Raw genomic sequence first — 57671 nt, 5'->3', positions numbered from 1 at the left:
CATCCGTATATCTGAAAGCTTAATTGCTCATTTGCGTTGCTAGCGAGATTTTACAATCTCTTTGTTTGAACGATTGCTCGTTCGTGCTTACTCACTCGTTGTTCAGTTTTCAAAGATCAATTTCTTACGTTTTAATCCTTCGCCTCTCAAAGGCGACTTGATTAATATACCACATCAGCCTATTCGATTGCAAGAACTTTTTTAATTCCCTTCGTTCTTTCGTTCGACCGCCGAAGCGACAAGGAGTAATATACCAAATACAAATACAGAATGCAAGCTTTTCTTTATAATTTCTTTATAAAAAGAAAAACCCCTACATGAGGGGCTCTAGTTCTATTCCATCTTATTAAATATGACCAATGACATCTTGAATGAATAGACTTCTTTCTAGGGTTAAATTGACGATTGTTCCATTCACATTTACCCAAGGTCTTGTAGGATTAGTCCGATCGGAGAAAATGATCTCTCCTACTCGGTTATCACTAAGTTTGACAAGCGTTCCGTTACTGATCTGGGTCGACTTATTGATGAACGCCTGAACCAATGCTGGATCGACTTTACCAAAAGACTCCGTGAAAAGCTGCTCAAGGACAATATAAGGAGACAAAGCTGTACGATAATAACGTTCATTGGTCATGGCATGATAAATATCAGCGATCGCTACAATTTTGGCATACATATGAATCTTGTCGCCTTTTACACCTAAAGGGTAACCGGAACCATCCTCACGTTCATGATGCTGCAGCGAACTTAGTTTAACACCCTCGTTAATACCCGATATATTTTTAAGAATGTTATAACCAATTAAGGTATGCTGTTTGATCTCATCCATTTCTGAAGCAGTCAAAGCACTTTTCTTCTCTAGAATAGATGAATCTACTTTGGCTGTTCCAATATCATGTAAGAGACCGGCTAAAGCAATTTGCATTAAATCTTTCTGTGGAAGACCATGCCATCTGGCTAAAGAATAAGAGGTTAGGCTAACCATAATGCTATTGTGGTAAATGTAATCATGTAAACTACGGTTTTTAGGTGAGAACGTAAGAACCTTATAGGTATCAATATGTTGAATAAGGGCTTCAAGTCCTAATCGTATATCTAAGATGGGAAGTGGTTGTCCACCGTTAGCAAGAAGATAGACACGCTTAAGCAGGATCAACATATTCTGGTACTCAATTTGAAACGGTTGAACGGTTGCTGTCTCACTCGGTTTTACTTCTTCACTCGTGACTTCCGGTTCCTCACCATTCCTGGAATCAATAAAAACAGAAGAGATGAGAAAAGCTTTCAGGATCTCAATATCTCTCTCGTTAAGCACTTTTCCTTTATTAAAAAGTGTGTTCCCCATTTTAGTAATAACGTTGTCGCCCAATCTTTCCCCATACTTTAGTTGAGTAACGCCTATTGTTGGCACGATCATTCACTCACCTTACTTATTCGTCTACTTCATATTGTAAAGTAAAAGGGATGGGTTTGTAAGCCCCATCCCCACTTTTTATTCTTCTGTACTTTCCGTTTCGTCCCAATCGCTGTCCTCGTCACTATCGCTTTGTTCTTCATTCTTTTGAACGCGAGATAGGGTTCCGACTTCGTCGTCTTCACGGATATTGATAAGACGTACACCCTGAGTATTACGTCCCATAACGGAAATTCCATCCATGCTTGTACGAATGACCGTACCCGACGCTGTAATGATCATAAGATCCTCATCCTCTTGGACCACTTTAAGACCGACAACAGGGCCGTTCTTCTCTGTGACATTCAAGGTCTTGATCCCTTTACCACCACGCGATTGAATCCGATATTCCGAAACAGGCGTTCGTTTACCGAAACCTTTGGATGTAACAATGAGTACTTTATTGTCTTCATGGACCACGTCCATATCAATGACAGCATCATCGTCATCTAAATGTATACCTTTAACCCCTGTTGCCGATCTACCCATAGAGCGCACATCTTGTTCAGGGAAGTGAATGGACATGCCTAGCTTGGTTCCCATAATAATACCCTGGTTACCGTCAGTCAGCTTAACACCAATCAAATCATCATCTTCACGCAAGTTAATAGCAATTAAGCCACCTTTGCGGATGTTGGAATAATCGTCAATTGGCGTCTTCTTGACAACACCTTGCTTTGTAGCAAAGAAAAGATATTGCTCTGTTTCGAAGCTCTCGACAGGAATAACCGCATTGACCGTTTCCCCTTGCTCGATTTGGATTAAATTAATAATCGGTGTTCCACGAGCCGTCCGGCTTAAATCCGGAATCTCATAAGCTTTGAGACGATACACTTTTCCTTTGTTCGTAAAGAACATGAGGTAATGATGCGTATTGGTCACGAACAGATGTTCGACAAAGTCATTATCTTTCGTGTCCATACCAACGACGCCTCGGCCCCCACGCTTCTGGTTGCGATAGGTCGTAACCGGAAGACGTTTAATATAGCCCGTATGCGTAATCGTAATTACGACATCTTCACGCGGAATAAGATCTTCGTCTTCGATGCTTTCCTCGCCAACCGTAATCTCGGAACGACGCTCATCTCCGAATTTCTCTTTGATTTCATTCAATTCTTCGCTAATGATAGCCAGAATAAGCTGTTCATCAGCCAGAATCGCTTTGAGTTCGGCGATTTTCTTCATGAGTTCAGCGTATTCCGCCTCGATTTTCTCACGCTCTAAACCAGTTAAACGCTGTAAACGCATATCAAGAATCGCTTGTGCTTGATCATGGCTCAGGTTGAACGTAGTAATGAGTCCTTCTCTTGCTTCCTCGGTTGTACGCGAGGCACGGATCAACGCAATCACTTGATCCAAATGATCAAGCGCAATGCGTAACCCTTCCAAGATGTGGGCGCGAGCTTCTGCTTTACGCAGATCGAATTCGGTTCTACGACGTATCACTTCTTGCTGATGCTTGAGATAGTAATGCAGCATTTCGCGTAAATTTAAGACTCTTGGCTCACCATTCACCAAAGCCAGCATAATAATACCGAAGTTAGACTGCATCGCTGTATGTTTAAACAAGTTATTCAGAACGATGCTCGGATTCACATCACGACGGAGTTCAATGACGACACGCATACCGTTACGGTCGGACTCATCACGAAGATCCGTAATTCCATCAATCTTCTTCTCGCGAACAAGCTCTGCAATTTTTTCTACTAATCTAGCTTTGTTTACTTGATAAGGCAGCTCATTGACAATAATTCTGGCTTTATTGTTATTTTCCTCGATAACCGTTCTGGCACGCATCGTGACGGAGCCTCTACCTGTTTGGTAGGCTTGTCTAATTCCCTCACGACCTAGAATAAAGCCTGCTGTAGGGAAATCGGGCCCTTTAATGGCTGCCATCAATTCAAGCGGTGTAATATCCGGATTCTGAATCAGCATCTGGATACCCTCGATGACTTCACGTAAATTATGCGGAGGAATGTTCGTTGCCATCCCAACGGCAATCCCGGAGCTTCCGTTCACTAATAAGTTAGGGAAACGCGATGGAAGAACAACAGGTTCATGTTCTTCACCATCGTAGTTGGGTGCATAATCAATCGTCTCTTTATTAATATCGCGAAGGAGTTCCATCGCAATCTTTGACAAACGTGCTTCGGTGTAACGCATAGCCGCAGCCATATCACCGTCAATCGATCCAAAGTTACCATGGCCATCAACGAGCATATAACGAAGTGAGAAATCTTGAGCCATCCGAACCATCGTCTCATAGACAGCTGTGTCTCCGTGCGGATGGTACTTACCGATAACTTCACCAACGATTCTCGCCGATTTTTTATGGGGTTTATCCGGTGACATGCCTAGCTCAGACATCGCGAACAAGATTCGACGATGAACAGGTTTAAGACCGTCTCTTACATCTGGCAGTGCACGACTGACAATGATACTCATCGCGTAATCCAAGAAGGATGTCCGCATCTCGGTAGCAATGTCAATTTCTTTGACTTGCGAATGTAATTCTTCGCTCATGAATGTTCCTCCTGAAAGCTTACATCGTTTGCAACGCTTGGGACTTTAGATATCTAGATTTTTCACGTATTTCGCATGTTCCTCGATGAAATCTCTTCTCGGTTCTACGTTATCACCCATCAGAGAATCAAAGAGCGTATCCGCTTCTATAGCATCTTCGATCGTTACCTGTAAGAAGGTGCGGCTTTCCGGATCCATTGTCGTTTCCCACAATTGCTCTGGATTCATTTCGCCGAGTCCTTTGTAACGCTGTACGTTTACTTTGGCGCCTTCACCAAATTCTTGCATAATGACTTCTCTTTGTTTCTCGTTATAAGCATAACGCACGGTTTTATTTCTCTCTAGTTTGAAAAGCGGCGGCTGCGCAATATAGACGTAACCGGTTTCGATCAGCTTTTTCATATATCTGTAAAAGAAAGTAAGAAGAAGCGTACGAATATGCGCTCCATCCACGTCGGCATCGGTCATAATAATAATTTTGTGATAACGTGCTTTGGCAATGTCGAAGTCATCACTGATTCCCGTACCAAACGCTGTTATCATAGCGCGAATCTCTGTATTGGACAAAATGCGATCCAATCTTGCCTTTTCTACATTCAAGATTTTACCACGTAAAGGAAGAATGGCCTGGAAATGACGATCGCGCCCTTGCTTGGCAGATCCACCGGCAGAGTCACCTTCTACGATGTAAATCTCACTGATTGAAGCATCTTTGGATGAGCAATCTGCTAGTTTCCCTGGCAGTGCGCTTACTTCCAAAGCGCTTTTGCGTCGAGTTAACTCTCTTGCTTTACGCGCAGCTTCTCTCGCTCTTGCTGCCTGAATTCCCTTTTCGAGAATCTTCTTAGCAACAGCCGGGTTCTCTTCCATGAATTCTTGCAGCTTTTCAGCAAATAAAGATTCTACAATCCCGCGAACTTCGCTGTTGCCAAGCTTTGTCTTCGTTTGGCCTTCAAACTGCGGTTCAGGTATTTTCACAGAAATAATCGCAGCAAGTCCTTCTCGCACGTCATCGCCGGATAAGTTGGAATCGCTCTCTTTGAGTGAGTTGCTTTTGCGAGCATAGTCATTCAAAATCCGTGTCAGCGCACTTTTAAAGCCGGACTCATGGGTTCCGCCTTCATGCGTATTAATATTATTCGCGAAAGAGTAAATATTTTCCGTATAACTATCGTTGTACTGAAGAGCAATCTCGATAGAAATATTATCTTTCGAGCCCTCCACATAGATAGGCGTCTCATTTACAACTTCTCGGTTGCGGTTCAAATGCTGAACAAAGGATACAATACCACCCTCGTACTTATGCGTATGAATCGTATCCGTACGTTCATCCATTAAATTGATTTCGATGCCTTTATTTAAGAATGCTAGCTCACGAATTCTGGATTGAAGCGTGTCGTAATCATATTCTACCGTTTCTTTGAAAATTTCAGGATCCGGCTGGAAGGTTACCTTCGTCCCCGTTTCTTCGGTCTCACCGATGACTTTCACATCATACTGAGGCGCACCGCGGCGATATTCTTGTTGATGCACTTTGCCATCGCGTCTAACCTCTACGATCAGAAGCTCAGACAGAGCATTAACGACAGAGATACCTACACCGTGCAGACCGCCTGATACTTTATACCCCGAGTCATCACCGCCAAATTTACCGCCGGCATGAAGAACCGTAAGGACGACTTCAAGTGTCGGTCGTTTCAATTTTGCATTTTCACCGACTGGAATTCCTCGGCCATTATCAATAACGGTAACACTATTATTCGTGTGAACGATCACATCAATCTTGTTGCAATAGCCCGCCAAAGCCTCGTCGATACTGTTATCAACAACTTCCCATACGAGATGATGAAGTCCACGGGCGCTGGTTGAACCAATGTACATACCCGGCCGTTTACGAACAGCTTCTAAGCCTTCCAGTACCTGAATCTGACTATCATCATACGCTTTTTGATTCCCAGACATGTTATGCTTCACCTGCTTTTTTATAGTTAAAAAAGGTTAGTTCGGTAACAATTGATGCGCTCTCTTCTTAAGCGTCGTGGAGGAGATCGGAGAATAATATACTTTATTCTTCGTAACAACGAGTGATTTGCACTCTTCTTCCCCGATTTGCTCTGTCTTTTTATCTTTGACAGCTTGCTGAATAAACTGCTTGGATATTTTGGAAGACTTTTCAATCGAGATATCGAAGATCGCCACCAGCTCGGAAGCTCTAATAATTTTCTCTCCACCCAAATGAATAAACATGCTTCTCAGCTCCTGCCGCTTACATTTCCTTTCAAAACATGGAACACAGAAGCATGATCCAGTTGGTCCAAATGGACACTCTCTAGACCTGTTGTCGTAATAAACGTCTGAACTTTTTGCTGAAACGTGCGAATTAACTGTGTCTGTCTATATTCATCTAGCTCGGATAGCACATCATCAAGCAATAAAAGTGGATATTCGCCAACTTCTTCGTGAATGAGTTCAATCTCAGCGAGCTTGAGTGATAATGCAGTGGTTCTCTGCTGTCCCTGAGATCCATAAGTTTGGACCTCTTTGTCGTTGATGTAAAAAAGAAGATCATCACGATGAGGACCGACCAATGTAACGCCTCTTCGAAATTCCTGATCTCTAACCTGTGATAACTTTATCATAAATTGGTCTAATAAAACAGATTCATCTTCAAACTGCTGCATTTCAAAAGAGGGTGAGTAGCGGATAAGAAGCTCTTCACTGTCATTCGTTATTCCTCTATGAATCGTTTCCGCCCATTGCTGCAGCTTCTTAATAAAGCTTTGACGTTTTTTCATGATTTTAACACCATACAGTGCTAATTGTTCATTCCAAATGTCCAGCATAGCGTCTGGAGAGCTTTTTCCAGGGAAGGATTGCTTTAAATAATTGTTCCGCTGCAGCAATATTTTCTGATATTGGGATAAATCATACAGATACGATGGTTGTACCTGCCCAATCTCCATATCGAGAAAACGCCTTCTAACGCCAGGGGTTCCTTTCACAATCTCCAAGTCTTCTGGCGCAAACATCACGACATTCAAAGCTCCGATAAAGTTGCTAAGCTTTTTTTGTTCGAGACCATTGATTTTGGCTTTCTTGCCCTTGGAAGAAATAGAAAGGTCCAGCTTACAATTTCCGTAACGCTTTTGAATTTCAGCATGCAGCTGGGTCTGTTCACCGTTCCAGCCAATTAATTCCTTATCCTGATGCGTGCGGTGAGACTTGGTCATGGCCAACACATAAATGGATTCCAATAAATTCGTTTTGCCCTGTGCGTTAGGTCCAACAAAAATATTCACATTACTATCGGTCGTTAGTTCAATTTGATCATAATTTCTGTAGTGACTAAGCACGAGTCGATTTAAAAACATGAGCGGCCATCCTTCTTGGTGCTTGATCCGATCAGGAGCTCACAACTTCGAATTGTCCGAAACCCTCCACGGTCACCACATCTTGGGGAACAAGTTTCCGTCCTCTGCGGTTTTCAGCTTGCCCGTTCACTTCAATTTTTGTATCCACAACAAAAAATTTGGCTTGTCCACCTGTGGATATGCAGTCCGATAATTTTAAAAATTGTCCAAGCGTAATAAAATCCGTTCGAATCGCTATTTGCTTCATTGGGTTCTCCTTAATTCGTTGTTCGATAAGGCAAGATCAGTTGTAGAATGTTTGTAGAATCTTGCGGTTTCATGATGATAGGCTGCATAGCTCCGGTAAATCCAATATGAATGAACTCGGAATCAAGTACTTTAAGCGCATCCAGCATGTACTTGGAGTTAAAAGAGATTTTGAGCAATTCACCAGCGATTTGCTGCAGCTTGATTTGTTCTGTTACTTTGCCTAGCTCAGAGGAGCTGGAGGAAATTTCAATACTTTGATCTTCGAGCATCATCATTTTGACAATGTTCGTCTTGTCTTCCCTGGATAGCAAATAAGCGCGATCGATCGCTTCAGCAAGCTCTTTGGTCGGAACGACATTTCGGTTTGAAAAGATTGCGGAATCAGCTTGGAAGTATCCGGGTAAGTCCCATCCAAAATGCGTGAATAAAAAAGAATCGAATGAATTTTGAATAAAACTTGATTGTCTGCAATAACAATATCTATAAGTGAATTTTGATCGGGCAAAATTTTGCTTAATTCGTTCAATGTTCGTCCGGATATGACAATATTCGGCAGATTATGGCTGGATTCGTTATCAATACTTACTTCTCTGCTTGCCAAACGGTGGCGGTCACAAGCAATAAATTTAAGCTTATCTCCTGAAATGTTCCAAAGAACACCAGTAAGAATCGGAGTAGATTCATTAGTCGAAACGGCATAAGACGTTTGTTTAACCATGGTTTTCAAAAGATCACTCGGCAGGCGAATCATTTTGCTTTCCTCGATTTCAGGAAGCAGCGGATATTCATCAGGATCAAGACCCATGATTTGAATTTCAGAAGAGCCTGAACGAAGAATGGTTTGAAAGTTAGCATGAACTTCAATTTCGATCAGTTGTGCAGGCAATTTACGAATGATCTCAATGAAAAATTTAGCGGGAAGTACGACACTGCCTGCTATAAAAAGATCAATAATTTTAATATTTCCATTTTCACTAGGGGTAAAGCTTTGAATGGAAATATCCGTATCGCTCGCTGTAAGGGTAACTCCACTTACGGTTGCATCTATTTTGATCCCTGTGAGGATAGGTATGGTTGTTCGTGAGGATATGGCTTTAGAAACGTGACCAATGGATTCAATCAAATGGTCCTTAAGAATCGTTAATTTCATGATTTCACTCCTGCAGTTCTTTTTTTCATTGCGTTAGCATATACATTATATAATACTTATTTATTTAGTAATAGCAGTAGGGGCACTGAATATGTGGATATGTGGATGAATCCTTTATAAATCAAGCCTATCCACATGTGAATAGATTGTGTATAGGCTTATCGCATTTTAGAAGTTATTAAGAGGGGTTCTTAATTCGTTCTGTTAAGTTGTGAATGATCTTATAGAGCTCCTGATCTACTTTTAACAATTGAACAATTTTATCATGAGCGTGAATGACCGTCGTATGGTCGCGACGCCAAAATTATCGCCGATTTTCGGTAAAGAGAAGTCCGTCAGCTCTCGTGCCAGGTACATAGCGACCTGTCTTGGGAATGCTACGGCTTTTGTACGTTTGCGCGCTTTAAAATCCTCCAGCTTCAATCCATAGAATTCTCCTACACGCTGCTGAATATCCTGAATCGTAATGACCCTTGGCCGATTCGATGGAATAATATCTTTCAGTGCTTCGGCAGTCAAATGAACGCTAATATCCTGATTAATAAGCGAAGAGTAGGCTACTACGCGTATGAGCGCACCCTCTAGCTCGCGGATGTTCGTGTCGATCTGATTGGCGATATAGATCATCGCTTCATTCGGAATCTCGAGATTCTCAGCCTTTGCTTTTTTGCGAAGAATCGCAATACGTGTTTCTAGGTCAGGCGGTTGAATGTCTGTAATCAAGCCCCATTCGAATCTGGATCGGAGGCGATCTTCCAGGGTCGGAATCTCTTTGGGAGGCCGGTCACTAGAAATTATGATTTGTTTGCCTTCTTCATGAAGGGCATTAAAAGTGTGGAAAAACTCTTCCTGTGTACCTTCTTTACCTGCCAAGAATTGAATATCATCAATCAGCAGGACATCAATCGTTCTATATTTATTACGAAATCCTTCACCGCGGTTATCCCGAACCGCATTAATGAACTCATTCGTGAACTTCTCAGATGAAATATATAAAACGCGAGCCTCTGGGTTATGTTCTAACACATAGTGGCCAATGGCATGCATCAAATGGGTTTTTCCTAAACCGACTCCTCCATATAAAAAGAGCGGATTATAGGCTTTGGCGGGTGCTTCCGCTACAGCTAAGGAGGCTGCATGAGCGAAACGATTACCAGATCCGATGACAAATGTATCAAAGGTATATCTGGCGTTCATCATATTCGTAAAGTTTTCTTCCCCTGTAACTATAGCAGGGCCTTTAGGCGGAATGACATTCGAGATCATAGCAGAGGACTGTAGTTTCTGCTCTTCGGTTTCAATGATGAATTTCACAGAAACATGTTTACCGGTAAAATCATGAATCGTTCCTTCAATTAACTTGGTATAGCGGCTTTCCAACCATTCCTGAGCGAAATTGTTGGGAGCGCAAATAACGACAGTAGAATCATTAAATACGGTCGCTTTAGTCGATTTCAGCCAAGTATCGAAGCTGGGTTTGCTGAGCTTGGTCTGGATAATGCTAAGAACTTGCTGCCATAAGTCGGTAGTATGGCCTTCCACAGTAATTCACTCCTTTAAAATCAAACATGTGGCGTAGGGCCAGTAAAGATCTAGATATTTAAGCTATATCTATAAACGGCGAATAGGGATGACCGCGTTTATTAAGGTGGGAGAACATGAATCAGACCATCTTATTATCAATTAAAACAAAAAAAGAATTCCATATCGGATGTGGTGTAAAAAGGCGGCTTTTGTCGATTTATCCACATTATTAAGGAACGGTAGAAATGACTTATTCTTGTAGAGGGAAATTGTTCACAATGTTATCCACAGGTTGTTGATAAATCGGAGGGATGATGGAGTATATCCACAACAGAAACATTACCATCTTACCAAAAGTTAACCTGTTAATCAACGGATTGTTTGAGATTATCCACAATTACAACAAGTTGTGCATAGCTTTTGTTCACAACACAAGATATTGTTGATATTATGTTAATTTTCGACATGGTTCTCTTTTTCCACAGAAAATTTTATGCACAGGTTGTTCTTTATTGGATTTTGTAAGTAAAAAGCTTTCTCACCCTGCACACGCGGGTAGGTTGACTTTCTTCTCTGAAAATGATTTAATGAGTAGTAGAAATTTTGTAGGATGGATATCCTCAACAGGGAGGTGCTATAGATGGGTCCGACGTTTAACCCGAACACGAGAAAGCGTAAGAAGAATCATGGTTTCCGTAAAAGAATGAGCACGAAGAACGGCCGTAAAGTGCTTCAAGCTCGTCGTCTTAAAGGAAGAAAAATTCTTAGCGCGTAAAGAGAGGCTCCGAATGGGGCTTTTTTTTTTGTATTTGGCTTGCTTGGTTTACAGATTTCTTTTTCTGTTTAAACTATTAAGATAGATAGAAGAACACTGATACTGGTTGTATGGGTGTCTGGAGCGGACAAAGTCGTGGAAAAAAGTTATCGATTAGCGAAAAGAGAAGATTTCAATAAAGTATATCGATATGGCAAATCGATGGCTAATCATCAATTTGTCTTATATTATTTACCGAAGGCACAGTTGGAGCATTTCCGACTGGGTGTTTCCGTCAGCAAGAAGGTAGGCAATGCGGTTGTCCGAAATCGGATCAGACGAATAATCAAAGAAATTATACGGCTGAACAAAGAGAGCATGACACCTCATTATGACTATATAATATTAGCCAGGAAACCAGCTGCTGAAATGGATTATGCCGAGATGGAAAAGAGCATTTGGCATGTGATTCGCAAAGCTTCTTTAATAAAGAAAAAAGAGCCGATAAAAAAGTAGCGTATTATTTCCTTGCTGGCTAAAATTGTGTTATAGTTTATGATGGAAAAGATATTTAGGAGGACCTCATTTTGACTCGTCGAATCTATATGCTTGCATCTCTTTCTGCGTTGATCTTATTGCTGTCTGGATGTAGTCCAACAACCGCAGTCTCGGCACCAATTGATCCTAATACCGCAGGTTTTTTCGTCAAATATTTTGTGTACCCGCTTTCTCAAACGCTCGACTGGTTCGCCGATCACTTATGGGGTCAATACGGTTTATCCATTTTGGTCGTTACGTTGATTATCCGTTTAATTATTTTGCCTCTAACGCTGAAGCAATATAAAAGCTCCAAGAAGATGCAGGATTTACAGCCAGAAATGAAGAAGCTGAAAGAAAAGTATAAAGATGACGCTAAGAAACAACAGGAAGAAACAATGAAGCTTTTTCAATCGAATGGTGTAAATCCACTTGCCGGTTGTTTCCCTATCATTGTTCAAATGCCAATTCTTATTGCGCTTTATCAGGCGATTATGCGAAATGACCATATTCGTGAGCATACGTTCTTATGGATGAATCTTGGTCAGCCTGACCATCTGTATATTTTGCCACTGGTTGCAGCGGCAACGACATTCATTCAACAGAAGTTCATGTCTTCTCAGATGAATCAGCAAATGAAAAGCTTGCTGTTTATTTTCCCGGTTATGATTTTTGTTATGTCCATGAATTTCGCAGCGGCCCTACCGTTGTACTGGATTTATGGTAATATCTTTACGATTGTTCAGTCTTACTTTATTTATGGTTCTCCTGGATCGCAAAAATCTCCTGGATCTCAAAATAATAAGGGTGGCCTGTCAAAATGAAAAAAATTGTGGTGACTGGAAAGACAATTGAGCTAGCGGTGAAATCCGGTCTTTCTGAGTGGCAAGTGACAGAAGATCGGGTACAAATTCATATCTTGGAGCAGCCATCGAGAGGGCTGTTCGGGTTCATTGGTTCCAAGCAAGCTAAGGTTGAGCTTGAATTGATCCCTGATCCATTAGAGGAAGCGGTCGCTTTCTTGCAAGATATGTTCAAAGCGATGCAGATTTCCATCACCATAGATACGCATAAGGATCGTGAAGGCTGGGTTTTGAATATGAGTGGCTCTGAGCTGGGTATACTCATTGGTAAAAGAGGACAAACTCTCGATTCCTTGCAATATTTAGTCAATATTGTTGCGAACCGCTACGCAAATTCTCACTTCCGTATCATTTTGGATGCTGAGAATTTCCGTGATAGACGAAAGAAGACGTTAGAGGAACTTGCTCTAAGACTGGCTAATCGTGTGATTAGGTCGAAAAAGGAAGTTATTCTTGAACCTATGAATTCGCAAGAACGTAAGATTATTCATGCTGAGTTACAAGGTCATCCGATTGTCAAAACTTATAGTAAAGGCGAAGAACCAAACCGCAGGGTTGTCATCGCTGTTAAATAATAATTACCCCGCAATGACTTGGATCATGTCATTGCTTTTTCTTTAAGATGAGGTAAATTCGAGGTGTAAATACTATGTTAAATGATACGATTGCTGCTATTTCGACACCGCTCGGAGAGGGTGGGATAGCGGTTATTCGTGTGAGCGGGGATGAAGCTGTTCCTTTGGTGGAACGCATATTTCGCTCAAAAACGAAATTATCTGTTGCAGAGACGCATACGGTACATTATGGATTCATTGTAGAACCTGTTTCTTCCGATAAGGTAGAGGAGGTTCTCGTTACGTTAATGAAAGCTCCACGTTCTTTCACGATGGAAGATGTTGTAGAGGTTAGTTGTCACGGTGGGATTGTATCGGTCAAGAAAGTACTTGATCTACTGCTGCAGCAAGGTGTGCGGTTAGCTGAACCAGGTGAATTCACGAAGCGAGCATTCTTAAATGGACGGATTGACTTGACTCAAGCGGAGGCGGTCATTGACTTAATTCGTGCCAAATCAGATCGGGCTTTTAAGGTTGCGTTGAAGCAAGTCGAGGGTAACTTATCTAAGCAAATTAAGGATTTACGTTACACTTTAGTTGAGTTGATGGCGCATGTGGAAGTAAATATTGATTACCCAGAGCATGATGTTGAAGAAATGACGAATGCTTTCATTAAAGAGAAATGCGATACGGTGATGTTAGCGATTGACCGTCTATTGGTGACCGCTGAGCAAGGTAAGATCCTTCGGGAGGGTATTGAAACGGCGATTGTCGGGAAACCGAACGTTGGAAAGTCTTCGCTTTTGAATGAATTAGCTCAAGAGAATCGCGCAATCGTAACCGATATTCCGGGTACAACAAGGGATGTTATTGAGGAATTCGTCAATATCGGGGGGATTCCTCTTAAGTTATTAGATACGGCAGGTATTCGGGACACAACAGATATTGTTGAGCAAATCGGTGTTGAACGCTCGAAAACAGCTTTAGCCGAAGCGGATCTCATTTTACTTGTTTTAAATAGTAATGAAGAGCTTCAATTAGATGAGATCGCCCTTATGAAACAACTTGCAGATAAACAAACCATTGTGATTTTAAATAAAATTGATTTAACTCGAAAGCTTAATGTAGACCAGGTTTTAAGTTATTTTTCTGCTGAACGCATTGTTGAGTTGTCTTTGATTGAAAATAAAGGTATTGATGCCTTGGAGAAAGCCATTGCCGGTATTTTCTTTGAAGGAAAGTTAGAATCAAGCGACTTAACGTATGTGAGTAACGTTCGTCATATTTCTCTGTTAAAGCAAGCGAAGCAATCCTTGCAAGATGCACTGGACGCTAACGAACAATATGTTCCTATTGATATGATTCAAATTGATATCCGAGCAGCCTGGGAGCAGCTTGGTGAGATAATTGGCGATTCCGTCGGAGAATCTCTGATTGATCAAATTTTTACCCAGTTTTGTTTAGGAAAATGAAAACAGATTACATTTTGTTTTCATAAAAGAGGGAGGAACGATTATTATGGGATATCACGCAGGTGATTACGATGTTATTGTCATTGGAGCTGGCCATGCCGGTTGTGAATCCGCACTGGCATCTGCACGTATGGGCTGCAACACATTGTTACTGACGATTAATTTAGATATGGTTGCATTCATGCCATGCAATCCATCTATTGGTGGTCCTGCGAAGGGCCACGTTGTTCGCGAAATTGATGCCTTAGGTGGCGAAATGGGTCGGAACATCGATAAAACTTATATACAGATGAGAATGCTAAATACAGGGAAGGGACCTGCTGTTCACGCACTTCGTGCTCAAGCGGATAAATTCTCCTACCAGCATAAAATGAAAGAAACCATTGAAGCTACACCTAATCTTACACTCCGTCAAGGAATGGCGGAAGAGTTGATTGTTGAAGATGGCGTATGTAAAGGTGTTATTACCAAAACTGGTGCTGAATATTATTCAAAAGCAATTGTATTAACGACAGGTACTTATTTAAGAGGAAAAGTGATTATGGGCGAATTAATGTATGAAAGTGGACCTAATAATCAGCAACCCTCAATTAAATTATCAGAATCTCTGCGTAAGCTGGGCTTTGACTTGGTTCGTTTCAAAACAGGTACTCCGCCGCGGGTTCATAAGGATACAATTGATTTTAGCAAAACAGTTATTCAGCCAGGCGATGATGATCCTAAGTTCTTCTCTTTTGAAACCAAAACAGGACTTAAGGAAGATCAACTTCCATGTTGGTTAACGTATACGTCTGAAGATACGCATGACATTATTAATGCGAATTTATACCGAGCTCCGATGTTTTCAGGGGCCATTGAAGGAACAGGTCCAAGATACTGCCCATCTATTGAAGATAAAATTGTTCGTTTCAGCGATAAGCCTAAACATCAAATTTTCTTAGAGCCTGAGGGTCGCAATACATCCGAGTACTACGTTCAAGGGTTGTCAACGAGTATGCCTGAAGATGTGCAGTTGGGCATTCTTCGCTCTATTCCCGGTCTGGAAAAAGTTGAAATGATGCGTACGGGATACGCTATCGAATATGATGCCGTAGTTCCTACTCAATTGAAACCTTCATTAGAAACAAAGTTGGTTAGCGGCTTATTCACTGCGGGTCAGATCAATGGGACTTCCGGTTATGAGGAAGCTGCGGGTCAAGGTGTCATGGCCGGTATAAACGCAGCACGTAAAGTGCAGGAAAAAGAAGCGATAGTTCTTGATAGATCCGAAGGATATATTGGTGTCCTTATTGACGATCTTGTTACGAAAGGAACGAATGAGCCTTATCGTCTATTAACCTCACGTGCAGAATATCGTCTGTTGCTTCGTCATGATAACGCTGATTTACGTTTGACGCCGATTGGACATGAAATTGGTCTAATTTCCGACGAACGCTACGAAACTTTCTTGAATAAGAAAGCTTTGGTTGAGCAAGAAATTGAACGCTTAAATTCAACCAAAATTAAACTAGATGATCAAGTGCAAAAATATCTTGAAAGCTTGGAAAGTGCGCAGTTAAATAATTCGGTCTCCGCAATCTCTTTACTTCGTCGTCCTGAAATTGAATATGCTCATATAGAGCAAATGTCCCCATCTCCATATGAGTTAGATGCGGAAATGAAAGAGCAAGTAGGGATTCAGGTCAAATATGCCGGATACATTGAAAAACAATACAATCAAGTTGAACGATTACGTAAGATGGAGAAGAAAAAGATTCCGGATGATATTGAGTACAGCGAAATCCATGGAATTGCTACTGAGGCTAAACAAAAGCTTGCGAAAATTAGACCCATTTCCATTGGTCAGGCATCTCGTATTGCTGGCGTAACACCTGCAGATATCTCCATTCTTCTTGTTTATTTGGAACACTATAACAGAGTCGTTGCGGCTAGAGGTTAAATTATGGATGCTATTCAACAACAATTTGTTTCTTTATTAGAAGTTCATAACCTTACACTTTCTGCTCAACAATTGGATCAATTTGAAATTTATTATAAAACGCTTGTTGAGTGGAATGAGAAAATGAATCTGACAGCAATAACGGAGAGAGAGCAAGTATACTTGAAACATTTCTACGACTCTCTCTCTCTTTCTTTCAATTTCCCTATGAGCAAAGCAACAACAGTTGCAGATATTGGATCGGGAGCTGGTTTTCCCAGCATTCCATTGAAAATAGCATTTCCTCATCTTCAAGTTACAATAGTAGACTCTTTAAATAAACGCATTCAGTTTTTACGAGAGTTAGTTTCTCTATTAGGTATTACGGATACGCAATGTGTACACGGCAGGGCAGAGGATATAGCTAGACTGCCACAATACCGAGATCAATTTGACCTTGTAACCGCTCGTGCTGTTGCACGACTTCAAGTTTTAAATGAATTTTGTCTTCCTTTTGTTAAGAGAGATGGGATCTTTATTGCTATGAAAGGTTCAGAAATTGAAGAGGAGCTTGTAGATTCTTCTTTTAGTTTATCAGAGCTAAGAGGTAAAATTGTGAAAGTGAATCGATTACAATTACCGATTGAAGAATCTGTTCGTCACTTTGTTGAAATAAAGAAAATAGGAGCAACGCCAGCTAAGTATCCTCGGAAAGCTGGATTACCTCTTAAAAGTCCATTAGTTAAGTCATAACATGTTCCACGTGAAACATTTACATACAATGTTCACCAATTTATAGAAGGAAAATCAGTTTGCGTGTTGAATTAATTATAGATAGAGATTCATAACATACTTGGCACGTTTCTGATTTCAATTGTCATCATAATCGCCGCAACCTTGACAAGTGATTTCGTCCTGTAGGGCGGAGAGGTCGTCTATCTTTGGATCGTATTGGTCGCTTAAACTACGGGAAGAGTTGGTGGTAAGTTTTCCTATGAAAGAACAAATTTCAAAGCTGTTTGGTCTTACTGATCGTTCATCGACAGACGAGGTCAAGAACATACCTGTAAATAGTATTATTCCAAGCCCCTATCAACCGCGGACCTTGTTTGATGAGGATCGTATTGATGAATTATGTCAAACGATCAGAACGCATGGAATTATTCAACCTATCGTTGTTCGTGTTAAGAATAATGTATTTGAGTTGATTGCCGGAGAACGACGTCTTCGAGCTGTTAAGAAACTGGGCCTAGACACTATCCCAGCGATAGTTCGCGATTTTAATGATTCTCAAGCTGCCTCCATTGCTCTTATTGAGAATTTGCAGCGAGAAGGCCTTACAGCCATTGAAGAAGCCGCGGCCTATCAACAATTAATCGAAATGCATGATCTTACGCAAGAAAGCTTAGCACAACGTCTTGGGAAGAGTCAGTCTACAATTGCGAATAAGATTCGATTGCTTCATTTAAGTGAGCCCGTCAAAATGGCTTTAATGGAACGGAAAATAACAGAGCGGCACGCTAGGGCACTACTTTCTCTTGATCAAGAAGAATTACAGGTTAAAGTTTTAGAAGAAATTATCAGCAAAGAGCTTAATGTTAAACAAACGGAAATTAAAATAAATTTTCTTAAAGAAGCCACAAAAATCAAGAAAACCCGTCGCGTTTCCTTCACTAAGGATGTTCGTTTGGCCTTAAATACAATTCGTCAATCCGTTGAAATGGTCACGAGTTCTGGTCTGAATATAAACACATCGGAACAAGATCATGAGGATCATTATGAGATTATTATTAAAATTCCTAAACGATAATGAGCATTTATTGCTACCTTAAACGGCGCAAGCGTTTTTTGCATCTTATTGACCAATTTATGAAATATAGATAAGGTAACTCGTTCCTAGATATGTTAAGATAGTAGTACTGTTTTATTTGGTATTTGGAACATAAGCGATTGAGGTGAAATGGTTTTGTCTAAAATAATAGCAATAACGAATCAGAAGGGTGGCGTCGGAAAGACGACGACTTCTGTGAATTTGGGTGCTTCCCTGGCATCACTAGGGAAAAGAGTGCTGTTAGTTGATATAGATCCACAAGGGAATACGACAAGTGGAATCGGTATCAATAAAGCAGATGTCGCGAATTGTATCTATGATGTTCTCATTAATGATGTACATCCTAAAGATGCTACAGTAGATACTAATGTCCCTAATCTTAAAATTTTACCGGCAACTATTCAACTTGCAGGGGCCGAAATCGAGCTTGTCCCAACCATTTCAAGAGAAGTTAGATTGAAAAAATCCCTTCATTTAGTTAAACATTTATATGATTATATTCTTATCGATTGTCCTCCATCTTTAGGTCTTTTAACCATTAATTCTTTAACAGCTGCGGATTCTGTCATTATCCCAATTCAATGTGAATATTATGCGCTTGAAGGACTAAGTCAATTATTAAACACAGTTCGATTAGTTCAAAAGCATCTTAATACAGGGCTTCAAATTGAAGGTGTTCTTCTGACTATGTTTGACGCCAGAACAAATTTAGGTATTCAAGTTATTGAAGAAGTGAAGAAATATTTCCAGACGAAAGTGTACCAAACGATTATTCCAAGAAATGTTCGTTTGAGTGAAGCACCAAGTCACGGGCAATCCATTATAACTTATGATCCCAGATCCAAAGGCGCGGAAGTGTATTTAGAGCTCGCGAAGGAAGTGATGTCCGTATGACAAAAGGTATGTCTAAAGGTTTAGGCAAAGGTTTAGACGCTTTAATTACCTCATTGCATATTGATGATAGTGATAAAGTCATTCAGATTCCGCTGTCACAACTTAGAGCTAACCCTTATCAACCACGAAAACACTTCAATGAAGATAGCATTAAAGAATTGGCCGATTCCATTAAAGAACATGGAGTTATCCAGCCGATTATCGTTCGTAAAGTTTTAAAAGGGTTCGAAATCATTGCAGGTGAACGTAGGTTTAGAGCTTCGCAGGTTTCCGGATTAGCAACAATTCCAGCTGTTGAAAGAAGTTTTTCTGATCAACAAGTAATGGAGATTGCATTAATCGAAAATGTGCAGCGCGAAGACTTGAATGCTATGGAGATTGCTTTTGCGTATCAAGGCATAATTGACCAGTTCTCTTTAACACAAGAAGAACTTTCAGCCAAGGTAGGGAAGAGCAGGTCGCATATTGCTAACTTCTTAAGACTTCTTCAATTACCGGAATCTATCAAACAATATGTTTCACGTGGAACATTATCGATGGGTCATGCAAGAGCAATTGTCGGAGTAAAGGACGATAAGACAAAGAAAGAACTTGCTGATACCACAATCAGTAAGCAATGGAGTGTAAGAGAACTTGAAGAGGCAGTAAAAATGCTTGAAGAACAACCAGGTACGGAAAAGGAAAAAGCAAAGCCAAAAGAAAAAAACAGAGATCCTTACATTAATCAAGCTGAAGAGCAGTTAAGAGATATTTTCCGAACAACAGTGAAAATAAAAAATCAGCAGGATAAAGGTAAGATAGAACTTCTGTATTATTCTAAGGATGATCTGAATCGTCTACTGGAATTGCTTCAAGGTAAGATTTCTTAAAATTAGATAGCATACCATGGTTTTCTTTCGCTAAGAAGGATTAAACTAAGGTATGCTATATTTGTGAGGAGAGGGTAGTGTGAATCCGATAATTTACTTTGATCAAGCTGCATCCTCCTGGCCAAAGCCGCCAGCAGTGATGGAAGCGATGATGCAATGTATGCATGAATACGCAGCTAACCCAGGCCGAGGCAGTCATCAGATGGCTGTCCAAGCCAGTAGAGTATTATTTGATACAAGAAAAAATTTGGCTCGCTTATTCAGCATTCGCAATCCGAATGATATAAGTTTTGCCTTGAATACTACGCATGCGTTAAATCAAGCTATTAAAGGATTCGTGAAGCCAGGCGATCATGTCATATGCACGAACATTGAGCATAATTCTGTTCGTAGACCTCTTGAGTATTTGAAGGCTGCTAATCAAGTAGAGCTTACTTATTTAGTAAATAACGAACAAGGCAATCTAAAGCTTGATGATTTAAAGCAGGCCATAAAGTCAAATACAACCCTTGTCGTGGTGAATCATAGTTCTAATTTATTAGGAACCATTATGCCTATAGCAGAGATTGGGGAGATCTGTCGTGCGCATGGTGTGAGGCTGTTAGTAGATGCGGCTCAGAGCGCCGGTGTGTTGCCTATCCATGTGGGTGATATGAATATCGATATGTTAGCCTTTCCGGGCCACAAGGGCCTTCTAGGGCCTCAGGGAACGGGGGGATTATATATTCATCCAGACATTAATTTGGAGCCATTGCTGCATGGGGGGACAGGGAGTCAATCGGAAGCTGTTCATCAACCGACAGTACGCCCTGATCGCTATGAAGCAGGGACTCAAAATACGGTAGGGATTGCCGGATTAAATGAGGGTGTTAAATTCGTATTGCATGAAACAGTCGAGAAGATACATGCAAAAGAATGGAGCCAGACACAATTATTAATGGGAGGACTTCTGGGAATTGAAGGAGTGTCGGTACTTGGACCTGCGCTTGGACAAAATAAAACAGGAATCGTTTCCTTTAATATTCAGGATGTGGATTCCTCAGAGGCAGCATTCATTCTTGATCAATCGTTTCAAATTGCCGTCAGAGCAGGGTATCATTGTACCCCATTAGCCCATGAAGCAGCTGGCACATTAGAGAAAGGTGCAGTTCGGGCGAGCATTGGTTATTTGACTAAAAATGAGGAAATAGAAGCACTTATTGACGCTGTCAAAGAAATTCGTGCACAATATGCATAAGGTAGGAAGAGGGATAACATGGGGGAAATGTTTGGCATTGATGGAGGGTTAATTGTTTTAATTTGTTTGGCCTTGATTATCGTATTATTTGTATGTATTCTCATTTTGTTTTCTAAATTATCATCACTGCGTAAACAATATGTACGAATGATAAATGGATCTCAAGCAGACAACATGGAAGAGTTAATCATTACTATGCAAAATGCGATCAACATGCAAAAGGCCGAATCGGTATCGATTTCAGCCCAAGTGGATCGTATTCGTGAAGTATTGACCAAAATGAAATCGAAAGTTGCGATTCACCGATATAATGCTTTTGGTGACAGAGGGGGCAGTGATATGAGCTTTACCATTGCGATCCTTGATGAGTATCAGGATGGTGTGATTCTAACTGGGATTCATAGTCGAGAGCAGACATATCTATATGCCAAACCAATTGTTAAGGGGCAATCGAATTACTCTTTGAGTCCAGAGGAAAAAGAAGCGATTAATCAAACTTTAAAACAGCCGTAGCACTTGGCACGTAAGCTTGAGAGCGTCGCAAAGCAGAATGAAGAGCGTCACCTATTATAGTAGCCATACTCATAACTAAGCTAAGTCGTGTATTTTGAAGAACAAAATACTCCATAAAGCCACCAACGTTAACGATGCCAGTAACATGGATATCTCCAACAGGCGGTAGATCTTTATTGACACCGGCACCAGGTTTAAGTGGTCCTTCAGCGACTTGAATGCTCCCTACGCTTGATACTTGGCCTAGACAAGCATCGACAGCTACGATGAAAGGATTTTGGAACTGTTTATGAATCGTTTCTACGGTTTCAGTTAAATTCAATGCATGAACAGGTTGATCCAAGGTTCCAAAGAGATGGAGGTTCCGAAGATTGGTACGGTTTAGATGCGTACCGACTAAAGGTCCGAGAGAATCACCTGTCGAGCGATCCGTTCCAACACAGATGACAACGATAGGTTGATAGTTTGGTAGCTTGCTGAAAATGGCTTGTAGATGTTTAGAAAGAAGATATGGGGTATCGGCATCTGTATGTTGGATTTTCAGTGGTGCTAAACGGTTATCTACGGATCCATTGGAACCAAATTGGAACTTCATAAAATCCCTCCAAGTGCTGCCTTCTTTTTTACTAGTATATGGAGAGATAGGGACATTTATACGTAGCGAGAGGAGTGATTTTCCTGAAACCTTCCATAATGCTGCTTGCTTTTGATTCTACGCAGCAGGCACTCCGTGCTGAAATGCTGCTAGAGTATGCAGATATCGAAATTGATATCAGGCCAACGCCAAAAGAAATTACAGCCGGATGCGCGTTATCTATTGAATTTCCGGGAGAGAATCTAGCGCAGGTAGAAGAAATTATTCAACTTGAGCATGTAGAAATAAGAGGCATATATATTAAAGAGGATGATAAATATGTTACCATGGAATGAAATTGGGAGGTCTTTTGAATGACCTTAGTAACGCAATGTTTAGATTGGATCCGCGAGCATGTTAGTAAACCAGAAATTGTTACCTCTATAATTTGGACAATAGCAAAGATTATATTGATTTATGTCATCTCGAAGGTAAGTATCAAAATTGCGGAGACTGCGTTGTCTCATATGATGATAGCAAGGGACAAATCTCCTCTTAAGTTTAATAGAAGAAGATCAGATACAATAAGTAGACTCGTACATAATTTAATCTCATACACGATTAATTTCATTTGCATCTTGCTGATTCTTGGGCAGGTAGGCATAAATTTAGGACCTTTATTAGCAAGTGCAGGGGTACTAGGGCTAGCTATAGGTTTCGGAGCACAAAGTTTGGTGAAAGATGTGATTACGGGATTTTTCATTATTTTCGAAGATCAATTCGGTGTCGGAGATGTGATTCAGATTGATCAATTCAAAGGGACTGTTGAAGAGATTGGGATTAGAGTCACGCGAATTAAGAGTTGGACAGGTGAGGTTCATATCATTCCGAATGGGAACATCAAGCAGGTAACGAACTTTTCAACGTATAACTCGCTGGCCGTGGTTGATGTAACCATTCCGAATCATTTAGATATTGATCAGGCAACTAAAACGCTGAAAGAAACGGTAAAACAAGTGCAGCTTCTTACAGAAGATATTGTCAAAGATCCTGAGGTGCTCGGTGTTCAAGTTGTTGGAAGTACAGACCTGAAGATTCGAATTATTGCCGAGTGCAAGCCAAATAAACAGTTTGATGTCACGAGACTCTTGAATACGGAGATCAAGAAGCATTTGGATATTACACAAATAGAGGTTTCCTAGACTGTAGGGTAGTTCGTAAAATCGGAAAAGGCGGAGGCGGACGAAGATGGAGAAGAAACAGTACCAGCTCGGTGATATTGTACAAATGAAGAAGCCGCATCCGTGCGGTTCCAATGAAATGGAAATTATCCGGATGGGCATGGATATTCGTATTAAATGTGTAGGTTGTAAACATAGTGTATTGGTGCCGAGAACAAAGTTCGAAAGCAAGCTGAAAAAGGTGTTGAGATCGAATCCGGAAAGCATAGAAGAGTCTTCATAAATCGATTAGGAAAAAGACTTGCGAGAGCCTGACTTTTTTGATACAATAAGTCCTGTTCTCGCTTTTCATGGAAAGGTACCCAAGTGGTCCAAGGGGGCTGACTCGAAATCAGTTAGGCGTCGCGAGGCGTGCGTGGGTTCGACTCCCACTCTTTCCGTAGATGCTTAAAAGATGCGCCAATGCGGTGTTTCCAGTACGTTATGTAAGCGAAAGCAGTCCGAAATAATCGAATAATAGCGCTAGCTGATCCGGTTTGACCTAACTGACTCGCTGCCTCCTACGTTAATGACGTAGGGGGTTTTTTATTTATGCGGATTAGTAAACGAGTTAATGAACAGAAAGATAAGCGGACGGGGCGCAATCAGGTTTTCGATCGCCAACCGTTGCCCGACGTTAATATACCGAACTATACACTGCGAGAAGTGATTGATTTCGTAATGAAGATTAATCGCGCCAATAATTTGAAGGAACGTACTCTCCACGGCTGCATCGCAATTATAGATTATTTCATAGAATGGATTTGCGCGAAGTACGGAGAAGTATCGATTCAAGAAGTTACCGCGTCGATAATGCGCGATTGCGATTATGTGCTTTGTTACGCGAATGAAAAGGGCTATTACGAAGGCCATCCGATTAAATTGGAGTTTAGTAAGGACCGGATCGGCTTTGCTCCGTTTGTAAACGTGCGTATACGGGTTCTAAGGACGTTCTTTAATATTCTCCACCAGAGGAAGGTAAGACCGTAATCTGGCTGTAAAGCTGTCCCTGATGCGTATCAGGACATCGATACGTTTCAGCCGCTGTCAGAAGACGAGCTTAAACGGCTGCTGCGAGCTCCAGATCAGAAGTCGTTCGTTCAATGGAGAGATTATATTGCCTTAATATTAATTTTGGATTCCGGTATGCGTCTGAATGAAATATGCCCACTAGAGAAAAAGGAGGTGGATTTCGTTAAAAAGCAGATTATTTTAACCGGCTGTGAAAAATAAGAATCGTAAATCTTGCGTTTACCTCTTTCAATTGATAATATCCGACTGTTAAAGCAACTTATCGCGGAGTCAGAGGAACACTTTACGAGTTCATTCGTCTTTACAACGAATTGCGGTGAGAAATTGAGCGAGAAGATGTTACAGAAGTCGTTTGTAAACTACGCGGAGAAAGCGAAGATAGATAAAAGGGTATCGCCGCATGTTCTACGTCATAATTTTGCAACGATGGCGGCGATCAACGGAATGGACGTATTCTTATTAATGAAGATGATGGGACATGGGATATAGCTACTACGCGAAAATATGTACAGATAAGTGGAGAGGATCTCTTGGAACATCATAAGCGGTTTAGTCCGTTGCCTTCCGAATAATGATCCGACACGTTTCGACACATAAGTATTAATGACGTATTAAAGTCAATATAATTATTTACTTCTATATAATACAAGAGTAAAATAAACATATACACAACAAAACCGAGGTCTCGAACACCTCGGTCGTTGTAGCAAAGCGATTCAGGTTTTTGTAAAAGTAGCTTTCATCTCATCGGTGAGGCTATTTTTTCTTTTGCATTTGAACAATTAAATTAAGCAATGTAATTATAAGTACGCCGAAAGCTATCATAAGCGTCATCGTCTCATACGTTGTCAAGAAGGATCAGAACCCCCTCTCATCCCATCCGCTAACTTTGCTAGATATATTATAGCATAAAATTCCTGTAAGTGAGGACGGGCAGTATTGTTGTGTTATTTCTACCATTTTCCACTTTGCTAATGCTATTATATTTTAAGCATTCGTAATCATCAACTGAGAATATTTGCGATTTGAGTAGTAGCGCAAGCCTTGGTTAATATGTGGATCTCGCCGGCATGGCACGAAGCAGGAGACGCCAAGCAGCGCGATTATCTGCACTGGCTCGCGCAGCAACTCCGAAAGGCGGCGAACTTACCGGATTAAGGAGCGAATGAATTACGTAAGTCTGCGGGGCTTCTGCAGGAGTAGGGCCGAAACCAATACGTCGCTTCTTTTTTCGTAGATTTCGCATTCTTCGTAATCATGAAAGGCGGAATCGGCGAGGTCGATGTACCGCAAGATTTCGCAAAGTAAGAACGTAACAAAGAGCGTCATCTTATCGCCTAATCGCGGTAGGGTGGCGCTTTTTTGCGGTTATGTGATGAAACTAATGGCGGGCTTAAATCGTATATAGTATAATAATGGAAAATTACGAATAAAGGGGAACGTAGTGACGCGTTTAGCAACGGGAATATCCGCTCTATTCTTAGCGATTCTAGTCGGTATATACTCGTACAGAAATTATACTACGGGGATGCTGTCAGATAGTTCTCCGTAAATAATATCAAGTGCTGCCGGTGCTGTAATCATGTTGCAGTACTTATTTGGTGGTGTGCTTTCATTTAAGGAGCTGAGGAGAGCGGAGTTGCTTTTCGTGGTTGCGTTAGTAGTGTCACTACTTACTGGGACATTTCTTAATTGGTGCTGATATTCACCGGTCTGTCTTTTATTTTATATCGAATGTCATTGAAAGCCTCAAAAGAAATAGTAGAACCTATGAAAGTTAGTTAAGCTAGAAACTCAAATTGAGCGTAGCTCCTTCGCGGGATGACTGTGCTTTTTTGCGTCAAATTAGAGTGGTACAGACGTTTCCTTGTCCGACGCTGAATCGCGCCTAATTTACGGGCTAGAAACGCTTAAAAACCTATTACGATTAAACGGCCACATAGAAAAGAAGTTTTGTCATGCCATTAACGTAAACGTATCATATTGTCACTTCTCTCTAATAACGAACAAAATGTAAGGCGAGACATCTATATTAATTGTATTGGTCAATTTATTAATTATCGAAATTTATGGTAACGAAAGTAAAGAGGTTTGTGAGATAATGTATCAAATAGTTATAGTTGCATAATTATTTAATAAATGGGGGGATATGAATGTTTGAAAAAATTGGATTTTCAGAATATCATAGCATCATAGAAAGCTATATTTTGAATGTGACCTCTTTAAAGTCATATGCAAAGAGTGTTGAGGCAGTATTTAGGAGTAAAAAAACATTTGAAGAGTCTTCTGAGAGCGAAAAATTCATTAGTGTAATTGAAATGATATCAAGATATAAAGCTTACCCAGAGAAAAATGAAGAATTAACAGAGGCAGTTGATATACTAGAAAATCATGTATATGAGCTTTATGGTATAAAAATTATATCTGATGGTGATGTAGTAAGAATGAAAAGTCATAGTAAAGCGGATTCTTTAATTAACGAATATAATCTCAATGCAAATCAAATTAATATTTTATATAAAAGCAGCATAATAAATCTAGTTGTATTCTTCGAAATATTAATATCAAAGTTAATAACAAAAAGAATATCTGAACACCCAAAGTCTATTAACATAAATGATAAGTCCTTAACATTCGATGAAATCGTTAGACTAGGGTCACTTGAAAATGCTCAAATGTTTCTCATCGAAAATGAAGTCGAGACAATTATGAGGAAAAGTTACTCGGATTGGTTAGACTATCTCACAAAAAATCTTAAATGCAATCTCAGTTTTATTAATGATTGTAATGACGATGTTTTTGAGATATTTCAAAGGAGAAACATTATTGTACATAATGATGGAATTGTAAATAATATATATCTGTCTAAGGTGAGTTTGAAAAATAAAGATAAATATAAGCTAGGTCAATCAATAAAAATTACTAATGAATACATCGAAGAATCGATAGATTTGTTAGAAAGGATAGGAATATTAATAGCATTAGAAATGTGGCAAAAAATGGAGAAGAAAAGCTCGGATAGGGAAGAGCTAATCATGCAATACGCATATAATTATATGCGAGCCAATAAATGGGCTCTTGCAAAAGATATGTACACTTTTTTTCTTGCAGAGAAGAGTGCTTCTTCTGATAGTCTTCTAAGAGCTCAAATAAACGTTTGGCTATGTATAAAAAGTATGAATAATTACTCTTTAATTAAAGAAGATCTAGAGGTGAAAGATTTCTCTGATAGAAAGGATATATTTAGGCTCTGTTTGCTTTCTTTAAAGGATGATGTTGATGGTTTCTTTTCTTTATTACCTAGTCTATATCCAAAAGATGTTACTTTAATAAATCTAAAAGAGTGGCCTATTTTTATCAGTATTAGAGAAAGTATGAGGTACAAAGAGTTTCTATTAAGCACTGAGAGTGTCTTGAGTAAGGAAGGCGAAGTTGTTTCAATATCCTAATATTGAAAGTTATTGTAACGCAAGGGGTATCATATTAGTTTGGAAATTGATGAAAAACCCCCGCAATCAGTGCTTTTGCTGTCTACGGAGGTTTTTTGTCGTTGTTAATACAATTTTGTTATTCCATTTCTGTGAAGCCCATTCCCGTATACCTATTACGAAAGTGGAGGTCGCATCCGCATGACTTACGGAGCAACGTTCTACCCAACGCCACCAGGCCGCCGTCGTCGTATTAGTGGAAAGACTCTCGCGAAGCTGCTAGAGTTCACGATCACCGTATCGGAAAAGAATTTTCATCGAAAGTGTGTGAGATTGATATTCGCGGAGTAGAGCTCGCGTCGGCTGTTGACAGCCATCGTTGAGCAAAGGGAATGACTAGCGCGGGGCATAGTGCGCCCCTTGCTTGATTCCGGCACGCCGCCCTCAAATCTACGCGATGAAATTATATTTATTTCTATTAATAGTTCTGACGCGAACGCTCTTGGCGTGGAAGCGTAGAGGAACGCGGCAGGCTCTTATGCTCCCGAACAGTTTCAAAACTGAACGCTAGGCATCCGTAATAGCAATGAGCGCTTCTTGTCCGAGAAGATCATTCGTCCAATTCATACGGCCAAGGCTACGCCTCGACCGTGCTATTGTTAAGTAACCGTCATACTTCTACGCCCGCGAAAATACAGTAGCACATCCTCTAGCAAGGCACTTAGCGCTTAATGCCTTATTGAAAATAACTGAACTAGTGGTATTCAAACGACTTCAGCGATTTGATGAACCTCCTAATAATGAGCTAAGGAAAGCAATTCAATGAATGAAAGATCGAACGATTGAAAATTTAGGTTACATACGAGTAATCGTTCATTTTTAGGATAGTAGAAGCTATATAGATACTATTTTCTTGAAGATAAAGGCAAAGAAATGTTCTTACGGTCATCCGAATAATAATGGTATGTACAAAGGAACTTTTTAAAGAAACTAGTAAGATACGATAGTATGTTATGTTTTTTAGAACTGTCTTTTTTTGCATACTTATGAACACAGTGTTCATAAGACATAACATATTTATAACCACAGGCGGGTAAGAAAGGGTCATGGTATTACTCCAAATATTGAAAACAATATTTTGTAATATTTTGTATGTTATAATTATTAATATTGCATGAATAGGCTAGGAGTGAAAAATAGTAATAATACAGTTATTTTCCAACTAAAGAGGACGTTACAAGATATCACAAGTTATAAAGGTGATTGGAAAAGGGCGGAAATTTTCAATAAATATGTTTCTGATATGAATAAGAGTATTAGGAAATTAGGATTAATTGAGTTTCATTTTGAACCTTTTCATTTTTCTAATACAGGAAAAACTATAAATGATATCGGATACGAATCTTTGATTAATCACATTAATATACTGGAAAGCATGTTTCCGAGCGTTACATCATCTAAGCAGTCTAAAGATGTAAAGCAAACCACACCGTCAGAGTTAGAAAGAAGTCGGATTTTTATTGTCCATGGTCGGGACAGGACAGCTTTTCTAGAAACAGAGAATATTGTTCGGAGAATAGGATTGGAGCCAATAGTACTTCAAAGGATGGCTAATAATGGTTTATCTATTATAGAAAAATTTGAAAAGTACTCAAATGTTAGATATGCAATTGTTTTATTAACACCAGATGATATTGGAGCCTTAAATTCTGAATACCCTGATTACAAATTTCGAGCAAGACAAAATGTAATTTTTGAGTTAGGTTTTTTTATGGCAAACTAGGCAGAAACAATGTTTGTTGTATCAATAGAGTAAATGTTGAAATACCGTCAGACATCGATGGTATTGTTTATCTACCTTTCAGGGAGTCTGTGGAAGAAATCGAGCTTCAATTGATGAAAGAATTGAAAGAAGCTGAAATTCAGGTCAATTTTGTATAACATTACATAAGATAAAATGGAGGCTTTGCATGGGCTATGATGCTTCAGTATACAAGGTATTAATTGCTTCGCCTTCTGATGTAAAAGAAGAAAGAGAAGCAATCTCACAAGCAATCTATGAATGGAATGTTGTAAATTCAGAACAAGAGAGAAGAGTGTTACTACCTGTTAGATGGGAAACACATTCCACTCCTGAATTTAGCGGAGGTAATCCTCAGGAGATATTGAATAGACAATTAGTTAGAGGCTGCGATGTACTTGTCGGGGCTTTTTGGACAAAGGTAGGTTCTCCGACGGAAAGATACGATTCAGGAACTCTTGAAGAGATTGAAGAATTCATAAAAGATAGAAAACCAATATTGCTATACTTTTCAAAACGAGATCTACCTAGGGATGTTAATCTTGAACAAGTACAAAAGTTAAGAATCTTTAAAGAAAAGTATCAAGGTCTAGGGATATACAAAGAATACGAAAATGCGTTACATTTAATTGGGTTACTTAAAGATGATTTAGTTAGAGTGATAAGATCAATCATGATTGACCCCATTAGAACTGAAGACAGAGGGGCTTTAGTTGTTCTCACTCCAAAGGAGGAACAAAGCACTGAAGATAGGTATAAAGAGATTAAAGAAAAGTTAGTTATATTATTTCGGGAAAATGAAAGAGTATTCCTAGAATATGGACCTTATAGTGTAAGGGCTCAACAATTTATTTCAGACTCAGCTTCAATCTGGGAAAAAAAATGTAGGGAAGTAATCATTCCCAATAATCAAAGGATTGTCGATCTTTTAAGGGAAAATATAGACCTAGTGCCAAAATCCAAATTACATATTTTTGATGCATTTATAAATCATGTTGAAGGATTCAAGGATAATCATCTATCAGAGTATAAAGATCGAAATGCTGCTACTTTTCCGAAAGAAATAACAAATATCTTAAATCCTTAGACATGGGGTGAGAACATGCCTGAATTGGGGAAATATGAAAAAGTCCCAAGACCAGAGAGCATACAGTTTTTTTTATCAAGAGTAGGTGGACATCCTAAGGTTACCGATGTCGAACAAATTGATAAACAACTTTTTCTGGTTAAAAAGACAAACAGAAGAAACCTGCGAGTTTTCCTGACTAATTATTATGTAGTTAGTGAAGCGGAAGTATATGAAATAATGTCTCAACATAAGGACCTTAACTGCATAATAACTATTAGCATGTGGAATAGCTATTCAAATTCAGGGAAAACAGCAGCAGCAAATAATGGAATTGCACTATTTAAAATAAATGAATTCATGGGTGCTTTATATGTTGATGGAGAAAAATTCATTAATTTTATCACTCGAGAGGAGCGTGAAAGAAGAGAGAGAGAAGCTAAAAGAGGCCATTAACATTTACGTATTTGGTTCTTCATTAGAGAATAATGAACCAAATGATCTTGATATATTGTTAATTTATGATTCGGACAGGGTTAAAATTGATGAAATTCTAAATTTCAGAACATATTTATATAACAAACTGAGCAAACTTCTTATGATTCCTATCGATCTTAGCATCCTGAGTATTCAGGAGGAAAACGAACTTAATTTTATTGAATGTGAATCAGCGAAAGAACTGGACATAAATTAACTTTAGATATACTCTGATATTAGACACTTAGGTTGGTTCAAATCATCTAGGTTATGTAATAAAGCTAAACCTGATAAGACAAGCCTTTCCTGGACTCGAAATCAGTTAGGCGTCGCGAGGCGTGCGTGGGTTCGACTCCCACTCTTTCCGTATCTATGGTTAGGGATTACATATGAACATTTTAAGAGCCTTTTACGTCAAATAAGACGTAGGGGGCTCTTTTGCTATCCACAGGGATAAAAGGGAAGACAAGGAAGCAAGATAAAAGCACGTCTGTGCAGAAGAAGGCTATGAGGAGGTAGAGACATATGAGAATATGGTTCATGATGATGATGGTGGTGGCTGTCGTGGTCACAGGATGCTCTAAGAAGGATGGGACAAGTACCACAAGCCCAGCAGCAACAACGACGGTACAGCCTTCTCCAGGGGCTCCTACGGCGACGGGAGGGACAAGTGGAACGCCAACTGGCGGAGGGACTGCAACAGGGACTCCTGGCGCTGGAAGCAGCACGCCTAAAGCAGAACCATTACCTAAAGTTACGAAAGCACAAGTTGAAAAAATTAGCTTAACCAGCACCTACGATGACATGGTGAAACAAACAGGGTCCAAGGGTAAATTAGCCAAAGAAGAAAATGGGAAGAAAACATATGAATTTGAGATTTCTGACCAACCCGGATATTATGTGGACCTTGTCTATTTTGACGATGGGAAAATGTCCGAGAAAAGAGTCTTTCAGAAATAAAAATAGGCCGTACTTCCACGCTAGAACGTGGTTGTATGGCCTTCTTCTTTTATAGAGCAGCAGTATTCGTGTTCGTGCCTTTGTCGATGAGCTTCTCGGTATTACCTGAACCGATGTTTCCATATATAATCGTTTCCCGGCAGCTGGCATCAGCAATACGCAGAGGTGCTCCGCTGCAGTTGGTTATACTATTGGTCACCAAGTGATTATTGTCACAGTAAGACCATTCATCTTTGCCCTTGGACGAAAGCAGAATACCATCACCTTTGCAATTACGAATAAGGTTGTTGCTGACTCGGTTGCTATACGCATTAATTAGAACAACACCCTTGTCGCGTATCGACGAGATTTGGTTATCAGTAAGAGTATTGGCCTGAGGCCGATTTTTTTTGGCATCCCCAGTGCCTTCCAGCGTAATGGCTTGATCGTCGATATCATTGAGGATATTGCCAGTTATTAAATTAGAGATGCAGCCGCCTCTGAGGCGAATACCAAAAGTGTAGCCCTTATTCCCGCTTGAATTTACTAACCCTTCGATTGTATTATCTCGAATGATGTTAAATTGGCACGGTTCTTCTTTGGCTCCTGATGAGAGATCGATACCGGACTGATAAGATTTCTGAATGTGATTGTTAGCTATTATCGCGTGACTGCTTCCATTCAGTAATGTAATACAGCTTTGGTACATCATAGTAAATCGATTATTTACCAGCGTATGGTCGTTGCCGTTATTACACCAGATACCATAGCCTTGGTTATCATAATCCAAGGCCCCGATAATACCATCAAAGAAACAATTATCGACGACAACACCGCTGGAATCGATAGACTTCACGCCATTGTCGATCATGGAGAAAAGACAATCCGTAATGCGAATATTCGTGGCTTTGGTCAGGGAAATACCGCACTCGATCAGAGGCATACTATTAGAAGCGAAGGATCCCAGCCCTTGGAAGGATAGCCGATGGATATGCACTTGATTGACGGCTGAACCGTTTAATACGCTGATTTTATTCATGGCGGCATGAAGGATACTGTTACTACCTGAGCCCATGAGGGTTATATTGGAGCTAAGACGCAGAGGCGTCTGAAGGAAATACATCCCCGCAGGAATGAAGACAATCCCGCCTGTTTGGGCAGCGCTGTCTATCGCATTTTGGATGAAGGGAGTGTCATCCTGGTCATAACGGCTATTGCCGCGAGCGCCGAATTCTTTGACATTATAAATGGTTGTGGATGCTGATGCCGCTTGAGCAGAACTGCCGGTTAAAAAAGTTTCTCCCGCTGCCAAAGCTATGCCAGCCGCACCTAGTGTAGACAACAACTTCCTACGACTAATGGCCTTGGAAGGTTGACCTGACTGGATGGCATCAGGGGACGTTATTTCCTGCTGTTTATGTATAAAAGGGTTCAAGAATATCACCTCGTTTTAGGATTGGTAGTTATAGTAAATTATATATGAAATCTACCAAAACGTGAAGGAGAATTAACATAAGAAATACCCCCAAACGAGTGTTTAGGGGTATGACATTATTTTTCTTGCTTTCTCTTCGTTCTATAACTCACGGAGTAACGGTCGATGACATAACCAACAAGCGTCCATGTAGCAATCGTTAAGACGTAGATGACAAGCATTCGCGTCATGGAAATGTCATAAATGTTGCTAAACGTAGAAACGAACCAAGCAGGCACGCTGAGTGCATAGAAAAGCATGTAAAAAGCATCATGATCATGAAATAAATAATGAACCAGACATAAGGCTGCACCAAGGAAGGTAAACAGCCAGGTAAACGTTAAAGTTCTCATGGCTTGATTCTCCTTGTCTTGTTCACTTACTGCCGTAATCCTTTGCGATGCCATTTGCGATTGTGATTGCTCGTTTCTGGGAACGTATCACCCTTTTTTAAGGTAACCGTTTTGGGATTGTTAATGCCCATGTGAAAAGCATTTTCACCTATTTCCATATACTCGCCATCGTTGGGAACATGATCGCCGGCATTGAAATGTGTCCATTCGCCCATTATGATCACCCTTTTCTCAAGAATAACAATCGTGTTTAGATTACCCTTAATAAAAGGGATCATGTATACAGCTGATTGCCAGCTTCATCCTTCTGATTTTTATGAGAGAAAAACTTGTAATATGTCGTTCGATTTGCTATAGTATTCAGGTGCGAGTTTTGAATAAGAATCCTCGCTCCTTGCTCCATTCGCTTGTTTACAAGTTTGAATAGGGGCCGCTTAGTCCAAAAGGAGGTGAAATACATGCGCAAATATGAATTGATGTACATCATTCGTACGGATATTGAACAAGAAGTCGTTCAATCTACGGTAGAAAAGTTCCAAGGCATCATCTCGAACGGTGGGGGAGAAATCTCCAAACATGACCTGATGGGTAAACGCCGTCTTGCGTATGAGATCAAAAAGTTCCGTGACGGGCACTATGTGCTGGTACACTTCAACGCAGAACCTGCTGTTGTAGCCGAACTTGATCGCGTACTTAAGATTTCGGACGAAGTTATTCGTCACTTAATCGTAAACGACGTAGCTTAATGCATGCCAGTATTTTCGTCAGGAGGAATGTTCTATGTTGAACCGTGTAATTCTTATCGGTAGATTGACCAAAGATCCAGAACTTCGTTATACACCAGCTGGCGTAGCCGTTACGCAATTCACACTGGCTGTAGATCGTCCTTTCACGAATTCACAGTCGAAAGAACGGGAAGCGGACTTTATCAATATCGTAACGTGGAGGCAGCTTGCCGAAACGTGCGCGAACTATTTGCGTAAAGGTCGTTTAACAGCAGTTGAAGGACGTATTCAGGTACGGAATTACGACAACAATGAGGGCAAGAGAGTTTATGTGACCGAAGTTATTGCCGATAATGTACGTTTCCTTGAATCCAGTAACAGCGGCGGAAGCCGTGAAGAAGGTGCAGGATCATCTAACGCAAACGCTAGCTACGGCGGCGGAAGCGGGGGCAATCGAGGCGGTGGATCACGCGAGCAGCAGGATCCTTTCATTGATGACGGAAAACCGATCGACATTTCCGATGATGACTTGCCATTCTAAAGTAGAAAGGACTGAACAAACACATGGCTTTCCAAAAAAGAGATAACAATAGTGAAGATCGCGGCGATCGCAAATTTGCTCCTCGTGGCAAAGGCGGTAAAGGCAAACGTCGTAAGGTTTGTTACTTCACAGTTAACAAAATCAAGCACATTGACTATAAAGATATTGAGACGCTTAAGAAGTTCATCAGTGAGCGCGGGAAGATTCTTCCTAGACGTGTAACTGGTACTTCCGCTAAGTACCAACGTGCATTGACGATCGCTATCAAGCGTTCCCGTACAATCGCATTGTTGCCTTACACAACGGAATAGGATTAGCCTAGAAGGCAGCTGTTTCTAACGGCTGTCTTTTTTGTATGCCAAGATGTCGATAGAAAGCAAGATAAACCATGATTTGGGATAAAATAAATATTGTTAAATAAGGCAACCGAGCAGCTTTGGAGAGGCTTTCTTTTCTTACTGTCTTTTGTGGTATAATTGAAGGTATTGAAGGTATAGTCTTTGTTGAATTGGGAGAGATGACCGTTGCCAAATAGGGAAAAGGATGTTGACCTAGCGAGGCGGGCCAAAGTCATTGAATGGCTCAAGACAGAAGTCGTAGACCATGTTGCCCATTTGCTCAAAGGGATATGGGAAGGAAGCCAGATTAAGATTGTCGATGGGTTAGCTAGTTTGATTTCCAGTGGTTATATTCTCGGCAGAAGATTAGGCATTTCCTATCGCAGTTTGGATGAAGCAATTGTAGATAAAATGAAGAAGCACCGCCAAGAGGGCCATCAACTTGAGGATTGGTACGGTGACATATCATCGTTGGAAGAACATTTACGTAAGAGGTGAGCCCGGTTGGGGAATCGAAGTTTGCAAGGCTTGATCTGGAGTGTTGTAACGGTCGTTCTATTACTATCGTTAATGACGCCAATCATTATTTTCACGTTTGGTCTACTCATGATTCCAGTTCTTATGTTATATGTTAAAACAAGCACAAAAGGGTTCGTCATTAGTTATGTGCTGAGTTTGTTAGTCGTCTATGTGCTTACCCAGTGGCATGGGGTTTTTCTGATCTCGGTATCGTTGTTTTTCTTACCTCCAGTGCTCGTTATGGGGAACTTATATAAACGCAAAGCCGCGGCACGATCTGTACTAACGGCAGGAACGATAACGCTTTTAGCCGAATCTCTGGTTAGTCTTGTTATGGGTTATGCGCTCGGGTTTGATCCCGTGGCCAAATTCAAACAATTCATGATCGACTATGTGACGACAATGCCCTCGACACTTAGAGTGCTTTTGCCCAAGGATCAGGATTATTACATCAATTACGTGGTGAATGTAATCCCTCTGTATTTAATATTTTTCGCATTATTTTACACCTTCCTATCTCACGGTATTAGCCGATGGCTGCTCAACAAAACCGGTGAAGGCATTCCGGGTTTACGGCCCATGCGCGAAAGAATGCTCCAAAGATCGCTGGTATGGGTCTATCTGATTGCTTTTGTGTTGGATTTATTTATCAATCCTAATTCCAACTCGCTAATCTCCACCATACTTATGAATTCTATGCCGCTTCTCATGCTGGCTTTTGCTATTCAGGCAATTTGTTTTTTATTCTATGTGGCACACGCGAACAAGTGGAGGCCGATATTACCTATCGCAGCGATTGTGTTAGTCTGTTTTATGCCGCCTCTCTTTATCGTGTACAGCTTATTAGGGGTATTTGATGTTGCGTTTCCAATCCGTGAACGGTTCAAGAAAAATTTATAGGATTAGGGGCTAGTTCGAATGCCGAAGTTCCTTTTAAAGCGGTGGCACGGTCAACATATCGTGTGGATTTTCGTTCTGCTCATTTGCTTGACGGCAATTATTTATATGTTCAAATGGTGGCTAGGCGTAACGGCGTTCCTCCTGTGTGGACTGCTGGCTTATTATACGCTGCAAGCGGAGACGGCTTTTCGCCGAGAGCTGAATACGTATGTAGGAACGATTACCCATCGAGTGAAAAAAGCCGGCAATGAAGTGATGAGCGGTCTCCCTATCGGAATTGTCTTGTATAATGAAGAGAAGAAAATCGAATGGCATAATCCTTTTGTAGCGAAAATGCTTGAGCAGGATTCTGTCATTGGCGAGTCCATTTACGAGCACTTTCCAGATCTCAAAGTAAGAAAGACAAAACCGAGAAGATGGAACTCGCTGTAGGGAAGTTCATTTATCAAGTATGGATTCGTCCGGAAGAACGTTTGCTGTATTTCCGTGAGATTACCGAACAGGCGAACCTTGCGAAGAAATATGAAGACGAGAAGACAGCAATCGGCATCGTGATGATGGATAATCTCGAAGAAGCTACGCAGGGACTTGATGATCAAACGCGCAGTATTCTGCTGGCCAAGGTTACCGGTGAAATTACGGAATGGGCACAAAAAAATCAGCTGTATTTGCGCCGCACCTCTTCGGATCGATTCCTCATCCTAATGGATCAGAAAGGATTGCGACAGCTAGAGCAGTCCCGTTTTGAGATATTAGATGAGGTACGTGATCTAACCATTGAAAATAAGCTGCCATTGACACTTAGCATTGGAATTGCCTCTGGTGCTGAGCAGCTTATGGAGCTTGGTCAAATGGCCCAAATGGGACTAGACATGTCGCTAGGCCGCGGAGGCGACCAAGTGACAGTGAAAGTAGGCCAGCGGCTTTCCTTTTACGGGGGAAGAACGAATGCCGTAGAAAAGCGCACACGTGTAAGGGCGAGAGTGATTTCACATGCTTTGCGGGATTTGATGAAGGATAGCGATAAAGTGATCATTATGGGCCACCGTTTTCCGGACATGGATTCTATAGGCGCAGCTATTGGTGTCTTGAAAGCCGTACAAGTCGTCGGTAAAGAAGGCTACATCGTATTGGAAGGTGTGAACCCGTCGATCCAGAAAGTGATGGAAACGATCTCTTCGGACGAGCGCTTGCACCGCTGGTTCATTACTCCCGAACAAGCGATGCAAATTACGACCCAGCGTTCGCTTGCCGTTGTCGTGGATACGCACAAAGCTTCTATGGTGGCGGAACCCAAGCTTCTGCAGCTTACGCATAGGATCGTCATTGTCGACCACCATCGACGCAGCGAGGAGTTCATACATGACGCCACGCTAGTCTATATGGAGCCTTACGCGTCCTCTACGTGCGAGCTTGTAACTGAACTGCTCCAGTATATTAATGAGAAGCTGACAATGGAAGTGCTCGAAGCGACGATCCTGCTCGCAGGGATTGTCGTAGATACGAAGAGCTTTAGCCTTCGAACAGGAGCGAGAACGTTCGAAGCGGCATCCTATTTACGTCGAAACGGTGCTGATTCTTCGCTAATTCAGCGTTTGCTGAAGGAAGATTTGGATTCGTATATCGAACGAGCCGAAGTAATCAAGCACACAGAAACGATCTTCGAGCATGTTGCTTTGGCAGTTGCTGAGCCAAATCGCAAATATTCTCAGTTGATGATTGCGCAAGTAGCTGATACATTGTTGAATATGACGAATATTATGGCTTCTTTTGTCATCGGCGAACGACCGGATGGACTGATCGGGATCAGCGCCAGATCGTTAGGACAGATGAATGTCCAAATCGTGATGGAACGTCTGGGGGGAGGCGGTCATTTGACGAATGCCGCAACGCAGATGGATGGCACCTTAGAGGAAGCAACGAAACGATTGAAGCAAGTACTTAATGAAATGCAGGAAGAGGAGGGGCTTTTCGAATGAAAGTCATTTTATTGAAAGACGTAAAAGGCCAAGGTAAAAAAGGTGAGGTAAAAGAAGTATCTGAGGGTTACGCACAGAATTTTCTGATCGCGCAAGGGCTTGCCGCGCCAGCTACACAAGGTACGGTTAAGGTTTTGGATAATCAGAAGAAAGCTGAGCAGCGTCGCAAGGATCAAGAGAAAGCGGATGCGCAAGAGCTAGGCGCAAAGCTAGGAGAAATGACCGTTCAAATTAAGGCAAAAGCCGGTGAAGGCGGTCGTTTGTTCGGTGCGATTACCAGCAAACAAATCGCGGAAATTCTTGAGAAGCAGTATAAGATCGTTATCGATAAACGGAAAATTGTCCTTGAAGATCCGATTCGTACCCTTGGTGTCACGAAGCTCTCTGTGAAACTCCATAGCGAAGTAACAGCTAGCTTGAATGTACAAGTAACGGAAGAGAAGTAGTTGTTGCTAATTTGCAGGTTAAGGAAAAAAGGAAGGTGGGTACATCAGCATGAGCGGAGATAATATGTTTATGGATCGTGTACCCCCACAAAATATAGAAGCCGAGCAAGCTGTGCTCGGCGCTATTTTGATTCACGGCGATGCGTTGATTACCGCTATGGAGCGCATATCCAGTGATGATTTCTATCGCGGTGCGCATCAGCGCATCTTTGAAGCAATCGTGGAGCTTGCGGAAGACCAGGAACCGGTCGATCTGATCACCTTGACCTCCCTATTGCAGAACAAGCAGCAGCTTGAGGAGATCGGCGGCGTAACGTATCTCTCCGAATTGGCCAATGCCGTACCAACGGCAGCTAATATTGACTACTACGCGGCCATCGTGGAAGAGAAGTCGATGCTGCGTCGATTGATTCGCACAGCTACACAAATCGTCTCCAATGGCTATGCCAATGAAGATGATGTAGGTTCCATGCTCAGCGAGGCTGAAGCCAAGATCCTCGAGATTTCCCAGCGCCGCAGCTCAAGCGGCTTCGTCGTGATTCGCGATGTGCTCATGGAGGTATTCGAGAAGGTAGAGAAGCTCTACTCGAATAAAGGGGGATCTACGGGTATTCCTTCGGGATTCCTGGATCTCGACAAAATGACGTCCGGTTTCCAACGTTCGGATCTTGTCATTCTGGCTGCGCGGCCTTCTGTAGGTAAAACCGCGTTCGCTTTGAATGTCGCTCAGAATGTCGGTGTACGGGCGAAGGAAACGGTCGCCATCTTCTCTCTGGAGATGGGTGCAGCTCAGCTCGTACAGCGGATGATTTGCGCAGAAGCGAACGTTGACGCGAACCGTATGCGGACAGGCTATTTGGAAGGTGACGATTGGGAAAAGCTCACGATGGCCATTGGGGCTTTATCCGAAGCGAATATCTATATTGATGATTCACCATCGATTACGGTCGCCGATATTCGTGCAAAATGTCGACGTCTTCAGCAGGAAAAAGGACTCGGTATGATCCTTATCGACTACTTGCAGTTAATTGCCGGTCGCGGCAAAGGGGATAACCGACAGCAGGAGGTCTCTGAGATCTCCCGTACGCTCAAGCAGATTGCGCGTGAGCTGAATGTGCCGGTTATCGCGCTTTCCCAGCTCAGCCGGGGCGTTGAGCAGCGGCAGGACAAGCGTCCGATGATGTCTGACCTTCGGGAATCCGGATCCATCGAGCAAGATGCCGATATCGTAGCGTTCCTGTACCGGGATGATTACTACGATAAGGAATCGGAGAAGAAGAATATTATCGAAATTATTATTGCCAAACAGCGGAATGGGCCGGTTGGTACCGTCGAGTTGGCCTTCCTCAAGCAATTCAATAAGTTCGTGAATATGGATAGAAGTCATCAAGAAGCAGCAGCCGGTCAATATTGACGGCTGCTGCTTTTCATATACGGAAGGGTTGGATCAAATCCTAACTAACCGAATAGCTTGTGCAATATCCGAACAATTATACATAGGACTTTCTAATTGTTCGTTTTTCATTGACTTTGCTTACATGGACTGCTACACTAGAGACGGTGAAAAAACCTTTGTCGATCGTCTGCATTTAGCAAGGCAGCTTCGAGTGAAGGTCGTTTTTCATGCCGAAAGGTAGGTTCCTTCTTGCAGATCACTGCCGAATGAACCCTGTGTAATCCTTTGCGGTGAGTATGCCCTCTAATTCGGTTTTGAAGTTAAATGAATTACGAGTAGAGGTAGTTACATCGCCAAGAGGAAAGTCGAATGGACACAGAACGCTTTAGCGCTTTAATGAAGTCCAACTTTCCTTTGTGGTACTAAAGCCATAGCGGCTCATTATGGGTGACTCGTTCACCGTACGGAGGTAAGTGCACATGTCAACGGTTGTTGTTGTCGGTACGCAATGGGGAGATGAAGGTAAAGGTAAAATCACGGATTTCTTAGCAGAATCCGCTGAGGTTGTTGCTCGTTATCAAGGTGGTAACAACGCAGGCCATACGATTATTATCAGCGATAAGAAATACAAGCTGACGATGATTCCTTCCGGTATTTTTTATAAAGACAAAGCTTGTGTAATCGGGAATGGCATGGTGATTAATCCGGCTGCACTCATTGAAGAAATTAATTACATTCATGATAATGGTTTTACAACTACGAACCTGAATATTAGTGATCGCGCGCACGTCATTATGCCGTATCACTTGGTGTTGGATGGACTCGAAGAAGATCGTAAAGGCGATAGCAAAATTGGAACAACGCGCAAAGGGATCGGCCCTTGCTACATGGATAAAGCTGCCCGTAACGGGATCCGTATCGCTGATTTGATGGATGCTGAGGAGTTTGAACTCAAACTTAGACGTATCGTTGCTGAGAAAAATGTATTGATTGAACAAGTCTATGGTTCCAAAGGCTTGGATGTAGAGCCTATTCTTAAAGAGTATCTCGCGTATGCGGAGATTATTCGCCCTTATGTGACAGATACGTCTGTAGTCCTGAACCAATACATTGATCAAGGCCGCAGAGTGCTGTTTGAAGGCGCACAAGGCGTGATGCTGGACATCGACCAAGGTACATATCCGTATGTAACGTCGTCGAACCCGACAGCGGGTGGTGTATGTATCGGTTCCGGTGTGGGTCCAACAAAGATTCATAACATTATTGGCGTAGCCAAAGCGTACACGACACGTGTTGGCGATGGCCCGTTCCCTACGGAGCTGGATAATGAAATCGGAGCATGGATTCGCGAGAAAGGTTTTGAGTATGGGACCGTAACAGGCCGTCCACGCCGTGTAGGCTGGTTCGATAGTGTCGTTGTGCGTCATGCAAGACGTGTCAGCGGGATTACAGGTCTATCTCTGAACTCAATCGACGTTCTAACGGGTCTAGAAACCGTTAAGATTTGCACAGGGTATATGTACCGCGGTCAACTGATCGAGCATTACCCAGCAAGCTTGAAAGCTATCTCTGAGTGCGAAGCTGTGTATGAAGAGCTTCCGGGTTGGTCGGAAGATGTCACAGGGGCACGTTCTTTAAGCGATCTGCCTGAGAATGCCAGACATTATGTGGAGCGTGTGTCTCAACTGACGGGCATTCCAATAGCTATCTTCTCCGTTGGTCGTAATCGTGAGCAAACGAATCTTGTTCGCCCGATCTACGCTTAACATTTACTTAGCATCGATTTAATAAGCTATTTCAACGAGAAATCCTCTAGGCTGTTCCTTAGCTTAGCGGATTTCTTTTTGTTTATAGGGATTTAATGGCGCTGAATTCGTCAATACTGGAGGGGAAGCAGTTGATTAGACGGCAGGAGTGATAGAGAGAATGAAATTCATATCGTGGTTGGGTAAAATCGTTGTGAGTACCGTCCTAATAACCGCAATAGCGATGTTTACAACGTGGTATGTGGTGAATATGTACGTGGAGGATATATTTCGACAATACCAGATTCCGGCGTTGAATCAGAAAATCCAATTGAAGGATTTTGCGACAAGATTGGCCGACGAGTTGTTCGTTATGAAACCCAAAAATGGGGGAAAGCAGGCTGCACCAACAATGGCGCCTGTATCACCAAAGCCTGCTCCAAGTTCTAGCCCGTCCAGCGGCGAAACCAATAGCGGTAATTCAACCACTCAAGCCCCATCGGGATCAGCAGGAGCAAACGCAAAGGGAGCTTCCGAGGGCATCAAGGATGATGCTGTTGCCGTTATGGGTCGAGCGCATACCGATGCTGCGGAGCCAAAAAGGGAAATTGTCATGTCGACTGAACAATTCGCCAAGAAGAAAGAGGCTCTTTCCAGCGACGATAAGATGAAAATATTTCTCTTGTTATTGCCAAGCTCCCCCAAACTGAGGTTCAAAATTTATCGGCCATGCTGGAAAACGGGATCACAGCCGACGAATTAAAGAGTATCAATGAAACACTCAAAAAATACTTAAGTGAGAAGGAACTGCAACAGCTAATGGATATCATAGGCAAATATGAAGATTAAAATCCTTTATGGAGCTGCCCTCCATATTTAGTTATGGTATCTTCAGCTTGACGGTAGCGTGATTTCTCTACGCTCACGGAAAGTGAGAAAGTGGGCGTAATCGAATAGCTGTCTATGGATTGTAGAAAGGTTTCAGCTTGATAATTAACCAATAAGGTACCGCTATGATCAAAATTAATAGCAAGAACCCCCTGCAGCTGAAGCGCTTCAGCTGCTTGCTCCAGATCGTCCATGCTTGAGAATGTCGCGGCTAAATGCATTTCCATCCTGGTTATCTCCTTTCTTGATTTCATGTAAGATGTTTCGTCATTTCTCTTCGCTGTATAGCCCATTTTTTTGGTTTTTTGTACAAAAAATGGGTTTTTAGCCTCTTCTTTTGTCATAGACACGAATCTATCACAAGGATATCGAGTATTTTGTTGAAATTGGCAGAGAAAGTGTGGTAAATTTAACAAAAGAAAGACATCCGTTATGGATATTATGTCTAATCAAGGTTTATTTATGTATCTGTGGATGCAAAACCGTGCAAAGGGAGAAGATCATGACAGGTTTCAGGAGTATGCGCTTTGTCATGGATCTCATTGAGAGATTCAAGCCTAAGCGGGAAAGCTTGACCGGAAATGAATCAGACAAGCAGCAGCAGCAGGAAGAAACAACGACACCAACGACGCTGGCGGTAGTGAAACGACATAGATGGCCTCTAATTCTTGGAGTGGGCGCAATCGCTCTGACAGGGGTAATTACGTTTGCCGGACATCAATATGTAGAAGCAGGCATGGCTAATGTGTATCATGTGATGCTGGACGATCAAGAGATAGGTATCGTAAGCGATAATAAGATGATTGATGAATATAAGCAGCAAAGACCACAGCAAGTGCAACAGAAATTCCCAAATGTTCACGTAATATTGGAAACAAACGGAGTTACCTACAAGCCTGAAAGGGCTTACAATAAGAAAACCGATGATGCTGCCGTTCTTGCTTCACTTGATGAACTGTTAGTGCCGCAACCGGTAGGCGTTGAACTCAAGGTTGATGGCAAGACCGTCGCAATTGTGAAGGATCAACAGACAGCAAATGCGATTCTCGAACAGGTAAGCGCACCTTTTGCTCCTAAAGGCAAGGAAACCGCCAAGGTATCTGTGTTATCAGCCAGTATGGGCGAAGATATTACTACAGCACCATCAGAGCTCGAGAAAGTGGAGTTCGTTCAGAAAGTCGATACCAATGAGATTCCTATTGATCCCAATGAGTTGGCCAAGCCCGAGGATGTGGTCAAGAAGCTTCAGACGGGTGATGTTCAACCTGCCAAGTATACGGTTGTGGAGGGGGACTGTGTCTCCTGTATCGCTAAGAAATTAGGGGTTACGAAGCAATTTATTTATGATAAAAATCCCGGTATTCAAGATGATAAGCTGAAGATTGGCAATCAACTTGAAGTGACGGTTCTTAAACCAACCCTCTCAGTCAAAACAACGGAGCGAGTCATACAGAACCAGGAAATTCAATATGATACCGAGTATGTGAAGGATGATTCGCTTCGCGTCGGTGTTGTTCAACCCATTTCTGCTGGGAAAAACGGATTGAAGAAGGTAACCATCCAAGTGACCAAGGTCGATGGCTTAATGACCGAGGAGAAGCTTGTCAATGAAGATATTATTGATAAACCCGTAACAGCTAAAGTGAAAAAAGGAACCAAGGTCATTCTAGGCGAAGGAACAGGAAAATTCGCATGGCCGGTTGTGTCTCCAAGTATTTCAAGTACGTTTGGCGTGCGCTGGGGCAAGTTACATAAGGGTATTGATATTACAGGGAATAAGAACATTATGGCTGCTGATAATGGCAAAGTCATTGAAACCGGTTATAAATCGGATTACGGTAATTATATTATTATTAACCATCTCAACGGTTATGAAACTTTATATGGACATCTGAGCAAGATCACAACCTCCGAAGGAACGATTGTGGAGAAAGGTGATAAAATCGGTATTATGGGGAGTACAGGCGATTCTACCGGTGTGCACTTGCATTTAGAAATTCACAAAAACGGAAGTCTTGAAAATCCTTTGAAATATTTAAATCGCTAATAAAAACCATTGAGGCAAGGTCAGACCGGAGAGTTCGGGGACCTTGTCTCTTTTTGCTTGAATTTATGGTAAAATAGATGGAAGTATGTTGAAAATGGACTGATTTCTGAGGTAGGCGGTGGTAGGTTTGTTTGGCAAAATTCTCGTGGTGGATGACGAACAACCGATTGCAGATATTTTGAAATTTAATTTAGAAAAAGAAGGCTATCAAGTTATCTGTGCCTATGATGGCGGGAGCGCTGTAGAGCTTGCTTTCTCTGAGCAGCCCGATCTTATTTTATTGGATCTTATGCTGCCTGTGAAAGACGGGATGGATGTGTGTCGGGAGGTCCGTTCGAAGCTGAACACACCGATCATTATGCTCACAGCGAAAGATACAGAGCTGGATAAAGTTCTGGGTTTGGAAATGGGCGCTGATGACTATGTAACCAAGCCGTTCGGCACAAGAGAGCTGCTTGCACGCGTGAAAGCCCATCTGCGCAGGCAGACCAAAGCGCAATCGGCTCCGAGCGAATCGGATACGCAGCGCAATGGGATGCGTATTCATGCGCTGTTCATTGATAACGATATGTACATGGTGTATAAGGATGGTACGCCACTCGACTTGACCCATAGGGAATTCGAGCTTATTCAATATTTGGCCAAAAATTCAGGCAAAGTGATGACGCGTGAGCATCTGCTGCAAGCGGTGTGGGGCTTCGAATATTTCGGCGACGTGCGCACGGTCGATGTTACGATTAGACGCCTGCGTGAGAAACTGGAGACTGATCCGAGCCGTCCGGAATATATCATGACGCGCAGGGGGCTAGGGTACTTGATGCGGAGTCCCAAAGCCGGAGGCTTCTAAGCATGAAGGGCATTCGCTTCTTTCAATCGATTCAAGTGAAGCTGATTATTATTTATCTTTTGCTTATTCTAATCGCCATGCAGCTTATTGGCGTGTACTTTTATAAAACGGTAGAGACATATTTCAAAAATGATTTTTTAGCATCTAGAAACAGTCAGGTCACCCTGCTGGCCGGCTTCGTAGGTTCTTATTTAACCGGCGATCAAGACAGCAAGACTACCGCCGAAGGCAAGAAGACGTACGCGGATTTAAACGAATTCGTCAGTAATTTATTTTCCATTAACAATGCGGAAATTCAAATTATTGATGCCAACGGCAACGTGATCAGCACGTCAGTTCCGAGTCATCTGAAGCAGAAGAATACGCAGCCGGAAGTCATTAGGGCGCTCCAGGGCATCAAGGATAATCAGCGTATATTTACGGATGAAGATGGCTATCGGAAGGTGATTATCGCCAAACCGGTTGGCAGCGGTGTACGTGTCCTTGGGGCGGTTTATATTATCGCTTCGATGGAAGATGTTTATAAGACCATTGGATCGATCAATCGCATCCTGATCTCCGGCACGTTGATTGCTTTGGGGTTAACAGCGATACTGGGTGTTCTTCTCACCAGTACGATTACGAATCCGATCAAAGAGATTACGAAGCAAGCAACGGCTGTTGCGGAGGGGAACTTCGATCAACAGCTAGTCATTCAAGGTACGGATGAGATTGGGCAGCTGGGACATACGTTTAATTTTATGATGAATAGGCTGAAAGAAGCGCTCTATCTGAACGAAGAAGAGAAAGAGAAATTGGCCTCGATCTTGACGAATATGAATGATGGAGTTATTGCAACAGATGACAGAGGAAATGTCATTGTCCTCAACCGTAGAGCGAAGCAAATTCTACAGACAGAAGAGGAAACAACCCTCGGACGGGAAATATCGGAGGTACTGGGTATTCCCATGGATGCCATTCGCGGCTTCATCCAAGGGCAAGTGAATACGACCCTGCTGGACATTGAGCTGCCTGATGACGAAGAGCAGCTGTCCGTGCGCATCACATTCACGCCGATTCACCGCCGGGGCGAGGGACAGAATGGCATTATTGCTGTGCTGCAGGACGTAACGGATCAGGAGAAGCTGGAGCAAGCGAGGCGTGAATTCGTAGCCAACGTATCGCATGAGCTGCGCACGCCGTTGACGACAATTAAGAGCTATCTCGAAGCGCTCGATGATGGAGCCATGGAGGAACCTCAGCTTGCTTCGCGCTTCATTAGCGTTACGCGCAGTGAAACGGAGCGGATGATTCGCTTGGTGACGGATCTTTTGCATCTATCGAGGCTCGACTCGAAGCAATCAATGATGAGTAAATCGCCAACCTCTGTGAGCGAGATGCTGGATGAGGTGGCAGATCGGTTCTCGTTCCAGCTTAAGCAGCGTAAAATTCGCATTTTGATCCAGGTCGAACAGGGTGTGCCCAGTTTATTATTGGATCGGGACAAAATTGATCAAGTACTGGATAATCTCGTGTCGAATGCGATCAAATATACGGGTGATGAAGGCGCTATCCGTTTAGAGGCTCGGAGGAACGAAAAGGATATGCTTGAAATTTCGGTGAAGGATAACGGTATCGGGATTCCGAAGAAAGATTTGTCCCGTATCTTTGATCGGTTCTATCGGGTTGATAAAGCACGTTCTCGGAATATGGGGGGTACAGGGTTAGGTCTTTCCATTGCCCGGGAAATAGTGAAAGCTCATGGAGGGTCCATCAGTTTAGATTCGGAGCTGGGACAAGGCACTTGCGTCATGTTTACACTACCCATACAGCAAGGGGAGGACATGGTATGATAGAGAGTTTCAAATCGATCTTTCTTGTCGTCCTCATTGGGGTGAGCTTATATCAAAGCTTTCTCCTTGCTTCCTATAATCCGCCAAAAGGTGAACCGATTCAGCAAAGCAACTATGTACAGGCAGAGACGACACCAGGGAAGCAGCTGGAGCTGCAGGAAATGGTATTTCCCGATCAAATTATTGTGCATTTGGGTAATCAGCAGCATTCCGTTCTGTATCCCGGCAATTACTACTACACAAGATTGCTGGACAATATTAAACAGCGTAGCTTCAAAGGATTCCGCAAAACGACGATGTATTTGGTTAATGTAAACTGGGAAGAAGTTCGGACCAAGCAGCAAGGGGTTGAAATTCGCTTCCGTGACGGTATTCCGTTCACCGTGCTGCAGCAGCAGCTTCGTATTGAAGGTGAGCTCCCCGCTGATAATGATAAAATTACGAAAATCTGGATTTTCTCCAAAGGGAATAACGAAGATGTTCGTGCGTTCTTTTTTACAGATTCTCCGAGTGTGGGCTATGAAGTTATCGGTGCCGATTTTACAAGTAAAGACGTGGAGAATTTCGCAGCCTTCGGCGATTTGACGAACCTATATAAAACAACGAATAACGGCGATTATTATTTGCCGATCAAGCCCCTTCGGATTCCGACGTATGTATTTAATTACAGTCTGTTGACGGCCGATCAACTGAAACAAAGTCTGTTCGTAGACCCAGGGATTGCTCGTAATCTCAAAGAGCGCGATGGCTCTGAAATTTATACGGATAGTAAGCGTGGGTTTCAACTTAATCGTGATCAGCGTTGGATCACTTATTCAGATCCTGTCGCGTCGGTTGAAAGTAAAAGCGAAGTCTTGGATGATTTGCAGGCGGGCATTAAATTTATTAATCAACATATTGGTTGGGACGGTAAATATTATGTTGCGCGAACGCCGCAAAAGCAGTCTTTTGACAATCATACGTTCACGTTCCGTGAGTACTATGAGTCGCTGCCTATTATTACGAATCAGCCTGAGGGTTTTGGTTCCATGAAGATGCAGGTACAAAAAGGGGTTATTTCCGGGTTCGAGCGGTCGATGGTCATCCCGGATATGAAGACCGTACAGAGGCGAGATTCAGAGTTGATATCAGGTGATACGCTCGAAGAGCGCTTGCAGTATTATCAGCGACGAACGAGTATCGTTTCTATTTTCCCAGCGTATCGTCCGATTATTTCGGATAAAAACGTCACCTTGGTGGTCACGTGGGCTTTGGAGCTTCGGGATGGCACGTTTGATTTTATGGAATGACATACATGTAGAGGAAAGGGGGGTGAGCTGATGAATTGGAGCCGGGCCAAAACGATTTTGATATGTTCTTTCTTGCTGCTTAATCTGATTCTCGGATTCCAGCTTTGGTCCACCAACCGTTCCAATATGACGGAGATTGCTTCGGATACTTCGGGTACGCTTGAAGAGCTGAATCGAATTCTGCACAGCAAAAATATCCGGTTAGCCGATGATTTGCCAACAGATCTACCGAAGCTGAAGGTTATTACGGTCAAATTCGATGATAGTATTAAGCCAGGCGAGCTGAAGAAGCTGAAAACGCCGCTTAGCCCAAATGCCATTTTGGGTAAGGGGGCTAGTAAAGACATACAATCACAGTCCGAGATTCCGCACTTCGAGCTCTATCAGCTGGATTCGGTAACGAGTAAAGATGGTGTCAGTGACTTCTTATTCGATCAGTTGTATGGCAAACTTCCTTTGTTCGATGTAAACGTGGTGCTGAAAGAGCAAAATGGAGAAATTACCAGTTACCGTCAAGCCTACGGTGAAGTAGAATCAGGAGTAGAGCAGGCAGAGCAGAAGCTGATTCCCGCTCAGTTGGCAGTACGCAGCCTAGTGGACAATTATTTGAGCGAAGGCTCGATTATTACGGAAGTCAAATTAGGCTATCACGGACAACCCTACAATTCCCAAACGCAGCCTATGTTTCCACACTGGCGAATTACGATCGATAACGGAGATATTTATTATTTGCAGGCTTTTAATGGTGCTGTGGAATCTCCGCAAAAAGGATCGGATATGGTCCCATTTGGAACACAGGATGAGAGTAAGAAAGCAGAAGATACTGGTAATAAAAGTAAATAAAGCGTGTAAAGCAATCATCAATATTAAAAATGAGTAAAAGAGCAGCTAAAGCGACAAACAAGGTATGTATAGAGGAGTAAGGAATATGGGTATGAGATTTACGGTGCTATCGAGCGGTTCAACAGGCAATGCAACCGTTATCGATAACGGTGAGGTCAAGCTGCTTGTAGATGTAGGGTTCAGCGCCAAAAAGATGGAACTGTTAATGAAAGAACGTGAACTCGCGGCGAGCAGTATTGATGCTATTCTGGTTACGCACGAGCACTCGGATCATATTAAAGGGCTGGGCGCATTCGCTCGTAAATATGACCTGCCCATTTATGCCAATGAGAAGACATGGGAAGAGCTGGACCGGCAAATCGGTGTCATTGTAGAAGGAAACAAAAGAGTGATGTCTACAGGGGAGATCGAAGATTTCGGGACACTGCGTGTGGAATCGTTCGGTATTTCGCATGATGCTGCGGAGCCGGTTGGTTATTGCTTTTATGAAGGGGAACAAAAGTTAAGTGTCGTCACAGATCTTGGTTATATGAGCGAGAAGGTGAAAGAGAAAATTGCAGACTCGGATGCTATGGTGCTGGAGACCAATCATGATGTGGATATGCTTCGCGTAGGGCATTATCCTTGGAGTATTAAGCGTCGTATTCTCGGAGACAAGGGTCACTTATCCAACGAAGCTGCAGGGGAAGCGCTCTGTGATGTGATGACCAGCAAGACCAAATCCGTCTATATGGCACATCTTAGCCGTGATCATAATTTAATGGATTTGGCCAGGCTGACGGTGAATAACATAATACAAGAGCGTGCCCCCGAGTCTAAGCAGATACGACTGATGGATACGTATTTTGACCGACCTACGAAATGGGATGTATTGGGCTCGGAGTGAGCGCCGCATCGAGTTCCTTGGATTTGAGCTGAAGCTCTTGTGCCGTAATTAGGCCTTTATCGATCAGCACTTGGATGAGAGATGAAAGGACCAGGGATTGGTGATAGTGACTATCCTTGAGATCAGCGAGCTTACCAATCATATTGATTTCGTCAAAATGGGAAGGAATTCGGTTCATCGCGCATTCTCCTTTTTCTGTGTATATGTAAAGTTTCAGTTCACTCTAGTAATTCGTTAAGAGATTTGGTTTACTATTATTGTAGGCAAGAAACGTACGAAACATTCCTATTATTTTCAAAAAGAGAAAAGAGCGTTACCGTTGGGCTGTTGGCAAAGGACTTGGATACCACCAAAGCAACATAATGGATGTTTGCGAGGGATTTCCTTTGGCCATACCCCCGTCAGCGAGGAGGGATCCGGTATGAGTTTGTTTGATGATGATTTTTATTCGACCAAAACTTCAAGGAAGCGCGAGCGCCCTTGGCGTCCAAAAGGGTCAACTCCCTTCACAAGCTTTGCGGATCGTAGACGGAACGTCGCCCTTGTAGCTGGGGTAGGGGGAGCATTGATCATGCTCTTGCTAGTATGGATGGTAGGCGGTATCGGGAAGAGTAGTACAGGGGCGTCCCTTGCTGTCCCGGCATCGGTAGCCAAAGCGGACGTGCATCCGATGAACAATAATGATTCTGTTGTAGCCGCTACGGAGAAAATTAAACCGACTGTGGTCAGTGTGATTTCTGCGAAAAAAGATGATAAGGGTCAAGAGACGGGAATTGGCATTGGCTCCGGAGTCATCTTCGGGCGCAGTGGCGATAAAGTGCGAATCGTGACCAATAACCATGTTGTCGAAAGCGGGAACCAATTCGAAATCGTCAATTTCCAAGGGGAACATCGCAAAGCAACCCTAATCGGCCGCGATCGTATTACGGACTTAGCCGTTCTGGAAGCAGACGGTAAAGATATTAAAGCGCTTGCCGAATTCGGCGATTCCGATATTTTAAGAGCGGGAGAGACAGCGATAGCCGTAGGCAACCCACTAGGATTAGGGTTCTCTCCAACCGTGACGCAAGGTATTATCTCTTCGCCGAAGCGAACCATACCTGTCTCGCTATCACGTGATGGTGGCGATTACGACTGGGAAATGGATGTCATCCAAACCGATGCGGCCATTAACCAAGGGAATAGCGGGGGACCGCTAGTCAATATCGAAGGCAAGGTCATCGGGATTAATTCGATGAAAATTTCGGATACAGGTGTGGAAGGGTTAGGGTTTGCCATTCCGATCAACAGTGTGAAGCCGATTATTGATAGCTTGATTAAGGATCATAAAGTGAAACGTCCGTTAATGGGGGTTTCCACGCAGGAGCTGCAAGCTTTTAAAGGGACGGATGTATTAAAGCTCCCTGCAGATGTGAAAACTGGAGTTATCGTCTTTGATGTATCCGGACCTGCCAAAGACGCAGGCCTGAAGCCGCAGGATGTGATCGTTCAGTTAGACGATCGTAAGATCGACAGTACGATTGCCCTGAGGAAATATTTGTACAATGAGAAGCACATCGGTGATAAAGTGAACGTGGTCTACTATCGCGGCGGAAAGAAATTGAACGTGGTGGTCACGTTGGTGGAAGCGTCGGATAAGTGATGCGGGTCAAACCAAATAGGGGATTTCACGAAGAGCTTAACAGGAACAATAGAAGTCATCGAGATTTGAGAAACATGGCGGATGAGAGGTACTTGCATGCATGTAGTTTGTAAAGATCATTTGGAAATTGCGATTGACGAGTTCGTGGATGAGTACGAGGAAGCTCCTGACATTGTGGATTTACAGAAGACTCACTTCGCCAATTGGGAAGCACCTACGCACTGTGAACACTGCAAGGAGTTAGCGCGATTTCTAGTTGTATGAGGAAGGCGGAGGCCTTCCTTTTTTGTTTGGAATCGGAGCGGGATGAAGAGAATTAAGGACATGCAAAAGGGGGATCGGTTATGCATATACAGATATTAACCGTAGGGAAATTGAAAGAACGCTATCTCGTAGATGGGATCGCGGAATATGTGAAACGCCTTGGGCCTTATGCCAAGGTGCAGATGATTGAGGTGCCAGATGAGAAGGCACCCGAGAACATGAGCCCTGCTGAGGAGCAGCAGGTGCGCGTGAAAGAGGGCGAGCGGCTGTTGGCCAAGCTCAGCCCGGACGTGTACGTCGTGGCGCTGGCCATCGACGGCGAGATGTGGTCCAGCGAGCAGCTTGCGGCCTCGCTGGATAAGCTGGCCACCTACGGGCGCAGCCAGGTGGCCTTCGTCATCGGCGGCTCGCTCGGACTGTCGAGCGAGCTGCTGCGCAGGGCGGATATGCGGCTGTCTTTTGGCCGCATGACGCTGCCGCACCAGCTGATGCGGCTGGTGCTGGTGGAGCAGATTTATCGCGCGATGCGGATAAATCGGGGGAACCGTATCACAAGTAACGGCGAAATTTTGGGCTGAGAAGGCTACAGAATGAGAAGTGGTTGCTGGGTCTTGGAGCTTGCGTACAAGAGATGGGACCCTTATTATCTATCCAGCAGGACAATCGACAATTTTCTCCTTATTTATGGTATAATTAGCCAATATATTCTGGCTGATTTGGAGTGATAAGATGATTTGTAGGAAATGTAGTGGGGAAATTAAAGAGGATTTTAGTTTCTGCCCATATTGCCAAGAGCCAGTTAATCAAAGAGACGGTTTTAATACAATAAATGCAGGTCACGATAATGTTAACATCGGACTGGGTATTAACAGTAAGCAAGAGTTTTACATTGATAACCGAATTGTTGCTCCTAGTCCAGCAAATGAATTAATTGTAGATTATGAGGATCTCCCTGATAGAAAAGTTTGGGGTGGAGTTAAGGGGTATAAGTTAAAATTTGAAGTCTCAGGGGCGTTATCGGTAATTTCGGCAGTTATAACGATAGTCACTTATTTTATTCGAGAAAATAGTTTTGTTCTTTTCTTGCTGATGGCTACATTTGGGTTGGCAGCATATGCACTCGATTCACGTAATAAACATAGGAAGTTAATGAACGATGGTGTGTATAAAGAAAATAATCGACCTATTCTATTTGAAGATGATGAAGAAAATGTTTATTCAATAAAGAAGTATGGCTTTTGCCCGATTTGTGATGGAAGAGTAAATATTATCCAGGACGAGAGATTTAAACGAAAAGTCGGTAAATGTGAAAATAATAGCGATCATCTTTATAGTTACGATCATACAATTAACAAGGGTTTTCCTCTTGAAGTTGTTGAGTTTTACTCACACAAATAAAATTACTATATGCGCTAAACTTAGATGCCTATATTTAGAATAAGTCGTGGGGCTTTTCCTGATAAAGGAAAAGCCCCTTCCGCCATGTTGTCAGCGGAAGGGGCTACGCCTAAAAAATGCTCCTCCGTCTCCTTGTTGAAGGCGAACTCAACGCTGCCGACGCGCTTGCTATCGTCAAGCGTGATTCTGTTGAAATGGGAAATTGCTCGCCGTCCTATCCAGCGCCGACAAGAAGCTCTCCTTCGGCCGTACGACCTATCCGCACCAAGTGCTGCGGGTTCTGCTGCTGGAGCAGGTGTATCGGGCGATTAGATTAATCGGGGGACAGTGCCAGAAGTGACGGCGAAAAATTGGGGTATAGAAAGTTCGGTTCGCCATACATTCACCCTGTTCCTACCCGTTGTGATGAAAGATAATTTACATAGAGATATGGCTAGTAGATTTCGGATTAATAATTCATTACATTGCCCAAGGGGGATAAATTGGTGATAAATGTAAAAGAACGCTTTTATAATAGATCAAAGGAAATTTCATTTCTTGATCATTTAGATGATAGAGATGATGTGTTTTGGCAAGCACTAAATTATCTGTCAATGTTTAATGAGGAAAAGTTCAAAGAAGAAGATGCTTATTTCCAACATGCTCGACACTTTATAACTGCAAGATTAATAAATCATATACTAGCTACTTACCAATTACTAAAAATGGGATTAGAGGACGAGAGTTTGATTATGCTAAGACAAGCATTAGAACTGTCTTGGTTACTAAAATATTTCATTAATAATCCTGACAGTGTGAACGATTGGGTTATAAAAAAGAAATTGGAGATTACACCCAAGGAAAGAAGAATGGCAATTGATAACAATTCTAATTCAAGAGAAATATATTCTGATTTAAGTAAAATTGTTCATTCGAATAGCAATTCATTCTGGGGTTCTTGCATCGGAGGAATGCACAATTCGTGGGTTACGGATAGATTGTTTGGACATTTGCTAATACTAATAAATAATATTGTTGAATATTTTGAAGAAATTGTATTTCTGTTCGATATTAGTATAAGTAATAGTGAACTTATTAAGAAGAAAGAAGTAACAATAAATAATATTGGATGTTCAATTTATGAGACAAGTTTTCTTCTTGACCCTGATAGCACTATTAATAAGTTAAAAGAACTAGGAGAAGATGACGTTATTAAGTATTTAGAAGATAGTTATGAAATAATTGAGTAATGCTTGAAGGCTTATTCAAGAAGCCGATTCTCCGTATAACACTGTGTTCAAGCTGCGGGCTACGACCTTGGTCTGCAAGAAGGATTTCGGGGAAGCGGTTTCAGCAGACAACCTCTGCGAGGCTAAGTCTTCCGACCCGGCGTAGACGCGCTTAAGTCTCTCAGGTTCGTGAATACAGTAACGTTAGCTGAAATTCATGTCAAGAAAGAAGTGATTAAATGATACATGATCATTTGGAGTATCCTTCAAAAGCTCAATGGATTGAAATCGAAAAAAAATCAAAAATTGCACAGTTACACCTAGATGTAAAGAAACTAAAAACAAGTGATATTTTTGCTTTTATTACAAACGAAGAATTGTCAAGTTGGATTAGATTATTTAATAACAGGCTAGGTCAGTCTAGAATGAGTTATATATTCTTCATGCATTACTATAATAAAGGAATACCTGATGATGAATGGTTTATAGTGAAAGATCAATCGATTCAATATTTCCCACACTTTAACAAGGAAACATTCTATTATAAATCTATATTTGATTACTATATTGATAACTTTTACTATAAATTTTTCTCTGCTTGGGATACTATGTATCATATTATCAATGTATATTATCAATTTAATATAGAGACAGGTAATCGATTTAATTCGAATGTTATGAAGAACCTCTTGAAAATAGATAATAACCTATATAAAGTAGTTGAACAAACAAATAAATCTGAACCCTTCACCTTATCTAGAACTTTACGGAATGATATAACTCATAATTTTGCCCCGAATGACATCAGCTCAGGTGTTATAAAAGAGAATGAAGAATTCAAAAATAATATGTCAATTATGAAGGTTAGTTTTGGAGTAGGCCATTATACACATGCTAGTGTTTTCACTAATAACATTAATGGAATAATAGAAAATTTTTTACCACTGCTTCAAGAACTAAAGAATAAACTTGAAAGCTAATCATAGGTGACATCAACTTGACCAAAAACCGTATTCACGTTGTCGACCATACGGTCTTAGGTCTGCTTTATGCATTTCAGGAATGTGGGTGCATGCAGGAAAGACCGTTAAATAATATTTAAAAGACGAAAGAAGGTGAAACGTTGAATCTTGATAATTGGTTAGCCGTTGTTTTTGATACGTCTAAATATAAAATAAAAGCAGAAATTACAAAAGTAATTATGGATCATAATGAAAGAGGAGTACTCTTAAGTAGTTTCGCAGGTACAAGTTGTATTAAGGTTGGATTTAATGCATTAACTTTAGAAATAAATGAAGTTTTCACTAAATTATCTGAATTAAAATATTTTAATATGAAAGATTTAAAATTTGTATATTTGAAAGTGTATGACTTTATTGAAAATCAAAGAAATGAAATTATTGAACAAACTGAAATAACAAATTATACACCGGAAATTAATTTTATAGATCGATACTTGAATGAATGCCGTGCACACTTAGAATTGAGAACAGAAGTATATAAGCAAATAATAATGGAAAGAAAGAGAAAATTCTATTGGGATTTTTTTAAAATCATTATAAGTGCAGTAATTGGTGGATTAATTGGAGGTTATATAAGTAAGTACATTTTTCTAAAGTAGTCTGACGATGAATAAACCACAAGCACCACCGTAAAACTCGCCGAGGCTATTAGGGTACAGAGAAGCTCTCACAAAAATCTATATGCTAACATTAATTTTCCCACGCTTCATTTTACGTTGTTCTATACCACAACAAACTGCTTCCTCGCTATCTACTATTGGTTTGTTAAATTGAAAACCAGACGATACTTCTAGTAAGTTGAAGCGGAGGTATGGTTTATGGAAGAATATGAGAACG

58 protein-coding genes, 1 tRNA gene and 6 pseudogenes are annotated in these 57671 nt (G+C 41.8%); 49 read left to right on the top strand and 16 right to left on the bottom strand.

Annotated features, from left to right (window positions below; all coding sequences use genetic code 11):
- Positions 1–346: 346 nt before the first annotated feature.
- The 8 genes and pseudogenes from FU659_RS22080 to dnaA all read right to left on the bottom strand — a co-directional run bounded on the left by FU659_RS22080 (position 347) and on the right by dnaA (position 10291).
- A complete protein-coding gene (locus FU659_RS22080; RefSeq protein ID WP_147949530.1) occupies positions 347–1414 on the bottom strand; it encodes an HD-GYP domain-containing protein in 1068 nt (355 codons plus the stop codon).
- A gap of 81 nt (positions 1415–1495) precedes the next feature.
- A complete protein-coding gene (gene gyrA / locus FU659_RS22075) occupies positions 1496–3979 on the bottom strand; it encodes a DNA gyrase subunit A (protein WP_147949523.1) in 2484 nt (827 codons plus the stop codon).
- Between the two features lie 45 nt (positions 3980–4024).
- A complete protein-coding gene (gene gyrB / locus FU659_RS22070) occupies positions 4025–5941 on the bottom strand; it encodes a DNA topoisomerase (ATP-hydrolyzing) subunit B (RefSeq protein ID WP_147949522.1) in 1917 nt (638 codons plus the stop codon).
- A 36-nt stretch (positions 5942–5977) separates the two neighbouring features.
- Positions 5978–6226, bottom strand: coding sequence for an extracellular matrix regulator RemB (gene remB, locus FU659_RS22065; protein WP_147949521.1), 249 nt, complete (start codon positions 6224–6226; stop codon positions 5978–5980).
- A 5-nt stretch (positions 6227–6231) separates the two neighbouring features.
- Complete coding sequence (gene recF, locus FU659_RS22060) at positions 6232–7350, bottom strand: DNA replication/repair protein RecF (RefSeq protein WP_147949520.1); 1119 nt, start codon at positions 7348–7350, stop codon at positions 6232–6234.
- Between the two features lie 31 nt (positions 7351–7381).
- Positions 7382–7597: a S4 domain-containing protein YaaA gene (yaaA, locus tag FU659_RS22055; protein ID WP_147949519.1), complete on the bottom strand. Its 216-nt coding sequence runs from the start codon at positions 7595–7597 to the stop codon at positions 7382–7384.
- A 10-nt stretch (positions 7598–7607) separates the two neighbouring features.
- Positions 7608–8749, bottom strand: a pseudogene (gene dnaN, locus FU659_RS22050) (DNA polymerase III subunit beta).
- A 178-nt stretch (positions 8750–8927) separates the two neighbouring features.
- A pseudogene (gene dnaA / locus FU659_RS22045) lies at positions 8928–10291 on the bottom strand (chromosomal replication initiator protein DnaA).
- A gap of 622 nt (positions 10292–10913) precedes the next feature.
- Here dnaA and rpmH point away from each other — a divergent pair.
- The 12 genes from rpmH (at position 10914) to FU659_RS21985 (ending at position 21715) form a co-directional block, all read left to right on the top strand.
- Entirely contained in the window at positions 10914–11048 is a 135-nt protein-coding gene (gene rpmH / locus FU659_RS22040) for a 50S ribosomal protein L34 (RefSeq protein WP_029196162.1), read from the top strand.
- Between the two features lie 135 nt (positions 11049–11183).
- Positions 11184–11543 carry a ribonuclease P protein component gene (gene rnpA / locus FU659_RS22035; RefSeq protein ID WP_147949518.1) on the top strand — a complete coding sequence of 120 codons (360 nt, stop codon included), beginning with the start codon at positions 11184–11186 and terminating at the stop codon, positions 11541–11543.
- 71 nt (positions 11544–11614) lie between these two features.
- A complete protein-coding gene (gene yidC / locus FU659_RS22030) occupies positions 11615–12388 on the top strand; it encodes a membrane protein insertase YidC (protein WP_261807965.1) in 774 nt (257 codons plus the stop codon).
- On the top strand, positions 12385–13002 hold the full coding sequence (gene jag / locus FU659_RS22025; RefSeq protein WP_147949517.1) for an RNA-binding cell elongation regulator Jag/EloR: 618 nt from the start codon (positions 12385–12387) through the stop codon (positions 13000–13002). Before yidC ends, jag begins: the two co-directional genes overlap by 4 nt.
- Before the next feature lie 74 nt (positions 13003–13076).
- Positions 13077–14453, top strand: a complete 1377-nt coding sequence (gene mnmE / locus FU659_RS22020; protein ID WP_147949516.1) for a tRNA uridine-5-carboxymethylaminomethyl(34) synthesis GTPase MnmE — start codon at positions 13077–13079, stop codon at positions 14451–14453.
- A 46-nt stretch (positions 14454–14499) separates the two neighbouring features.
- Entirely contained in the window at positions 14500–16392 is a 1893-nt protein-coding gene (gene mnmG / locus FU659_RS22015) for a tRNA uridine-5-carboxymethylaminomethyl(34) synthesis enzyme MnmG (protein WP_147949515.1), read from the top strand.
- Between the two features lie 3 nt (positions 16393–16395).
- Positions 16396–17124, top strand: coding sequence for a 16S rRNA (guanine(527)-N(7))-methyltransferase RsmG (rsmG, locus tag FU659_RS22010; RefSeq protein WP_147949514.1), 729 nt, complete (start codon positions 16396–16398; stop codon positions 17122–17124).
- A 241-nt stretch (positions 17125–17365) separates the two neighbouring features.
- Entirely contained in the window at positions 17366–18181 is an 816-nt protein-coding gene (gene noc / locus FU659_RS22005) for a nucleoid occlusion protein (protein WP_147949513.1), read from the top strand.
- Between the two features lie 156 nt (positions 18182–18337).
- Positions 18338–19096 (top strand): ParA family protein, encoded by a 759-nt coding sequence (locus FU659_RS22000; RefSeq protein WP_147949512.1) that lies wholly within the window; start codon positions 18338–18340, stop codon positions 19094–19096.
- 8 nt (positions 19097–19104) lie between these two features.
- Complete coding sequence (locus tag FU659_RS21995; protein WP_147949528.1) at positions 19105–19965, top strand: ParB/RepB/Spo0J family partition protein; 861 nt, start codon at positions 19105–19107, stop codon at positions 19963–19965.
- A 139-nt stretch (positions 19966–20104) separates the two neighbouring features.
- Complete coding sequence (locus FU659_RS21990; protein ID WP_397356270.1) at positions 20105–21202, top strand: aminotransferase class V-fold PLP-dependent enzyme; 1098 nt, start codon at positions 20105–20107, stop codon at positions 21200–21202.
- Positions 21203–21220: 18 nt separating this feature from the next.
- A complete protein-coding gene (locus FU659_RS21985) occupies positions 21221–21715 on the top strand; it encodes a DUF4446 family protein (RefSeq protein ID WP_147949511.1) in 495 nt (164 codons plus the stop codon).
- On the opposite strand, the gene yyaC is transcribed toward FU659_RS21985, so the two are convergent.
- On the bottom strand, positions 21690–22310 hold the full coding sequence (gene yyaC, locus FU659_RS21980) for a spore protease YyaC (protein ID WP_147949510.1): 621 nt from the start codon (positions 22308–22310) through the stop codon (positions 21690–21692). The genes FU659_RS21985 and yyaC overlap by 26 nt on opposite strands.
- Positions 22311–22408: 98 nt before the next feature.
- Here yyaC and FU659_RS21975 point away from each other — a divergent pair, with 98 nt between their 5' ends.
- The 6 genes and pseudogenes from FU659_RS21975 to FU659_RS37450 all read left to right on the top strand — a co-directional run bounded on the left by FU659_RS21975 (position 22409) and on the right by FU659_RS37450 (position 25030).
- A complete protein-coding gene (locus FU659_RS21975) occupies positions 22409–22645 on the top strand; it encodes a putative Se/S carrier protein (RefSeq protein ID WP_147949526.1) in 237 nt (78 codons plus the stop codon).
- A gap of 18 nt (positions 22646–22663) precedes the next feature.
- Entirely contained in the window at positions 22664–23491 is an 828-nt protein-coding gene (locus tag FU659_RS21970; protein WP_147949509.1) for a mechanosensitive ion channel family protein, read from the top strand.
- 46 nt (positions 23492–23537) lie between these two features.
- A complete protein-coding gene (locus FU659_RS21965) occupies positions 23538–23753 on the top strand; it encodes a DUF951 domain-containing protein (RefSeq protein ID WP_147949508.1) in 216 nt (71 codons plus the stop codon).
- A 69-nt stretch (positions 23754–23822) separates the two neighbouring features.
- A tRNA-Ser gene (locus tag FU659_RS21960) sits at positions 23823–23910 on the top strand.
- Between the two features lie 151 nt (positions 23911–24061).
- Positions 24062–24499 (top strand): hypothetical protein, encoded by a 438-nt coding sequence (locus FU659_RS37455; RefSeq protein WP_261807963.1) that lies wholly within the window; start codon positions 24062–24064, stop codon positions 24497–24499.
- A 36-nt stretch (positions 24500–24535) separates the two neighbouring features.
- Positions 24536–25030, top strand: a pseudogene (locus tag FU659_RS37450) (tyrosine-type recombinase/integrase).
- A gap of 267 nt (positions 25031–25297) precedes the next feature.
- On the opposite strand, the gene FU659_RS38950 reads toward FU659_RS37450, so the two are convergent.
- Both FU659_RS38950 and FU659_RS35705 read right to left on the bottom strand, forming a co-directional pair.
- The gene (locus FU659_RS38950; protein ID WP_147949507.1) at positions 25298–25393 is read right to left on the bottom strand and encodes a putative holin-like toxin; all 96 of its coding nucleotides are present in this window, start codon (positions 25391–25393) and stop codon (positions 25298–25300) included.
- 196 nt (positions 25394–25589) lie between these two features.
- The gene (locus FU659_RS35705; protein ID WP_187274305.1) at positions 25590–25787 is read right to left on the bottom strand and encodes a hypothetical protein; all 198 of its coding nucleotides are present in this window, start codon (positions 25785–25787) and stop codon (positions 25590–25592) included.
- Between the two features lie 907 nt (positions 25788–26694).
- Here FU659_RS35705 and FU659_RS21945 point away from each other — a divergent pair.
- From FU659_RS21945 to FU659_RS21920, 7 genes and pseudogenes are all read left to right on the top strand, one after another.
- Positions 26695–27990: a hypothetical protein gene (locus tag FU659_RS21945; protein WP_147949506.1), complete on the top strand. Its 1296-nt coding sequence runs from the start codon at positions 26695–26697 to the stop codon at positions 27988–27990.
- Between the two features lie 180 nt (positions 27991–28170).
- Positions 28171–28320 carry a hypothetical protein gene (locus tag FU659_RS35700; protein WP_187274304.1) on the top strand — a complete coding sequence of 50 codons (150 nt, stop codon included), beginning with the start codon at positions 28171–28173 and terminating at the stop codon, positions 28318–28320.
- Positions 28321–29143: 823 nt separating this feature from the next.
- A pseudogene (locus FU659_RS21940) lies at positions 29144–29910 on the top strand (TIR domain-containing protein).
- A 29-nt stretch (positions 29911–29939) separates the two neighbouring features.
- Positions 29940–30857, top strand: coding sequence for a hypothetical protein (locus FU659_RS21935; protein ID WP_147949505.1), 918 nt, complete (start codon positions 29940–29942; stop codon positions 30855–30857).
- A 15-nt stretch (positions 30858–30872) separates the two neighbouring features.
- The gene (locus tag FU659_RS21930; RefSeq protein WP_147949504.1) at positions 30873–31292 is read left to right on the top strand and encodes a hypothetical protein; all 420 of its coding nucleotides are present in this window, start codon (positions 30873–30875) and stop codon (positions 31290–31292) included.
- Positions 31255–31530: a nucleotidyltransferase domain-containing protein gene (locus FU659_RS21925; protein WP_147949503.1), complete on the top strand. Its 276-nt coding sequence runs from the start codon at positions 31255–31257 to the stop codon at positions 31528–31530. The genes FU659_RS21930 and FU659_RS21925 overlap by 38 nt, the downstream gene beginning before the upstream one ends.
- 308 nt (positions 31531–31838) lie before the next feature.
- Positions 31839–32273, top strand: a complete 435-nt coding sequence (locus FU659_RS21920; protein ID WP_147949502.1) for a hypothetical protein — start codon at positions 31839–31841, stop codon at positions 32271–32273.
- 49 nt (positions 32274–32322) lie between these two features.
- Here FU659_RS21920 and FU659_RS21915 read toward each other — a convergent pair whose 3' ends face one another.
- From FU659_RS21915 to FU659_RS21905, 3 genes are all read right to left on the bottom strand, one after another.
- Positions 32323–33687 carry a right-handed parallel beta-helix repeat-containing protein gene (locus tag FU659_RS21915; RefSeq protein WP_187274303.1) on the bottom strand — a complete coding sequence of 455 codons (1365 nt, stop codon included), beginning with the start codon at positions 33685–33687 and terminating at the stop codon, positions 32323–32325.
- Between the two features lie 116 nt (positions 33688–33803).
- Entirely contained in the window at positions 33804–34079 is a 276-nt protein-coding gene (locus tag FU659_RS21910; RefSeq protein ID WP_147949500.1) for a hypothetical protein, read from the bottom strand.
- Positions 34080–34105: 26 nt separating this feature from the next.
- Positions 34106–34294: a YjzC family protein gene (locus FU659_RS21905; RefSeq protein WP_147949499.1), complete on the bottom strand. Its 189-nt coding sequence runs from the start codon at positions 34292–34294 to the stop codon at positions 34106–34108.
- Positions 34295–34537: 243 nt separating this feature from the next.
- On the opposite strand from FU659_RS21905, the gene rpsF reads away from it, so the two are divergent.
- From rpsF to FU659_RS21855, 10 genes and pseudogenes are all read left to right on the top strand, one after another.
- Positions 34538–34825: a 30S ribosomal protein S6 gene (rpsF, locus tag FU659_RS21900; protein WP_147949498.1), complete on the top strand. Its 288-nt coding sequence runs from the start codon at positions 34538–34540 to the stop codon at positions 34823–34825.
- A 34-nt stretch (positions 34826–34859) separates the two neighbouring features.
- Positions 34860–35345, top strand: coding sequence for a single-stranded DNA-binding protein (gene ssb / locus FU659_RS21895; RefSeq protein ID WP_147949497.1), 486 nt, complete (start codon positions 34860–34862; stop codon positions 35343–35345).
- A 23-nt stretch (positions 35346–35368) separates the two neighbouring features.
- Positions 35369–35656, top strand: a complete 288-nt coding sequence (gene rpsR / locus FU659_RS21890; RefSeq protein WP_029196139.1) for a 30S ribosomal protein S18 — start codon at positions 35369–35371, stop codon at positions 35654–35656.
- Positions 35657–35869: 213 nt separating this feature from the next.
- Positions 35870–36181 (top strand): MazG-like family protein, encoded by a 312-nt coding sequence (locus FU659_RS21885; protein ID WP_147949496.1) that lies wholly within the window; start codon positions 35870–35872, stop codon positions 36179–36181.
- Positions 36182–36187: 6 nt separating this feature from the next.
- On the top strand, positions 36188–37102 hold the full coding sequence (locus tag FU659_RS21880) for a YybS family protein (RefSeq protein WP_261807961.1): 915 nt from the start codon (positions 36188–36190) through the stop codon (positions 37100–37102).
- A gap of 18 nt (positions 37103–37120) precedes the next feature.
- Positions 37121–39081, top strand: a pseudogene (locus tag FU659_RS21875) (DHH family phosphoesterase).
- Positions 39078–39527 carry a 50S ribosomal protein L9 gene (rplI, locus tag FU659_RS21870; protein ID WP_147949495.1) on the top strand — a complete coding sequence of 150 codons (450 nt, stop codon included), beginning with the start codon at positions 39078–39080 and terminating at the stop codon, positions 39525–39527. Before FU659_RS21875 ends, rplI begins: the two are co-directional and overlap by 4 nt.
- Before the next feature lie 49 nt (positions 39528–39576).
- Positions 39577–40941 carry a replicative DNA helicase gene (gene dnaB, locus FU659_RS21865; RefSeq protein WP_147949494.1) on the top strand — a complete coding sequence of 455 codons (1365 nt, stop codon included), beginning with the start codon at positions 39577–39579 and terminating at the stop codon, positions 40939–40941.
- Positions 40942–41402: 461 nt separating this feature from the next.
- Positions 41403–42689, top strand: coding sequence for an adenylosuccinate synthase (locus FU659_RS21860; RefSeq protein ID WP_147949493.1), 1287 nt, complete (start codon positions 41403–41405; stop codon positions 42687–42689).
- A 160-nt stretch (positions 42690–42849) separates the two neighbouring features.
- Positions 42850–43431, top strand: coding sequence for a hypothetical protein (locus FU659_RS21855; protein ID WP_147949492.1), 582 nt, complete (start codon positions 42850–42852; stop codon positions 43429–43431).
- Between the two features lie 82 nt (positions 43432–43513).
- Here FU659_RS21855 and FU659_RS21850 read toward each other — a convergent pair whose 3' ends face one another.
- Entirely contained in the window at positions 43514–43783 is a 270-nt protein-coding gene (locus tag FU659_RS21850) for a hypothetical protein (protein ID WP_147949491.1), read from the bottom strand.
- Between the two features lie 275 nt (positions 43784–44058).
- Between FU659_RS21850 and FU659_RS21845 the strand changes: the two genes are divergently transcribed.
- From FU659_RS21845 to FU659_RS21820, 6 genes are all read left to right on the top strand, one after another.
- Positions 44059–45603, top strand: coding sequence for a M23 family metallopeptidase (locus FU659_RS21845; protein ID WP_147949490.1), 1545 nt, complete (start codon positions 44059–44061; stop codon positions 45601–45603).
- A 127-nt stretch (positions 45604–45730) separates the two neighbouring features.
- The gene (yycF, locus tag FU659_RS21840) at positions 45731–46450 is read left to right on the top strand and encodes a response regulator YycF (RefSeq protein WP_029196128.1); all 720 of its coding nucleotides are present in this window, start codon (positions 45731–45733) and stop codon (positions 46448–46450) included.
- Between the two features lie 2 nt (positions 46451–46452).
- Positions 46453–48282, top strand: a complete 1830-nt coding sequence (gene walK / locus FU659_RS21835) for a cell wall metabolism sensor histidine kinase WalK (RefSeq protein WP_147949489.1) — start codon at positions 46453–46455, stop codon at positions 48280–48282.
- Positions 48279–49571 carry a YycH family regulatory protein gene (locus tag FU659_RS21830; RefSeq protein ID WP_147949488.1) on the top strand — a complete coding sequence of 431 codons (1293 nt, stop codon included), beginning with the start codon at positions 48279–48281 and terminating at the stop codon, positions 49569–49571. Before walK ends, FU659_RS21830 begins: the two co-directional genes overlap by 4 nt.
- A gap of 30 nt (positions 49572–49601) precedes the next feature.
- Positions 49602–50414, top strand: a complete 813-nt coding sequence (yycI, locus tag FU659_RS21825) for a two-component system regulatory protein YycI (protein ID WP_147949487.1) — start codon at positions 49602–49604, stop codon at positions 50412–50414.
- A gap of 85 nt (positions 50415–50499) precedes the next feature.
- Positions 50500–51300, top strand: a complete 801-nt coding sequence (locus FU659_RS21820) for an MBL fold metallo-hydrolase (RefSeq protein WP_147949486.1) — start codon at positions 50500–50502, stop codon at positions 51298–51300.
- Here FU659_RS21820 and FU659_RS21815 read toward each other — a convergent pair.
- Complete coding sequence (locus FU659_RS21815; protein ID WP_147949485.1) at positions 51269–51478, bottom strand: hypothetical protein; 210 nt, start codon at positions 51476–51478, stop codon at positions 51269–51271. The two genes, FU659_RS21820 and FU659_RS21815, sit on opposite strands and share 32 nt — an antisense overlap.
- A 243-nt stretch (positions 51479–51721) precedes the next feature.
- On the opposite strand from FU659_RS21815, the gene FU659_RS21810 reads away from it, so the two are divergent.
- From FU659_RS21810 to FU659_RS21775, 8 genes and pseudogenes are all read left to right on the top strand, one after another.
- Positions 51722–52942 (top strand): S1C family serine protease, encoded by a 1221-nt coding sequence (locus tag FU659_RS21810; protein WP_147949484.1) that lies wholly within the window; start codon positions 51722–51724, stop codon positions 52940–52942.
- 96 nt (positions 52943–53038) lie between these two features.
- Positions 53039–53206 (top strand): CxxH/CxxC protein, encoded by a 168-nt coding sequence (locus tag FU659_RS21805; RefSeq protein WP_147949483.1) that lies wholly within the window; start codon positions 53039–53041, stop codon positions 53204–53206.
- 80 nt (positions 53207–53286) lie between these two features.
- Positions 53287–53765, top strand: a pseudogene (gene rlmH / locus FU659_RS21800) (23S rRNA (pseudouridine(1915)-N(3))-methyltransferase RlmH).
- Between the two features lie 170 nt (positions 53766–53935).
- A complete protein-coding gene (locus FU659_RS21795; protein WP_261807960.1) occupies positions 53936–54604 on the top strand; it encodes a hypothetical protein in 669 nt (222 codons plus the stop codon).
- Between the two features lie 202 nt (positions 54605–54806).
- Entirely contained in the window at positions 54807–54944 is a 138-nt protein-coding gene (locus FU659_RS21790) for a 23S rRNA (pseudouridine(1915)-N(3))-methyltransferase RlmH (protein ID WP_147949481.1), read from the top strand.
- A 145-nt stretch (positions 54945–55089) separates the two neighbouring features.
- Positions 55090–55833: a hypothetical protein gene (locus FU659_RS21785; protein WP_147949480.1), complete on the top strand. Its 744-nt coding sequence runs from the start codon at positions 55090–55092 to the stop codon at positions 55831–55833.
- 218 nt (positions 55834–56051) lie between these two features.
- Positions 56052–56792, top strand: coding sequence for a Cthe_2314 family HEPN domain-containing protein (locus FU659_RS21780; RefSeq protein ID WP_147949479.1), 741 nt, complete (start codon positions 56052–56054; stop codon positions 56790–56792).
- Between the two features lie 143 nt (positions 56793–56935).
- Positions 56936–57433 carry a hypothetical protein gene (locus FU659_RS21775; protein ID WP_147949478.1) on the top strand — a complete coding sequence of 166 codons (498 nt, stop codon included), beginning with the start codon at positions 56936–56938 and terminating at the stop codon, positions 57431–57433.
- The last annotated feature ends 238 nt before the right edge of the window (positions 57434–57671 follow it).

The sequence above is a fragment of the Paenibacillus sp. N3.4 genome (genome assembly GCF_008017805.1).
Lineage (GTDB): Bacteria > Bacillota > Bacilli > Paenibacillales > NBRC-103111 > Paenibacillus_E.
This window is presented reverse-complemented; position numbering and strand designations above follow the sequence as displayed.

Excerpts from the sequence above, each read along its gene's own strand:
- gyrA (WP_147949523.1), bottom strand. The coding sequence starts at position 3,979 with ATGAGCGAAGAATTACATTCGCAAGTCAAAGAAATTGACATTGCTACC.
- gyrB (WP_147949522.1), bottom strand. The coding sequence starts at position 5,941 with ATGTCTGGGAATCAAAAAGCGTATGATGATAGTCAGATTCAGGTACTG.
- remB (WP_147949521.1), bottom strand. The coding sequence starts at position 6,226 with ATGTTTATTCATTTGGGTGGAGAGAAAATTATTAGAGCTTCCGAGCTG.
- recF (WP_147949520.1), bottom strand. The coding sequence starts at position 7,350 with ATGTTTTTAAATCGACTCGTGCTTAGTCACTACAGAAATTATGATCAA.
- yaaA (WP_147949519.1), bottom strand. The coding sequence starts at position 7,597 with ATGAAGCAAATAGCGATTCGAACGGATTTTATTACGCTTGGACAATTT.
- rpmH (WP_029196162.1), top strand. The coding sequence starts at position 10,914 with ATGGGTCCGACGTTTAACCCGAACACGAGAAAGCGTAAGAAGAATCAT.
- jag (WP_147949517.1), top strand. The coding sequence starts at position 12,385 with ATGAAAAAAATTGTGGTGACTGGAAAGACAATTGAGCTAGCGGTGAAA.
- mnmE (WP_147949516.1), top strand. The coding sequence starts at position 13,077 with ATGTTAAATGATACGATTGCTGCTATTTCGACACCGCTCGGAGAGGGT.
- mnmG (WP_147949515.1), top strand. The coding sequence starts at position 14,500 with ATGGGATATCACGCAGGTGATTACGATGTTATTGTCATTGGAGCTGGC.
- rsmG (WP_147949514.1), top strand. The coding sequence starts at position 16,396 with ATGGATGCTATTCAACAACAATTTGTTTCTTTATTAGAAGTTCATAAC.
- noc (WP_147949513.1), top strand. The coding sequence starts at position 17,366 with ATGAAAGAACAAATTTCAAAGCTGTTTGGTCTTACTGATCGTTCATCG.
- FU659_RS21995 (WP_147949528.1), top strand. The coding sequence starts at position 19,105 with ATGTCTAAAGGTTTAGGCAAAGGTTTAGACGCTTTAATTACCTCATTG.
- FU659_RS21990 (WP_397356270.1), top strand. The coding sequence starts at position 20,105 with ATGGAAGCGATGATGCAATGTATGCATGAATACGCAGCTAACCCAGGC.
- FU659_RS21985 (WP_147949511.1), top strand. The coding sequence starts at position 21,221 with ATGGGGGAAATGTTTGGCATTGATGGAGGGTTAATTGTTTTAATTTGT.
- yyaC (WP_147949510.1), bottom strand. The coding sequence starts at position 22,310 with ATGAAGTTCCAATTTGGTTCCAATGGATCCGTAGATAACCGTTTAGCA.
- FU659_RS21975 (WP_147949526.1), top strand. The coding sequence starts at position 22,409 with ATGCTGCTTGCTTTTGATTCTACGCAGCAGGCACTCCGTGCTGAAATG.
- FU659_RS21970 (WP_147949509.1), top strand. The coding sequence starts at position 22,664 with ATGACCTTAGTAACGCAATGTTTAGATTGGATCCGCGAGCATGTTAGT.
- FU659_RS21965 (WP_147949508.1), top strand. The coding sequence starts at position 23,538 with ATGGAGAAGAAACAGTACCAGCTCGGTGATATTGTACAAATGAAGAAG.
- FU659_RS37455 (WP_261807963.1), top strand. The coding sequence starts at position 24,062 with ATGCGGATTAGTAAACGAGTTAATGAACAGAAAGATAAGCGGACGGGG.
- FU659_RS35705 (WP_187274305.1), bottom strand. The coding sequence starts at position 25,787 with ATGCGAAATCTACGAAAAAAGAAGCGACGTATTGGTTTCGGCCCTACT.
- FU659_RS21945 (WP_147949506.1), top strand. The coding sequence starts at position 26,695 with ATGTTTGAAAAAATTGGATTTTCAGAATATCATAGCATCATAGAAAGC.
- FU659_RS35700 (WP_187274304.1), top strand. The coding sequence starts at position 28,171 with ATGACTTACGGAGCAACGTTCTACCCAACGCCACCAGGCCGCCGTCGT.
- FU659_RS21935 (WP_147949505.1), top strand. The coding sequence starts at position 29,940 with ATGGGCTATGATGCTTCAGTATACAAGGTATTAATTGCTTCGCCTTCT.
- FU659_RS21930 (WP_147949504.1), top strand. The coding sequence starts at position 30,873 with ATGCCTGAATTGGGGAAATATGAAAAAGTCCCAAGACCAGAGAGCATA.
- FU659_RS21920 (WP_147949502.1), top strand. The coding sequence starts at position 31,839 with ATGAGAATATGGTTCATGATGATGATGGTGGTGGCTGTCGTGGTCACA.
- FU659_RS21910 (WP_147949500.1), bottom strand. The coding sequence starts at position 34,079 with ATGAGAACTTTAACGTTTACCTGGCTGTTTACCTTCCTTGGTGCAGCC.
- FU659_RS21905 (WP_147949499.1), bottom strand. The coding sequence starts at position 34,294 with ATGGGCGAATGGACACATTTCAATGCCGGCGATCATGTTCCCAACGAT.
- rpsF (WP_147949498.1), top strand. The coding sequence starts at position 34,538 with ATGCGCAAATATGAATTGATGTACATCATTCGTACGGATATTGAACAA.
- ssb (WP_147949497.1), top strand. The coding sequence starts at position 34,860 with ATGTTGAACCGTGTAATTCTTATCGGTAGATTGACCAAAGATCCAGAA.
- rpsR (WP_029196139.1), top strand. The coding sequence starts at position 35,369 with ATGGCTTTCCAAAAAAGAGATAACAATAGTGAAGATCGCGGCGATCGC.
- rplI (WP_147949495.1), top strand. The coding sequence starts at position 39,078 with ATGAAAGTCATTTTATTGAAAGACGTAAAAGGCCAAGGTAAAAAAGGT.
- dnaB (WP_147949494.1), top strand. The coding sequence starts at position 39,577 with ATGAGCGGAGATAATATGTTTATGGATCGTGTACCCCCACAAAATATA.
- FU659_RS21860 (WP_147949493.1), top strand. The coding sequence starts at position 41,403 with ATGTCAACGGTTGTTGTTGTCGGTACGCAATGGGGAGATGAAGGTAAA.
- FU659_RS21855 (WP_147949492.1), top strand. The coding sequence starts at position 42,850 with ATGAAATTCATATCGTGGTTGGGTAAAATCGTTGTGAGTACCGTCCTA.
- FU659_RS21850 (WP_147949491.1), bottom strand. The coding sequence starts at position 43,783 with ATGGAAATGCATTTAGCCGCGACATTCTCAAGCATGGACGATCTGGAG.
- FU659_RS21845 (WP_147949490.1), top strand. The coding sequence starts at position 44,059 with ATGACAGGTTTCAGGAGTATGCGCTTTGTCATGGATCTCATTGAGAGA.
- walK (WP_147949489.1), top strand. The coding sequence starts at position 46,453 with ATGAAGGGCATTCGCTTCTTTCAATCGATTCAAGTGAAGCTGATTATT.
- FU659_RS21830 (WP_147949488.1), top strand. The coding sequence starts at position 48,279 with ATGATAGAGAGTTTCAAATCGATCTTTCTTGTCGTCCTCATTGGGGTG.
- yycI (WP_147949487.1), top strand. The coding sequence starts at position 49,602 with ATGAATTGGAGCCGGGCCAAAACGATTTTGATATGTTCTTTCTTGCTG.
- FU659_RS21820 (WP_147949486.1), top strand. The coding sequence starts at position 50,500 with ATGGGTATGAGATTTACGGTGCTATCGAGCGGTTCAACAGGCAATGCA.
- FU659_RS21815 (WP_147949485.1), bottom strand. The coding sequence starts at position 51,478 with ATGAACCGAATTCCTTCCCATTTTGACGAAATCAATATGATTGGTAAG.
- FU659_RS21810 (WP_147949484.1), top strand. The coding sequence starts at position 51,722 with ATGAGTTTGTTTGATGATGATTTTTATTCGACCAAAACTTCAAGGAAG.
- FU659_RS21805 (WP_147949483.1), top strand. The coding sequence starts at position 53,039 with ATGCATGTAGTTTGTAAAGATCATTTGGAAATTGCGATTGACGAGTTC.
- FU659_RS21795 (WP_261807960.1), top strand. The coding sequence starts at position 53,936 with ATGATTTGTAGGAAATGTAGTGGGGAAATTAAAGAGGATTTTAGTTTC.
- FU659_RS21780 (WP_147949479.1), top strand. The coding sequence starts at position 56,052 with ATGATACATGATCATTTGGAGTATCCTTCAAAAGCTCAATGGATTGAA.